Source organism: Labrys sp. 22185 (genome assembly GCF_052045555.1).
GTDB lineage: Bacteria > Pseudomonadota > Alphaproteobacteria > Rhizobiales > Labraceae > Labrys > Labrys neptuniae.
In genome coordinates this window covers 114190-170197 of the sequence record NZ_JBQEPH010000011.1, presented here as the reverse complement: position 1 = coordinate 170197, position 56008 = coordinate 114190, and the positions used below count along the sequence as shown (strand labels likewise).

The 56008-nt window shown below is 65.5% G+C and carries 53 protein-coding genes (2 of these 53 running past the window's edge); 29 read left to right on the top strand and 24 right to left on the bottom strand.

What is annotated here, in order from left to right:
- A protein-coding gene (locus ACTJKX_RS21605) for an aldo/keto reductase (RefSeq protein ID WP_440726459.1) crosses the window boundary here: on the bottom strand, positions 1–235 show its 5' end (the start). The gene continues 833 nt to the left of window position 1, outside the view; 235 of the gene's 1068 nt are visible here — the first part of the coding sequence; its start codon is at positions 233–235; the stop codon falls past the left edge of the window.
- A gap of 101 nt (positions 236–336) precedes the next feature.
- Here ACTJKX_RS21605 and ACTJKX_RS21600 point away from each other — a divergent pair, with 101 nt between their 5' ends.
- On the top strand, positions 337–1248 hold the full coding sequence (locus tag ACTJKX_RS21600) for a LysR family transcriptional regulator (protein ID WP_440726458.1): 912 nt from the start codon (positions 337–339) through the stop codon (positions 1246–1248).
- Positions 1249–1403: 155 nt separating this feature from the next.
- On the opposite strand, the gene ACTJKX_RS21595 is transcribed toward ACTJKX_RS21600, so the two are convergent.
- The 5 genes from ACTJKX_RS21595 to ACTJKX_RS21575 all read right to left on the bottom strand — a co-directional run bounded on the left by ACTJKX_RS21595 (position 1404) and on the right by ACTJKX_RS21575 (position 5009).
- Positions 1404–1844, bottom strand: a complete 441-nt coding sequence (locus ACTJKX_RS21595) for an acetyltransferase (RefSeq protein ID WP_440726457.1) — start codon at positions 1842–1844, stop codon at positions 1404–1406.
- Between the two features lie 276 nt (positions 1845–2120).
- Positions 2121–2540 carry an EVE domain-containing protein gene (locus ACTJKX_RS21590; protein ID WP_440726456.1) on the bottom strand — a complete coding sequence of 140 codons (420 nt, stop codon included), beginning with the start codon at positions 2538–2540 and terminating at the stop codon, positions 2121–2123.
- A gap of 21 nt (positions 2541–2561) precedes the next feature.
- The gene (locus ACTJKX_RS21585) at positions 2562–2852 is read right to left on the bottom strand and encodes a YciI family protein (RefSeq protein ID WP_105860858.1); all 291 of its coding nucleotides are present in this window, start codon (positions 2850–2852) and stop codon (positions 2562–2564) included.
- A 90-nt stretch (positions 2853–2942) separates the two neighbouring features.
- The gene (locus tag ACTJKX_RS21580; protein ID WP_440726455.1) at positions 2943–3491 is read right to left on the bottom strand and encodes a cytochrome b/b6 domain-containing protein; all 549 of its coding nucleotides are present in this window, start codon (positions 3489–3491) and stop codon (positions 2943–2945) included.
- Positions 3492–3605: 114 nt separating this feature from the next.
- Positions 3606–5009, bottom strand: a complete 1404-nt coding sequence (locus ACTJKX_RS21575) for a helix-turn-helix domain-containing protein (protein WP_440726454.1) — start codon at positions 5007–5009, stop codon at positions 3606–3608.
- A 303-nt stretch (positions 5010–5312) separates the two neighbouring features.
- Here ACTJKX_RS21575 and ACTJKX_RS21570 point away from each other — a divergent pair, with 303 nt between their 5' ends.
- The 3 genes from ACTJKX_RS21570 to scpA are packed head-to-tail and all read left to right on the top strand — an operon-like array spanning position 5313 to position 11040.
- Positions 5313–6845 carry an acyl-CoA carboxylase subunit beta gene (locus ACTJKX_RS21570; protein ID WP_440726453.1) on the top strand — a complete coding sequence of 511 codons (1533 nt, stop codon included), beginning with the start codon at positions 5313–5315 and terminating at the stop codon, positions 6843–6845.
- A 26-nt stretch (positions 6846–6871) separates the two neighbouring features.
- Positions 6872–8875: an acetyl-CoA carboxylase biotin carboxylase subunit gene (locus ACTJKX_RS21565; protein ID WP_440726496.1), complete on the top strand. Its 2004-nt coding sequence runs from the start codon at positions 6872–6874 to the stop codon at positions 8873–8875.
- Between the two features lie 8 nt (positions 8876–8883).
- The gene (gene scpA / locus ACTJKX_RS21560) at positions 8884–11040 is read left to right on the top strand and encodes a methylmalonyl-CoA mutase (RefSeq protein ID WP_440726452.1); all 2157 of its coding nucleotides are present in this window, start codon (positions 8884–8886) and stop codon (positions 11038–11040) included.
- Between the two features lie 143 nt (positions 11041–11183).
- Here the strand turns inward: scpA and ACTJKX_RS21555 are convergent, their stop codons facing one another.
- Positions 11184–12071 (bottom strand): bifunctional 5,10-methylenetetrahydrofolate dehydrogenase/5,10-methenyltetrahydrofolate cyclohydrolase, encoded by an 888-nt coding sequence (locus ACTJKX_RS21555; RefSeq protein ID WP_311934149.1) that lies wholly within the window; start codon positions 12069–12071, stop codon positions 11184–11186.
- Positions 12072–12581: 510 nt separating this feature from the next.
- Here ACTJKX_RS21555 and ACTJKX_RS21550 point away from each other — a divergent pair.
- Positions 12582–15887, top strand: a complete 3306-nt coding sequence (locus ACTJKX_RS21550; RefSeq protein WP_440726451.1) for a GH36-type glycosyl hydrolase domain-containing protein — start codon at positions 12582–12584, stop codon at positions 15885–15887.
- A 191-nt stretch (positions 15888–16078) separates the two neighbouring features.
- Here ACTJKX_RS21550 and ACTJKX_RS21545 read toward each other — a convergent pair whose 3' ends face one another.
- Positions 16079–16405: a hypothetical protein gene (locus ACTJKX_RS21545; RefSeq protein WP_394314000.1), complete on the bottom strand. Its 327-nt coding sequence runs from the start codon at positions 16403–16405 to the stop codon at positions 16079–16081.
- Positions 16406–16419: 14 nt separating this feature from the next.
- Entirely contained in the window at positions 16420–16641 is a 222-nt protein-coding gene (locus ACTJKX_RS21540; RefSeq protein WP_068283664.1) for a SlyX family protein, read from the bottom strand.
- 80 nt (positions 16642–16721) lie between these two features.
- On the opposite strand from ACTJKX_RS21540, the gene ACTJKX_RS21535 reads away from it, so the two are divergent.
- Positions 16722–17516: a restriction endonuclease gene (locus ACTJKX_RS21535; protein ID WP_440726450.1), complete on the top strand. Its 795-nt coding sequence runs from the start codon at positions 16722–16724 to the stop codon at positions 17514–17516.
- 179 nt (positions 17517–17695) lie between these two features.
- On the opposite strand, the gene ACTJKX_RS21530 is transcribed toward ACTJKX_RS21535, so the two are convergent.
- From ACTJKX_RS21530 to ACTJKX_RS21520, 3 genes are all read right to left on the bottom strand, one after another.
- Positions 17696–18673 carry a C45 family autoproteolytic acyltransferase/hydolase gene (locus ACTJKX_RS21530; protein ID WP_440726449.1) on the bottom strand — a complete coding sequence of 326 codons (978 nt, stop codon included), beginning with the start codon at positions 18671–18673 and terminating at the stop codon, positions 17696–17698.
- Between the two features lie 189 nt (positions 18674–18862).
- Complete coding sequence (locus ACTJKX_RS21525; protein ID WP_394313995.1) at positions 18863–20314, bottom strand: biotin carboxylase; 1452 nt, start codon at positions 20312–20314, stop codon at positions 18863–18865.
- A gap of 398 nt (positions 20315–20712) precedes the next feature.
- Positions 20713–21708, bottom strand: coding sequence for an AraC family transcriptional regulator (locus ACTJKX_RS21520; protein ID WP_394313994.1), 996 nt, complete (start codon positions 21706–21708; stop codon positions 20713–20715).
- Positions 21709–21988: 280 nt separating this feature from the next.
- Between ACTJKX_RS21520 and ACTJKX_RS21515 the strand changes: the two genes are divergently transcribed.
- The gene (locus ACTJKX_RS21515; RefSeq protein WP_440726448.1) at positions 21989–23263 is read left to right on the top strand and encodes an MFS transporter; all 1275 of its coding nucleotides are present in this window, start codon (positions 21989–21991) and stop codon (positions 23261–23263) included.
- A gap of 55 nt (positions 23264–23318) precedes the next feature.
- Here the strand turns inward: ACTJKX_RS21515 and ACTJKX_RS21510 are convergent, their stop codons facing one another.
- Positions 23319–24410 carry a citrate synthase/methylcitrate synthase gene (locus tag ACTJKX_RS21510; RefSeq protein ID WP_394313990.1) on the bottom strand — a complete coding sequence of 364 codons (1092 nt, stop codon included), beginning with the start codon at positions 24408–24410 and terminating at the stop codon, positions 23319–23321.
- 103 nt (positions 24411–24513) lie between these two features.
- Between ACTJKX_RS21510 and ACTJKX_RS21505 the strand changes: the two genes are divergently transcribed.
- Entirely contained in the window at positions 24514–25686 is a 1173-nt protein-coding gene (locus ACTJKX_RS21505; protein ID WP_440726447.1) for a citrate synthase, read from the top strand.
- A gap of 190 nt (positions 25687–25876) precedes the next feature.
- Here ACTJKX_RS21505 and ACTJKX_RS21500 read toward each other — a convergent pair whose 3' ends face one another.
- Complete coding sequence (locus ACTJKX_RS21500; RefSeq protein ID WP_394313988.1) at positions 25877–26356, bottom strand: GNAT family N-acetyltransferase; 480 nt, start codon at positions 26354–26356, stop codon at positions 25877–25879.
- Between the two features lie 136 nt (positions 26357–26492).
- Entirely contained in the window at positions 26493–26732 is a 240-nt protein-coding gene (locus ACTJKX_RS21495; RefSeq protein WP_367623592.1) for a hypothetical protein, read from the bottom strand.
- A 253-nt stretch (positions 26733–26985) separates the two neighbouring features.
- Here ACTJKX_RS21495 and ACTJKX_RS21490 point away from each other — a divergent pair, with 253 nt between their 5' ends.
- Positions 26986–27372, top strand: a complete 387-nt coding sequence (locus tag ACTJKX_RS21490) for an NUDIX hydrolase (protein ID WP_367623591.1) — start codon at positions 26986–26988, stop codon at positions 27370–27372.
- Positions 27373–27525: 153 nt separating this feature from the next.
- Here ACTJKX_RS21490 and ACTJKX_RS21485 read toward each other — a convergent pair whose 3' ends face one another.
- Together ACTJKX_RS21485 and ACTJKX_RS21480 are read right to left on the bottom strand one after the other, a co-directional pair.
- Entirely contained in the window at positions 27526–28740 is a 1215-nt protein-coding gene (locus tag ACTJKX_RS21485) for a lipase family protein (RefSeq protein ID WP_440726446.1), read from the bottom strand.
- Between the two features lie 199 nt (positions 28741–28939).
- On the bottom strand, positions 28940–29863 hold the full coding sequence (locus ACTJKX_RS21480) for a DMT family transporter (protein WP_440726445.1): 924 nt from the start codon (positions 29861–29863) through the stop codon (positions 28940–28942).
- A 142-nt stretch (positions 29864–30005) separates the two neighbouring features.
- Here ACTJKX_RS21480 and ACTJKX_RS21475 point away from each other — a divergent pair, with 142 nt between their 5' ends.
- The 6 genes from ACTJKX_RS21475 (at position 30006) to ACTJKX_RS21450 (ending at position 34924) form a co-directional block, all read left to right on the top strand.
- On the top strand, positions 30006–31544 hold the full coding sequence (locus tag ACTJKX_RS21475; RefSeq protein ID WP_440726444.1) for a YifB family Mg chelatase-like AAA ATPase: 1539 nt from the start codon (positions 30006–30008) through the stop codon (positions 31542–31544).
- Positions 31545–31737: 193 nt separating this feature from the next.
- Positions 31738–31965 (top strand): hypothetical protein, encoded by a 228-nt coding sequence (locus tag ACTJKX_RS21470; protein ID WP_394313980.1) that lies wholly within the window; start codon positions 31738–31740, stop codon positions 31963–31965.
- Between the two features lie 73 nt (positions 31966–32038).
- Positions 32039–32377, top strand: a complete 339-nt coding sequence (locus ACTJKX_RS21465) for a hypothetical protein (RefSeq protein WP_068283622.1) — start codon at positions 32039–32041, stop codon at positions 32375–32377.
- Between the two features lie 133 nt (positions 32378–32510).
- Positions 32511–33164 (top strand): Pr6Pr family membrane protein, encoded by a 654-nt coding sequence (locus tag ACTJKX_RS21460; protein ID WP_440726443.1) that lies wholly within the window; start codon positions 32511–32513, stop codon positions 33162–33164.
- A gap of 67 nt (positions 33165–33231) precedes the next feature.
- Positions 33232–33876, top strand: a complete 645-nt coding sequence (locus ACTJKX_RS21455; protein WP_440726442.1) for a Pr6Pr family membrane protein — start codon at positions 33232–33234, stop codon at positions 33874–33876.
- A 124-nt stretch (positions 33877–34000) separates the two neighbouring features.
- A complete protein-coding gene (locus tag ACTJKX_RS21450; RefSeq protein ID WP_440726495.1) occupies positions 34001–34924 on the top strand; it encodes a GNAT family N-acetyltransferase in 924 nt (307 codons plus the stop codon).
- A gap of 76 nt (positions 34925–35000) precedes the next feature.
- Here ACTJKX_RS21450 and ACTJKX_RS21445 read toward each other — a convergent pair whose 3' ends face one another.
- A complete protein-coding gene (locus ACTJKX_RS21445; protein WP_440726441.1) occupies positions 35001–37046 on the bottom strand; it encodes a M3 family metallopeptidase in 2046 nt (681 codons plus the stop codon).
- An 86-nt stretch (positions 37047–37132) separates the two neighbouring features.
- Here ACTJKX_RS21445 and ACTJKX_RS21440 point away from each other — a divergent pair, with 86 nt between their 5' ends.
- The gene (locus ACTJKX_RS21440; protein WP_440726440.1) at positions 37133–37801 is read left to right on the top strand and encodes a sulfite oxidase-like oxidoreductase; all 669 of its coding nucleotides are present in this window, start codon (positions 37133–37135) and stop codon (positions 37799–37801) included.
- A 188-nt stretch (positions 37802–37989) separates the two neighbouring features.
- Positions 37990–38478: an REP-associated tyrosine transposase gene (locus ACTJKX_RS21435; RefSeq protein ID WP_367623583.1), complete on the top strand. Its 489-nt coding sequence runs from the start codon at positions 37990–37992 to the stop codon at positions 38476–38478.
- Positions 38479–38568: 90 nt separating this feature from the next.
- On the opposite strand, the gene lepA is transcribed toward ACTJKX_RS21435, so the two are convergent.
- The gene (gene lepA / locus ACTJKX_RS21430; RefSeq protein WP_311934124.1) at positions 38569–40377 is read right to left on the bottom strand and encodes a translation elongation factor 4; all 1809 of its coding nucleotides are present in this window, start codon (positions 40375–40377) and stop codon (positions 38569–38571) included.
- A gap of 96 nt (positions 40378–40473) precedes the next feature.
- A complete protein-coding gene (locus tag ACTJKX_RS21425; RefSeq protein WP_311934123.1) occupies positions 40474–40827 on the bottom strand; it encodes a lysozyme inhibitor LprI family protein in 354 nt (117 codons plus the stop codon).
- Between the two features lie 90 nt (positions 40828–40917).
- On the opposite strand from ACTJKX_RS21425, the gene ACTJKX_RS21420 reads away from it, so the two are divergent.
- Positions 40918–41406, top strand: a complete 489-nt coding sequence (locus ACTJKX_RS21420) for a GFA family protein (protein ID WP_311934122.1) — start codon at positions 40918–40920, stop codon at positions 41404–41406.
- 124 nt (positions 41407–41530) lie between these two features.
- On the top strand, positions 41531–42337 hold the full coding sequence (locus ACTJKX_RS21415) for an alpha/beta fold hydrolase (RefSeq protein ID WP_440726439.1): 807 nt from the start codon (positions 41531–41533) through the stop codon (positions 42335–42337).
- Here the strand turns inward: ACTJKX_RS21415 and ACTJKX_RS21410 are convergent.
- Positions 42332–42976: an alpha/beta family hydrolase gene (locus ACTJKX_RS21410; RefSeq protein WP_440726438.1), complete on the bottom strand. Its 645-nt coding sequence runs from the start codon at positions 42974–42976 to the stop codon at positions 42332–42334. The two genes, ACTJKX_RS21415 and ACTJKX_RS21410, sit on opposite strands and share 6 nt — an antisense overlap.
- Before the next feature lie 563 nt (positions 42977–43539).
- Between ACTJKX_RS21410 and ACTJKX_RS21405 the strand changes: the two genes are divergently transcribed.
- The 5 genes from ACTJKX_RS21405 to ACTJKX_RS21385 all read left to right on the top strand — a co-directional run bounded on the left by ACTJKX_RS21405 (position 43540) and on the right by ACTJKX_RS21385 (position 48840).
- A complete protein-coding gene (locus ACTJKX_RS21405) occupies positions 43540–43884 on the top strand; it encodes an ArsR/SmtB family transcription factor (protein ID WP_311934118.1) in 345 nt (114 codons plus the stop codon).
- On the top strand, positions 43881–44357 hold the full coding sequence (locus ACTJKX_RS21400; protein WP_440726437.1) for an SRPBCC family protein: 477 nt from the start codon (positions 43881–43883) through the stop codon (positions 44355–44357). The genes ACTJKX_RS21405 and ACTJKX_RS21400 overlap by 4 nt, the downstream gene beginning before the upstream one ends.
- Before the next feature lie 355 nt (positions 44358–44712).
- Positions 44713–46314, top strand: a complete 1602-nt coding sequence (locus ACTJKX_RS21395; protein ID WP_440726436.1) for an amidase — start codon at positions 44713–44715, stop codon at positions 46312–46314.
- A gap of 101 nt (positions 46315–46415) precedes the next feature.
- Positions 46416–47081: a GntR family transcriptional regulator gene (locus ACTJKX_RS21390; RefSeq protein ID WP_311934114.1), complete on the top strand. Its 666-nt coding sequence runs from the start codon at positions 46416–46418 to the stop codon at positions 47079–47081.
- A 208-nt stretch (positions 47082–47289) separates the two neighbouring features.
- The gene (locus ACTJKX_RS21385; RefSeq protein ID WP_440726435.1) at positions 47290–48840 is read left to right on the top strand and encodes an ankyrin repeat domain-containing protein; all 1551 of its coding nucleotides are present in this window, start codon (positions 47290–47292) and stop codon (positions 48838–48840) included.
- A 5-nt stretch (positions 48841–48845) separates the two neighbouring features.
- On the opposite strand, the gene ACTJKX_RS21380 is transcribed toward ACTJKX_RS21385, so the two are convergent.
- Complete coding sequence (locus ACTJKX_RS21380; RefSeq protein WP_440726434.1) at positions 48846–49409, bottom strand: SIS domain-containing protein; 564 nt, start codon at positions 49407–49409, stop codon at positions 48846–48848.
- A 115-nt stretch (positions 49410–49524) separates the two neighbouring features.
- On the opposite strand from ACTJKX_RS21380, the gene ACTJKX_RS21375 reads away from it, so the two are divergent.
- The 3 genes from ACTJKX_RS21375 to ACTJKX_RS21365 are packed head-to-tail and all read left to right on the top strand — an operon-like array spanning position 49525 to position 51121.
- Positions 49525–50106, top strand: a complete 582-nt coding sequence (locus ACTJKX_RS21375) for a helix-turn-helix domain-containing protein (protein WP_440726433.1) — start codon at positions 49525–49527, stop codon at positions 50104–50106.
- Complete coding sequence (locus tag ACTJKX_RS21370) at positions 50103–50630, top strand: N-acetyltransferase family protein (protein WP_440726432.1); 528 nt, start codon at positions 50103–50105, stop codon at positions 50628–50630. The genes ACTJKX_RS21375 and ACTJKX_RS21370 overlap by 4 nt, the downstream gene beginning before the upstream one ends.
- A complete protein-coding gene (locus ACTJKX_RS21365) occupies positions 50627–51121 on the top strand; it encodes an N-acetyltransferase family protein (RefSeq protein WP_440726431.1) in 495 nt (164 codons plus the stop codon). Before ACTJKX_RS21370 ends, ACTJKX_RS21365 begins: the two co-directional genes overlap by 4 nt.
- A 25-nt stretch (positions 51122–51146) precedes the next feature.
- Here ACTJKX_RS21365 and aspA read toward each other — a convergent pair whose 3' ends face one another.
- Positions 51147–52565: an aspartate ammonia-lyase gene (gene aspA, locus ACTJKX_RS21360; RefSeq protein WP_440726430.1), complete on the bottom strand. Its 1419-nt coding sequence runs from the start codon at positions 52563–52565 to the stop codon at positions 51147–51149.
- A gap of 216 nt (positions 52566–52781) precedes the next feature.
- Positions 52782–53669, bottom strand: coding sequence for a LysR substrate-binding domain-containing protein (locus ACTJKX_RS21355; RefSeq protein ID WP_394314071.1), 888 nt, complete (start codon positions 53667–53669; stop codon positions 52782–52784).
- A 147-nt stretch (positions 53670–53816) separates the two neighbouring features.
- On the opposite strand from ACTJKX_RS21355, the gene ACTJKX_RS21350 reads away from it, so the two are divergent.
- Together ACTJKX_RS21350 and ACTJKX_RS21345 are read left to right on the top strand one after the other, a co-directional pair.
- Positions 53817–55301 carry a mechanosensitive ion channel family protein gene (locus tag ACTJKX_RS21350; protein WP_367623569.1) on the top strand — a complete coding sequence of 495 codons (1485 nt, stop codon included), beginning with the start codon at positions 53817–53819 and terminating at the stop codon, positions 55299–55301.
- 148 nt (positions 55302–55449) lie between these two features.
- Positions 55450–56008 carry the beginning of an MFS transporter gene (locus ACTJKX_RS21345; protein ID WP_440726429.1) on the top strand. 695 nt of this gene lie beyond the right edge of the window, so the window shows 559 of its 1254 coding nt (coding positions 1–559); the start codon lies at positions 55450–55452; the stop codon falls past the right edge of the window.

Genomic DNA, 56008 nt, shown 5'->3' with positions numbered 1-56008 from the left:
GGCGGTCGGCGGCGAAGGTGCCGACGAAGCGCTCGGACGTACCGTTGGTATATTGGTTGGCGGTGTCGATGAAATTGCCGCCGCGATCGACATAGGTATCGAAGATGCGGCGGGCTTCCGCCTCATCGGCACCCCAGCCCCAATCCGTGCCGAAGGTCATCGTGCCCAGCGACAGCGGGGATATTCTGAGGCCCGAGCGGCCGAGCAGGCGGTAGTCATCCAAAGCGAGCGTCATGGGGGTCATCCTCCGTTGCGACGTTGCCGGCAGGATGCTCCCTGGAGACTGCTTCGTTAATGCTATAGAATTAGCATAGCTTATGAAGGAAAGCATATAGAATGCGTGGCAGCGATCATGCCGAGCTCCGGGCTTTCGTCGCCGTGGTCGAGCATGGCAGCTTCGCGCGGGCCGCCGCCCATCTCGGCCTGTCGCCCTCGGCCCTGAGCCAGACCATCCGCGCGCTGGAGGAGAGGCTCGGCGTTCGCCTCCTCAACCGCACCACCCGCAGCGTGGCACCGAGCCAGGCGGGCGAGCGCTTCCTCGCCCGGTTGCGCCCGGCATTGTCGGATCTCGACGCCGCCGTCGCCGACGTCAGGAGCCTGCGCGACAGCCCTGCCGGCCTCTTGCGCATCAACGCCACCCGCATCGCCGCCATCCATGTCATCGGGCCGCTGATCGGCCCTTTCCTCGACGCCTATCCCGACATCACGCTGGATCTCGTCAGCGAGGACCGGTTGATCGACATCGTGGCCAACCGCTTCGATGCCGGCGTGCGTCTCGGCGAGATGGTGGAAAAGGACATGATCGCCGTGCGGCTCGGGGGCGAACTCCGGCTGATGGCCGTGGCCGCCCCGGCCTATCTCGCTCGCCACGGCATGCCCGCGACCCCGCACGACCTCGCGCGCCATCGCTGCATCAATTTCCGCTGGCCGACCGATCTCAGCCTCTATCACTGGGAATTCGAGCGCGAAGGCCGCCCCCTGGAAGCCGCCGTCGAAGGCCCCCTGATCGTCAACGAGCCGGAAGTCGCCTGTCTGGCAGCGCTGGCCGGCGTCGGCATCGCCTATCTGTTCGAGCACCAGGTTCGCGCCGGGCTCGACTCAGGCCGGCTCGTCCATGTCCTGGCGGACTGGTCGCCACCCTTTTCGGGCTTCCACCTCTATTATCCCAGCCGCCGCCAGATGGCCCCGCCGCTGCGGGCCTTCCTCGACTTCGTTGCGGGGAGGCAGGGCAAGGGTCCGAAAAACTAAGGAATCATCCGTCAACAAACGAACCAAATTGGCCTGACCCTTGTCATTGCTGGGCTTGACCCGGCAATCCAGTCCCTGCCCCCAGACGTCGAAGGCAAGGCCTCTGGATGCCCGGGCATGACAAAGGTGGCGGTTCCGTTATTTCCGGACGATGCCTAATCCAGGCGCATATGCAGCAGCGGATAGGGGCGCCCGTCGCCATCGAGCGCGGAGCGGCCTGTCTCGACGAAGCCGAGATGGCGGTAGAAGCCGACGGCCTGCGTGTTCTGCTCGTTGACGTCGACGCTCAACGAGCCCTCGCCTTGCTCCTTGGCATGGCGAACCAGCAAGGTGCCGATACCCTGGCCGCGCCTGTCGGGTTCGATGAACAGCGAATCGATATGGCGATCCGACATCCCCATGAAGGCGATTGGCCGGTCGTCGCCATCGGCGGCAACATGCAGGGGCGCGGCCGGCAGATAATCATTGGCGACCAGCTTCTCGATCGCCTCGAAATCACCGGGCAGCAGGAAATCATGGGTCGCCCTGACGGAACCGCGCCAGATCTCGAGCAGGAACGGCACATCCGCCGGGCGTGAGGAGCGAAGGGTAATCATGGGAACCGAAGCCAGGACGATACAAGTACTGAAGAGCCTTCTCCACGAAGTGGGGAAGGTGGCCCGGCGAAGCCGGGTCGGATGGGGTGTGGCCCACCTGCAAATTGCGGGACAGGAAGATGCTGGAGAGAGAGCGAAATCACCACCAACTCTCTATCCTGGGAGGATGCGGATTTAGGCCCACACCCCATCCGTCATTTCTACGAAATGACACCTTCCCCACTTTGTGGAGAAGGCTTTCCGCGCCTCGTCTTGCATGGACATTAGAGCGGACGATCAGCCCTTGTAGCCGCCCATCGCGCAGACGATCTGCCATTCCTCGTCCGTCACGGGCTGCACGGAGAGGCGCGACAGCTTCACCAAGGCCATGTTGGCGAGCTTCGGCTCGGCCTTGACATCAGCCAGCGTCACCGGCTTGGGAAAGGGCGCCACGGCCTTGAAATCGACCAACACCCAGGGCTGGCCCGGTGTCGCCGGGTCCGGATAATGCTCACGCGCCACCTCGGCGACGCCGACGACGGCCTTGCCCTCGTTGGAATGGTAGAAGAAGGCCTTGTCGCCCTTCTTCATCGCCATGAGATTGAGCTTGGCGGCATGGTTGCGCACGCCGTCCCAGGGCGTGCCCTTGGCGCCGGCGGCGACCTGCTGGTCCCAGCTCCATACTTCCGGTTCGGACTTGATCAGCCAATGGGCCATGATGGTCTGCTCCTGCCCGGATCAGAGGCCGGCCGGGGGCTTGATGCCCCAGCGCCAGCGGCGGATGCTGGTGGAGGCGAACAGGCCGGCCTTGGCATAGGGATCGTTCTCGGCAAAGGTCCGGGCCTCGGCCTCGCTGGGGAAATCAACGATGAGGAGCGAGCCTACCATCTTCTCCTCGGCATCCAGGAAGGGGCCGGCGCCGAGAATATGGGCGTCCTGCGTCTTCAGATAATCGAGATGCGCCGGGCGCGTCGCCTGCCTGAGTTCGAGACCATTGGGAATGTCTTCGCATTGGATGACGAATAGCATGGCGGCGCCTTTCCTGATGTTTTCAATCCCCGCGTAGCGATTTCGCGAGAGGATGTCGAGAGACAAGCCGGGCCCGCTTCCCGCACACGCCTATGGCCTGCGATCGGCAGCGCCACGGTTGCGCCCATGCAGCATGCCGCCGAGGGTGCCGTCACGCAGCACGACCGCGTGGAACAAGACCGCCAGCACATGGACGACGACGAGGGCGACGAGCACCCAGGTCAGCTGGGCGTGCAGACTAAGCATCGTGCGCGGTGACACGCCCTCCAGCCCCGTCAGTACGGGCATGGGCAGCAGGTCGAAGGCGAGCGGCGGCGGCATGAACGGCGCCGGGCGATAGCCGAGCCAGCCCGTGAGCGGCACGAGCAGGAGCAAGGCATAGAGACCGGCGTGAGCGAGACCCGCCACGATCGCGGCAAGCGGAGAGCGGACGTGGCGCGGCGCATGGTCGAACAGCCGGGAGACGAGCCGAAGCGGGGACAGCGCAAGGAGGATCAGGCCGAGCGAGAGATGGATGGTCAGCCAGAGATTACCGGCCATCGCCATGCCGCCGAGCAGGAAGAGCCCGATACCCCATTGTATGACGACCGCGATCGCCGTAAGCCAGTGGAACGACCGGGCTCTCAGGCTCCATCCCATTGCCGCCTCCGGCCTAAAGCGTTTTGCGATTTGGCGGGGTCGCCAAGAATCGCAAAGACGCGTCCAATCAAAGAGTTAGAGCAATGCAGCGCTTCTGTCTAAACGCGCTTTGCTCTAGACGATGCGATAGGGCACGATTTCGCGCCGGTCATGGTTCACCGCCAGATGCGCCTTGAGGGGCGGCACGGCGCGCTGGTGGCAGTGCTGGCGCTCGCAGATGCGGCAGGAGATGCCGATCGGATCGAAACCCGCCCGGTTGGAAAGATCGAGGCCGTCGGCATAGACGAAGTCCCGGGCATAGGCGATCTCGCAGCCGAGCGTGATGGCATAGCGGCGCTGGGCTGCGTTGAAGCCACCACCGCCCTTGGCGATCTCGGTGGCGACGCTGAGATAGCGCTCGCCATCCGGCGTCTCGGCGAGCTGGCGGATGATGCGGCCCGGCGCCTCGAAGGCCTGGTGCACGTTCCACAGTGGGCAGGCGGAACCGAAGCGGGCGAATTGCAGCTTGGCCGCGCTGTGGCGCTTGGTGATGTTGCCGGCCCGGTCGATGCGCGCGAAGAACACCGGCACGCCCTTGAAGCCCGGCCGCTGCAGGGTGGAGAGGCGATGGGCCACCTGCTCGAGGCTGGCGCCGAAACGCGCCGCGAGGAGTTCGAGGTCGTGGCGCAACTCCCGGGCCGCAGCGAGAAAAGCCCGGTAGGGCAGGGTCAGCGCGCCGGCGAAATAATTGGTGAGGCCGATGCGGGCGATCTCCACTGCCTCGGCGCTGCGCCAGTCGGCTCCGGCCAGGATGGACGCAATCTCGGCTTCCGCTTCCAAGGCGGCGATCTGGAAAGCGAGCTGGAAATGACGGGTGGCGGCAGGGGAATAGGGATGCAGGCGCAGCACCCGCGCCTCCTTGTCGAAGCCGCGGATGATGCCTTCCTCGGCCGGCGCCTGCATCACCCTGACCCGGTGGCGGCTTTCGAGATAAGCGGTGAAGGCGGCGCCGGGCTCGCGGCGGGGCAGCCCCAGGCGCTCGGCCAGGGCCTCGGCGGCGGTGTCGAGCTCATGCACGTAATTGTCGAGGAAGTGGAAGAAATCGCGCACCTCCTCATAGGGCGTCGGCTCCGACAGGCCGCCCGCCAACCGTCCGTCCAGGCTCGCCAATTGCTCGGAATTGCGCCTGTAGGCCTGGTGCGCGGTGATCAGGGCATGAGCAAAGCCCGGCGCGTTCTGGGTGACCAGCTTCAATTCCTGCAGGCTCGGCGCCAAAGCATCGAAGAGCGGATCGGCCAGGGCCTCGTTCAGGGCCGAGAGCAGGCGGTCGCCGTCACTCTGGGCGATGGTGGCGATATCGATGTCGAAACGCTCGGCCAGCGCCAGCAGCACCGCGGCCGAGAGCGGGCGCTGGTTGTTCTCCATCTGGTTGAGATAGGAGGTGGAGATGCCGAGCCGCTGGGCGAACGCCGCCTGGGTGGCGTGGGCGGCCTCGCGGATGGCCCTGAGGCGGGCGCCGATGAAGAGTTTGCCGGCCATATTCGCAATTTCGCAATTTGCAATCCAATTTAGCATAAATCATGCATTCGCACTCTTTCAAGCAAGAACAAAGAGCGCAGAAGAGCTAACGGTTCCTCCCGTGAAGGATCGAATTGCCTAGACGCTTGTTATTGCCGGGCTTGACCCGGCAATCCAACCCCTTTTGAGACAATGAAACGGGAGCCGCTGGATGCCCGGGTCAAGCCCGGGCATGACAAGGGCAGCGTTTCATGCCTCCGTGGGCCGTGCCGGGCAGCGTGAGATGTCGATCCAGGCAATGTCGAACCGTGTGGAGCAAGCCCGATGCGCGCCGTCCTCGAACAATTGGAAAGCCGCCGCGAGGAGGCGAGGCTCGGCGGCGGCCTCAGGCGCATCGAAGCCCAGCACGCCAGGGGCAAGCTGACCGCCCGGGAACGCCTGGAAGTCCTGCTCGACGAGGGCTCCTTCGAGGAGTTCGACATGTATGTCACCCACCGCGCCGTGGATTTCGGCATGGCCAACCAGAAGGTCGCCGGCGATGGCGTGGTCACCGGCTGGGGCACGATCAACGGGCGCCTCGTCTATGTGTTCAGCCAGGATTTCACCGTGCTCGGCGGCTCGCTGTCCGAGACCCATGCCCAGAAGATCTGCAAGATCATGGACATGGCCCTGCGCAACGGCGCGCCGGTGATCGGCCTCAACGATTCCGGCGGCGCCCGCATCCAGGAAGGCGTCGCCTCGCTGGCCGGCTATGCCGATGTGTTCAAGCGCAATGTCGAGGCCTCCGGCGTGGTGCCGCAGATCTCGGTGATCATGGGCCCCTGTGCCGGCGGTGCTGTCTACTCTCCGGCGATGACCGACTTCATCTTCATGGTGCGCGACACCTCCTACATGTTCGTCACCGGCCCCGACGTGGTGAAGACCGTCACCAACGAGGTGGTCAGCGCCGAGGAACTCGGCGGCGCCCGCACCCACACCCAGAAATCCTCGGTGGCGGACGGTGCCTTCGACAATGACGTCGAGGCGCTGGAGGAGATCCGGCGCCTGTTCGACTTCCTGCCGCTCAACAATCGCGACAAGCCGCCGGTGCGGCCCTTCCACGACGACCCGTCGCGGCTGGAGATGCGCCTGGACACGCTGGTGCCCGACAGTTCCACCAAGCCCTACGACATGAAGGAGCTGATCCTAGCCGTCGCCGACGAGGGCGATTTCTTCGAGGTCGGCGAAGCCTTCGCCCGCAACCTCGTCACCGGTTTCATTCGCATCGAGGGCCAGACGGTCGGCGTGGTCGCCAACCAGCCGCTGGTGCTGGCCGGCTGCCTGGACATCGATTCCTCGCGCAAGGGCGCGCGCTTCGTACGCTTCTGCGACGCCTTCTCCATCCCGATCCTGACCCTGGTCGACGTACCCGGCTTCCTGCCCGGCACCGGCCAGGAATATGGCGGGGTGATCAAGCACGGCGCCAAGCTGCTCTTCGCCTATTCGCAGGCCACCGTACCGATGGTGACGCTGATCACGCGCAAGGCCTATGGTGGCGCCTATGACGTCATGGCCTCCAAGCATATCGGCGCCGACGTCAACTATGCCTGGCCCACGGCCGAGATCGCCGTGATGGGCGCCAAGGGCGCGGCCGAGATCCTGCATCGGGCCGAGCTCGGCGATGCCGACAAGATCGCCGAGCGCGCCCGGGACTATGAGGCCCGCTTCGCCAATCCCTTCATCGCGGCCGAGCGCGGCTTCATCGACGAGGTGATCCTGCCGCACACCTCGCGCAAGCGCATCGCCCGCGCCTTCGCCGCCCTGCGCCGCAAAACGGCGGAGACGCGCTGGCGCAAGCACGACACCATGCCGCTGTGAGGATCGACACCGTGACCACGCCCGTTTTGTTCAAGAAGATCCTCATCGCCAATCGCGGCGAGATTGCCTGCCGCGTCATCCGCAGCGCGCACAAGCTCGGCATCGCCACCGTCGCGGTCTATTCCGATGCCGACCGCGACGCCGTGCATGTGCGCGAGGCCGACGAGGCCGTGCGCATCGGCCCGGCGCCTTCCTCCCAATCTTATCTCCAGATCGATGCCATCCTCGCCGCTGTCAGCCAGACGGGCGCCGACGCGGTGCATCCGGGCTATGGCTTCCTGTCGGAGAATGCCTCCTTCGCCCAGGCACTCGCCGAGGCGGGCGTCGCCTTCATCGGCCCGCCGCCCAAGGCCATCGAGGCGATGGGCGACAAGATCACCTCCAAGAAGCTGGCGGCCGAAGCCGGCGTGTCGACGGTACCGGGCCATATGGGCCTGATCGAGGACGCGGCCGAGGCGGCCCGCATCGCCGCCGAGATCGGCTATCCGGTGATGATCAAGGCCTCGGCCGGCGGCGGCGGCAAGGGCATGCGCATCGCCTGGAACGACGCCGAGGCCCGCGAAGGTTTCCGCGCCTCGCGCTCGGAGGCCAAGTCCTCCTTCGGCGACGACCGCATCTTCGTCGAGAAATTCGTCACCGAGCCGCGCCATATCGAGATCCAGGTGCTGGGCGACCAGCATGGCAATCTGATCTATCTGGGCGAGCGCGAATGCTCGATCCAGCGCCGCAACCAGAAGGTCATCGAGGAAGCGCCCTCCTCCTTCCTCGACGAGGCGACAAGGCGCGCCATGGGCGAGCAGGCCGTGGCCCTCTCCCGCGCCGTCGGCTACCACTCCGCCGGCACGGTGGAGTTCATCGTCGACAAGGACCGCAATTTCTACTTCCTGGAGATGAACACCCGCCTGCAGGTCGAGCATCCGGTGACCGAACTGGTCACCGGCCTCGATCTGGTGGAGGCGATGATCCGCGTCGCCGCCGGCGAGCGCCTGCCGCTCAGCCAGGACGAGGTCCGCCTCACCGGCTGGGCCATGGAGGCGCGCGTCTATGCCGAGGACCCCTATCGCAACTTCCTGCCCTCGATCGGGCGCCTGAGCCGCTATCGCCCGCCCGCCGAGGGACCGGATGGCGAGGGCGGCCTGGTGCGGGTGGATGCCGGCGTGCAGGAAGGTGGCGAGATCTCGATCCATTACGATCCGATGATCGCCAAGCTGTGCGCCTATGCCCCGACCCGCCTGGAGGCGATCGATGCCCTCGCCCGTGCCCTCGACCAGTTCGAGCTGGAGGGTATCGGGCACAATCTGCCCTTCCTGGCCGCCCTGGCCGATCACGAGCGTTTCCGCGCCGGAAGGCTGACCACCGCCTTCATCGCCGAGGAATATGAGGGGGGCTTCACTGGCGTCGAGCCTGGAGACGCCGACCTGCCGCGCCTGGCGGCCGTGGCCGCGGTGATCAGTCATATCCGCCAGCACCGCGACAGCGCCATCACCGGCGCCATGGACAATCACCGCCGCGCCATCGGCCGCGACTTCGTCGCCACCCTGGCAGGCCGGGCCCTGCCCTTCACCATCGATGCGGTCGACGGCGGCTACCATGTCGTCTTCGAAGGCGGCCTGCTGCTGGCCGTCACCAGCCGCTGGGCGCCCGGGCAGCCGCTCGGCCGTTTCAGCGTCGGTGGCGAGGCCATGGCGGTGAAGGTCGGCATCACCGCCGGCGGGCTGCGCCTGCGCTGGCATGGCCGCGACGTCCTGGTGCAGGTGCGCAGCCCCCGCGTCGCCGAACTCGCCCGGCTGATGCGCGAGAAAATTCCGCCCGATACCTCCAAGCTGCTGCTCTGCCCGATGCCGGGCGTGGTCGCCGCCATCACCGTCAGCGAAGGCGAAGCGGTGGAAGCCGGCCAGGCACTCGCCACCATCGAGGCGATGAAGATGGAGAACGTGCTGCGCGCCGAGAAGGCCGGCACGATCAGCCGCATCGCCGTGGCCGAAGGCGCCAGTCTCGCCGTCGACGAACTCATCCTCGAATTCGAATGAGGCCCGAGATGTCCGCTCCTGCCGCCGATACGCCCCTCGAAAACTGGCGGGCCCTCGCCAGCAAGGAGGTCAAGGCCGATCCCGACAGCCTGACCTGGCAGACCCCTGAGGGCATCGCGGTCAAGCCGCTCTACACCGAGGCCGATCTCGCTGGCGTCGACCATCTCGGTTCCCTGCCGGGACAGCAGCCTTACCTGCGCGGCCCGCGCGCCACCATGTATGCCGGCCGGCCCTGGACCATCCGCCAATATGCCGGCTTCTCCACGGCAGAGGCCTCCAACGCCTTCTACCGCAAGGCGCTCGCCGCCGGGCAGAAGGGTCTCTCCGTCGCCTTCGACCTCGCCACCCATCGCGGCTATGATTCCGACCATCCGCGCGTGGAGGGCGATGTCGGCAAGGCCGGCGTCGCCATCGACAGCGTCGAGGACATGAAGATCCTGTTCGACGCCATCCCACTCGAGGAGATGTCGGTCTCCATGACCATGAACGGGGCGGTACTGCCGGTGCTGGCCTTCTTCATCGTGGCCGGCGAGGAACAGGGTGTATCGCGCGCGAAACTATCGGGCACGATCCAGAATGACATCCTCAAGGAATTCATCACCCGCAACACCTATATCTACCCGCCCGCCGCCTCGATGCGCATCGTCGCCGACATCATCGCCTACACCGCCCGGGAAATGCCGCGCTTCAACTCGATCTCGATTTCCGGCTACCACATGCAGGAGGCAGGAGCGACGTTGGTGCAGGAGCTCGCCTTCACCCTGGCCGATGGCCGCGACTATGTGCGCGCGGCGCTGGCCAAGGGACTCGACGTCGACGCCTTCGCCGGGCGGCTCTCCTTCTTCTTCGCCATCGGCATGAACTTCTTCATGGAGGTGGCCAAGCTGCGGGCGGCCCGGCTGCTGTGGTCGCGCATCATGACCGAGTTCGGCCCCAAGGATCCGCAATCGCTGATGCTGCGCACCCATTGCCAGACCTCGGGCGTCTCGCTGGCCGAGCGCGATCCCTACAACAACATCGTGCGCACCGCCTATGAGGCGATGGCGGCGGCCCTCGGCGGCACGCAGTCGCTGCACACCAATTCCTTCGACGAGGCGATCGCGCTGCCGACGGAATTCTCGGCCCGCATCGCCCGCAACACCCAGCTCATCCTGCAGCACGAGACCGGCGTGACCAAGGTGGTCGACCCCCTGGCCGGCTCCTATTATCTCGAAAGCCTCACCCATGATCTGGCCAGCCAGGCCTGGGCGCTGATCGAGGAGGTCGAGGCGATGGGCGGCATGACGGCGGCGGTGGCAGCCGGCCTGCCCAAGCGCCTGATCGAGGAGGCGGCGACCAAGCGGCAGGCGGCCGTCGACCGCGGCGACGAGGTGGTGGTCGGCGTCAACCGCTACCAGCTCGAGGACGAGCCCGCGATCGACAGCCTCGACATCGACAATCATGCCGTGCGCGCCGCGCAGATCCGGCGCCTGGCGGATGTCCGGCGCCGGCGCGACCCGCAGGCGGTGGCCAAGGCCCTTGCCGTCCTCACCGAGGTGGCCCGTTCAGGCAGCGGCAATCTCCTGGAGGCGGCCGTTGAAGCGGCTCGCCACCGCGCCACGGTGGGCGAGATTTCCGACGCGCTCAGGGCCGAATTCGGCGACCACAGCGCCCGCCCCAAGGTGGTGGCGGACATTTATCGCCCTGCTTTCGGCGAAGGGCCGGAAGTGGAAATCCTTGCCGGCCGCATCGCCAATTTCACGGCACAACGCGGGGCCAAGCCGCGCATCCTGGTGGCCAAGCTTGGCCAGGACGGCCATGACCGCGGCGCCCGGGTGGTCGCCTCGGCCTTCACAGACATGGGTTTCGAGGTGGTCGCCGGCCCGCTGTTCCAGACCCCTGACGAGGCTGTCGACCTGGCGCTGGCCGAGAAGGTCGACGTCGTCGGCGTCTCCTCGCTCGCGGCCGGGCACAAGACGCTGCTGCCCCAGCTGATCGAAAAGCTGAAGGCACGCGGCCGGGCTGATATCGCGGTGGTCTGCGGCGGCGTCATCCCGCGCCAGGACTATGATTTCCTGCGCGAGGCGGGGGTCGCGGCCGTGTTCGGCCCGGGCACGCCGGTGCTCGACGCGGCGCGCACCGTGCTCGATCTGCTGGAAGGGCGGCTGAGCAACGAGCTTCGATAAGCCTTCTCCCCTTGCGGGAGAAGGTGCCCCGAAGGGGCGGATGAGGGGAGAAACACGACCACTGCAGGGATGCGCTAACACCCCTCATCCGCCCTCGCTGTGCTCGGCCACCTTCTCCCGCAAGGGGAGAAGGTTTTTGGCGCTTACCCCTTCACCCGCGCTTCCGCGGCCACGATGGTGTTGTGCAGCAGGCAGGCGACGGTCATCTTACCGACGCCGCCGGGAACCGGGGTGATGTGGGAGGCCTTGCCCATGGCTTCCTTGGTGGCGACGTCGCCGACGATGCGGCCCTTGCCATCCTCGGTGGGCACGCGGTTGATGCCGACATCGATGACCACGGCGCCATCCTTGATCCAGTCGCCCTTGACCATCTCGGGCCGGCCGACGGCGGCGACCAGGATATCGGCCTCGCGGCAGACGGCGGGCAGGTCCTTGGTGCGCGAATGGGCTGTCGTCACCGTGCAATCATAGGCGAGCAGGAGCGCGCCCATCGGCTTGCCGACGATGTTGGAGCGGCCGACGACCACGGCCTTCTTGCCGGAGAGCCCTTCCTTGCCGACGGTGTCGAGCAGCATCAGCAGCGAGCCGAGCGGGGTGCAGGGGATCAGCATCGCTTCCGGATCGATCCTGGACGCGGTGAAGAGCTTGCCGACATTCATCGGATGGAAGCCGTCGACATCCTTGGCCGGATGGATGGCATCGATCATCATCTGGCCGTCGAGATGGTCGGGCAGCGGCAGCTGCACCAGGATGCCGTCGACGCCCTCATCGGCGTTGAGGCCCGCGATCACGCCGAGCAGCTCTTCCTTGGAAACGGTTTCGGGCAATTCGATCAGCCGGCCGTCGATCGCCGTCTCATGCGCCATCTTGGCCTTGGTGTTCACATAGGCCCGGCTCGCCGGATTGTTGCCGACGATCACCACGTCGAGGCGCGGCTTGCGGCCATGGGCGGCGGCAAAGGCCTCGGCGCGAACCTTGGTGCGGGCGCGGACATTGGCCGCATGGACGTTGCCGTCGATCAATTCGGTCATGGCGAGCTTTCGATGGTTTACGGACAGTGGAATTTCTTTCTTCAGAATAAATTATAGCGCAGCCACGTCTTGTGCAACAAGCCTATCTCGTCCTGTTCTGTCTTGTTTTTCCCTCAGATGCGCGGCCAGCTCGGGGGCAAGATGCGGACGGGACGTCCAGGCGGGAGGATAGGGGTTGGGCGAGATGACCGGACGCCGAAAAGGCTCAACACTTGCGCCCCCTCGCCCCGTTTACGGGGAGAGGATAGAGGTGAGGGGCTAAGCAATGCCTTCAATTTACGAGGTCGAGCTGCCCCTCATCCTTACCTTCTCCCCGTAAGAACGGGGCGAAGGGGTGACCAGCGTCGCGTTCCCGGCCCCGAGCGTGCACCCTGTGTAGTTGGAATGTGTCACTCCGGAATCGTTGACAGGACCCGCTTTTGCCTCCCGAGTAGCGTCCTGACAAGGTCGACCGATGGCGCTGCGATTCGCAGGTGTCTGCATCGGCCGGCCAGCTTGAGGAGACAGGCCATGGCGGATGGCAGCACGCGCCAATTTTCGATCCCGCGCGAAAAGGACCTCCAGCTCAGGACCATTCGAAACAGCGGCGGCCTCAGCGTCTCCTTCGTGGAAAACGGCACGGTCTTCGCCATCGAGCATGACGACGGCAAGGACCGGGTCACGCTCAACCAGGTGCTGGGATCGCCCATCCATGGTGGCATCGGCCGGCTCTATCTGCGCGCCGGCGGTCCAGACCCCTTCGTCCGGGAACTGGTCGGCCCCGGCGCCAAGGGCCGGTTCGCGGCCGGCGGCTCCAGCGCGGTCTGGCAAGGCGAGGCCGGCGGCATCGGCTATCGGGTGAGGCTGGCCCTCCATCCCAGCGAACCGCTGTGGTTCTGGCAGGCCGAACTGTCGGGCACCGGTCCGGCCCGGCCCTGCGACCTCGTCCTCATCCAGGATGTCGGCCTTGGCAGCCGCGGCTTCCTGATGAACAGCGAAGCCTATGTCTCGCAATATCTCGACCACCATGTCGAGCGGCACGAGGCCCTCGGCCCGGTGCTGATGAGCCGGCAGAACCTGTCGCAGGGCGGCAAGTTCCCCTGGCTGGTGCAGGGCTGCGTCAGCGGGGCGAAGGCCTTCGCCACCGACGCGATCCAGGTCCTCGGCCCGGATTACCGCATGACCGGTGTGTTCGCCGCCGCCTTCGGCACCGAGCTGCCTTCGCAGCGCCGCCAGCACGAGGTCGGTTGCATCGCCCTGCAGTCCAACCCCGTCAGTGTCGGGCAGGGTGCGAAGGCCGATATCACCTTCTTCGCGTCGTTCACGCCCGATCATCGCGCCGCTTCCGGCCCGGCCGACCTGCCCGCGGCCGTCGCCGCGGCCGCCCAGGCCGGGGAAGTCGGCACGGATGCCCCCTCGCCAACCGAGCCCGCCCGCAGCCTCGTGCAGGACGCCGCCCCGCTGGCGGTGCTCCCGCTCGAAGCCGGAGACGTCGCGGCCCGCTACCCCGAGCGCTTGGCGGAGGAAGTCCAGAACGGCACATTGCTGTCCTTCTTCGTGCCCGAAGGCGAACAGAATCGGCATGTCGTGCTCGCTGCCAAGGAAGCTCAGGTGCCGCGCCGCCATGGCGCCCTTCTGCGTAGCGGCACCAGCATGCGGCTCGACGATGCGACCCTGTGTTCCACCGCCTGGATGCATGGCGTGTTCGGGGCGCAGCTCACCATCGGCAACACCTCCTTCCACAAGCTGTTCTCGGTCTCGCGCGACCCTTACAACATCACGCGCGGCAGCGGGCTGCGCATCCTGATGGACGCCGGCGAGGGTTGGAAACTGCTGGCCGTGCCGAGCGCCTTCGACATCGGGCTCAACGACGCCAAATGGATCTATCGCCTGCCCGGACGCACGGTGACCGTACATGCCGTCGCCGCCGGCGACGCGCCCGCCATGCAATGGCGCATCGTCGTCGAGGGCGCGCCCTGCCGCTTCCTGGTGTTCGGCCATGTGGTGATGGGCGAGCGCGACTATGAACAGACGGGCACCATTACTATTAATGCCTCCGCCAAGCGCATCAGCCTCACGCCCGGCCCGGACTGGCTGTGGGGGCAGACCTACAAAGAGGCAGCCTATCACCTCGTCACCTCGACGCCATCCGCGGTCGAGACCGTGGGCGGTGACGAGCTCCTCTATGTCGACGGCAAGGCGCGCGGCGGCGCCTATGTCGCCCTGCGCTCCCACACCACCAACGAACTCGTCTTCGCCGTCACCGGCTCGATGACATCGACCGCCGAGGGAGAACAGCTGGCTGCGCGCTTTGCCGCCGGCTCGGATGCCGAGAGTCTGCTCGCCCCGGCGCACCAATTCTGGAGCCTGCTCACCCGCGATCTGCGTCTGAAAGGCAGCGGCCCCGATGTCGAGGCCCAGGATCTGATGCTGCCCTGGCTCGCCCATGACGCCATGATGCATCTCACCGTGCCGCACGGCCTGGAGCAATATACCGGCGCCGCCTGGGGCACCCGCGACGTCTGCCAGGGCCCGATCGAGCTGATGCTCGCCCTCGAGCACGATGCCGAGGTGCGCCACATTCTCCTCACCCTCTTCGGCGAACAGTCGCAGTCGCGCGGTGACTGGCCGCAATGGTTCATGCTCGACCCCTATCCCTATATCCGGGCCGGCGACAGCCATGGCGACGTCATCGTCTGGCCGCTGAAGGCGCTGTGCGACTATGTCGAGGCCACCGGCGATCTCGCCGTGCTCGAGGCGCAGGCGCCCTGGCGCGACGACAAGAATGCAGCGACCGCGACGCGGTCGACGCTCGCTGCCCATGTCGACAAGCTTCTGGAGACGGTTACGGCGAGCTTCATCCCGGGCACGCACCTGGTGCGCTATGGCGAGGGCGACTGGAACGATTCGCTCCAGCCCGCCGATCCGCATCTGCGCGACTGGATGGTGTCGAGCTGGACGGTGGCGCTGCTCTACGAGCAGATCGTGCGCTATTCGGCCATCCTCAAGCGCCGCGGCGAAACGGCCCGCAGCGCCGAGCTCTCCGACCTCGCCGCCCGGATGCGCGGCGATTTCAACCAGCACCTGATCCGCGACGGCGTGGTGGCCGGCTATGGCCTGTTCGACCCGGAGATCTTCGGCGCGGCGGAGGCGGCTCCCGGCGAGACCGACACAGCCCCGGTCGATGCGAAGAAGGGCGGCGTCGAACTGCTGCTGCATCCCAGCGACACCAGGACGGGCCTGTCCTATTCGCTGATCTCGATGACGCAACCCATCATCGGCGGCCTGTTCACGCAGACCCAAGCCCGCCACCACCTCAAGCTGATCGAGGAACATCTGTTGCTGCCGGACGGCGCCCATCTGATGGATCGGCCCGTCGTCTACAATGGCGGCCCGGAAAAGCTGTTCCGCCGCGCCGAATCCTCGTCCTTCTTCGGGCGCGAGATCGGCCTGATGTATGTGCACGCCCATCTGCGCTATTGCGAGGCCCTGGCCAAGCATGGCGAGGCGAAGAAGGTCTGGGATGGCCTGGCCTTGATCAACCCGATCGCGGTGACGCAGCGCCTGCCCAATGCCTCGCTGCGCCAGCGCAACACCTATTTCTCTTCCTCCGACGCCGCCTTCCCCGACCGCTATGTCGCCAGCGCCGAATGGGGCCGGGTCAGGGCCGGGACCGTCGATGTCGACGGCGGCTGGCGCATCTATTCGAGCGGCCCGGGCCTCTATACCCGCGCCATCGTCGAGCAGGTGCTGGGCAAGCGACGGCATTTCGGCGTGAGGGGAGAGAACCCGCTGACCGTGGCGGCGCTGGAGGGCAGCCGGTCGAATCTGGGATGATCCTGGGATCGTCGGCTTCTAGAGCAAAGCGCGTTCAAGTGTGAACGCTTGTTTGCTCTAACTCTTTGGTTCGACGCGTCTTTGCGATTCTTGGTGATTCCACCAAATCGCAAAACGCTCCAGCCGGCTCTTGGAAACAGAGCGTTTGCAGGAGAGGAAGAGCCGGCTGGAAGCCGGCGGTCCCAGGGACCCTACTCTTCCTTCTTGGCCTGGCGTTTCTTGGTGCGACGGCGCTGCTTGCGCAATTCGGAGCTCTCATGCACGCCAAAAGTCGAGACTGGCTTGCGCTTGCGCGAATCGGCCCTCTTCTCCGCCCGTGCCTTGTCCTTCAGCAGCGCCTTCACCTGCTTGAGCTGCTCCTGCGTGAAGAAGACCTCCCGGCCCATGGCGGTGAAGAAGCCGTGCTGGCGCGCGACATTGGCGAGCGGCTTGGCTTCCACGCCCAGAAGGCGGGCCGCTTGAGCCAGCGATATCGGGGCGGAGGATTGCGGATCTTCGGTCACGGTCGGTTCCGGCATGATTGTCTCGATCCTCAATAGTGCGGCGGCGGCGGTTCGGGCAACCCGGCGAGATCGGCCCGTTGCTCGCCGATCTCGACGCGATCCTGGAGCTGGACGAGCAACCGGTTCAGCGCCTCGATCTGCTTCCATTGCGCAATGATGGCTTGGTTGAGATCCTCGATGGTCTCGTCCTGGAAGGCCACACGTGTCTCCAGCGCGTCGATGCGGGCGCTGAGCGTTTCGATCTCGGTCATGGCCATTCCCATATCCGTTTTGCCGTTCATTACCGGCCCCATCCAACCTCTTGGCAAGAACTTTGCGCTAGAACCAGCCCATGTTTCGGGGATTCGGCATATTTCGCGCGTCGACATGGGTCAACCTGACCAAATTCGCGATCGTCTTCATCGTCGCGATGAATCTTGCGCGTCTCGACCGCCTGACGGGCATCGCCGCCGGCCTTGCCTTTGCCGCCCTCGTGCTGGTCTGGCTGGCGACCCGGCTCGGCCTGCTGCCCGTCGGCGGCGACAGCCCCGAATGGCGCCGCCTGATCCGCCGGCACGACCAGGCCCTGACCAAGCGCTATCGCCAGCTCGTGCGGGTCAACGCCTATGGTGCCGAGGAATTCGACAAATGGCACGACGAGCTGGTGCGCTTTCGCGAGTCGACCAAGCTCTCGCTCGATGAGAAGGACATCGCCCGTTTCGACGCCCTGGCCACCCGCATGGTGAGCAAATGGGCCTCGGCCCAGCCCGATGCGCGCATCCCGGAAGCGATGGAGGAAATCACGCCGCAGGATTACGAGCATCTGTGCGCCGATCTCCTGCGCAAGGCCGGCTGGGAGGCGGAGGTGACGGGGCAGTCGGGCGATCAGGGCATCGACATCCTGGCGCAGCGCGACCAAATGACCGTCGCCCTGCAATGCAAACTCTATTTCGGCAACCCCGTGGGCAACAAGGCCGTGCAGGAAGCCCATGCCGCCGCCGGCTATGTCGACGCCGATTACGCCGTGGTGGTCTCCAACCGGGATTTCACCAACTCGGCCGAGCAGCTCGCCCGCAAGCTCGGCGTGCTCCTCGTCCATCATAGCGAACTGCCCGACCTGGAGACGATGCTGCAACCGGCACGATAGGCTTCTTCACCCTCCCCTGGAGGGGGAGGGTCGGCCTGAAAGGCCGGGGTGGGGTGAAAGGGCGCAGGCTGCGACGATGAAAGAGGTTCTTTCTTATGAAGATATCACCCCACCCCGACGCTACGCGTCGACCCTCCCCCTCCAGGGGAGGGTGAAAATGCTGGCTTCGAAGCAAGCGATCAATCCGGATAGCTGACCTGGAACTCGATCTGGCCGTAGTCCTGGAAGGTCCAGTGCCTTGCGGCCTGGCCGGGCCAGAGCAGGGTGACGGCGCCGGCGGCCGGGCGGTAGCAGGCCGTGTAGACGGTGCCGAAGCCCTGCGCGTAGCTGGTCGCCAGCAAGGGCGGGGTCAGGAAGGCGGCGGCCAGGCCGGCGCCGTCGAGTCCGGGATCGGCCAGAATTCGCTCCAGGGCCTCGGCCCGCTGCACCGTACGCGAGAGGCGGCCATGCCTCGGCCATTCGACGCCGAGCTGGTGATTGGTGGTGAAAGCCTTGCCGGAGACGATCGCCGGCCGGTCGGGCGAGAGATAGACCGTTTCAGAGCGCCCCTGGCGGTCGAGCACCGTGACATTATAGGCCATGTGGCAGGGAACCGAGCGCAGCGCCTCCACGGCCTGATAGGTATCGGAGCAGACCTCCAGGAGATAGCGCACGATCATGGGCGCGCCGAATCCCCGGCCCGCCACTGCACGCCCGCCAAAGGTGAGCGAGACCACGAGGCCGGCATCGTTCATGCCGTCGGCGAGGCCGGACAGGCCGTCCACCATGCCGATGACGTCCCGGCTGCGCCAGCGCGAGCGAAGCAGCGTGCCCTCGTTCAGCTCCGGCGCCAGATCGTAGTTGCGCACCAGGATGGGGCCTTCAGCATCGACCAACACGGCCTGGCTGCAATTCACGAGATAGCGCGGCGGAGTCCAGAAGCTCAGGAAGCGGGCGACATCCTCGTCCGACGGCACCGCCGCCACCAGTCCGGACCACAGCCCCTCCATTTCCGGCATGAAGCGCCGCACGGCGCGTGTCGCATCGGTGAGGCTGGGCGCCTGCGCGCCGCCCCGTTCCAGAAACCATTGTCGCCACCCCGGCCAGCCGGCCTGGAACACCGCGTTCCAGGCCGGTCCCGGGCCTTGTTCCCGCAAGCTGCGGAACCCTACGTTCATTTTTGTCCACTCATGCCGTCAAAGCCTGCCTCGAAGCTCTGGGCGAGTTAAAAATAGCCCGGATTGTCATGCCCGGGCCTGTCTCGGGCATCCAGCGGCCCCGTCTTCGATGCTCGGTAAGGCTGGATTGCCGGGTCAAGCCCCGCAATGACAAAGGTCGAGTTCTTGCAACCAATCTGGTCAAACCCCTCAAATCCATTTGGCCGAGGCCATGTCCACCGGCGGCACGATGGCCGTCATCGCGGACAGGGGAACCGACTCGAATTGCGCCTTGATGCCGGCGTTCCATTTCTTGGCACGCGCCAGCAGTTCGCGGCTGTCCGATTGCATCCGGCCTCGCGCCAGCAGACAGCCCATGTCGGCGCCATGGTAGCAATATTCTCCCACGCCGTACACGCGCATGTAGAAAGCCTCGTTCTCGTCACCGACGCTGGTCAAATCGAGGGCGGAGCGCTGATAGGCGATCTCGCCGCGATCGTTCATGCGCCAGATGCCCGATTGCGGCACACGCGTGAGCAGCTCCACCTTGTCCTCGGTCTGCTTGAGGATGAGCTGAGTCCAGTGGTCATATTCCTTCCAGCGGTTCTGTACCGCCTCGATATCGAGGTCATAGTCGACATCGAGGAATTCGAGCAGATGGAACAAGAAAAGCGGGCAGCCGCCATAGATGGTGGTGATCAGATTGGTCGGCGGCGAGGCGCCGGAGACACGCGGATTGAGTTCGCCCAGATAGACCTCGTGCGTGTCGGTATCGAGCAGGAAATCGCAGCAGAACACGCCGCGATAGCCCTCCTCGTAGAGACGGTCGCCGAGCTTGCGCGCCATTTCGCGCACCCGGTCCGGCGCATCGCCCGGCAGGATGGTGGGCGAGACGTCATTGCCGCACCAGCCGCCCTTATAGGGCGTGATCTCGGCAAAGCCGGTGATGTCGGTCATCACCGGGCCGACCAGTGTGCCGTGGCGGGTGCAGCAGCCCTCGATGGTACCCGGAAGGTGATTGATGCGCTTCATCACCTTCAGTTCCTGGCCGATGATCTTGGCGGCGTATTTGTCCCAGTCGGCCTGGCTCTTGACGAAGAAGGTGGTGCGCCCGCTATCCCCGTAAGGCGTCTGCACCACGAGGTCGCTGCCGAGCCCCGCGGCGGCGGCGAGGGCTTCGAGCTCCTGATAGGTCGAGGCGAGGCCCATGGTGTTGGGCGCGCTGGCCACCCCGGCCTCATTGCCGAGCCGCGTCGTCTCGATCTTGGAATCCAGCCGCGTGCGCAAGGCGGCCTTGGGCAGGGCGACATCGACGCCGGCCTCGGCGCAAAGCTCCTCGGTCTCCTCGTCGAACATCACGAAAATGGCCTTGCCGCGCGGCTTCTTGCGGATGCGGGCCCGGAAGGCGGGATGCGCCACCAGATAGTTGGCGACATCCTCCATCGACTTGAATTCGACCGGCCCGGTGCGCGGCGGCACGAAGACCCGAGGGTGCCTGCCGTCGAAAATGTCGAAGTAATTGATGAATTCCAGGCCGCCCACCCACTCGTCGAGCCCGAGCAGGTTGAAGGGCGTCGGCGTGACGACATAGATCGGCGTCTCGTTCATGCGCAGGAAACGATAGATGTCGCTGAGGCTGCGCAGCTTCTCACGTCCACTCATGGTGGGGATCCCATTCTCTGCAGGGTTTGCCGTTATTGGAGGGCCTGTAGGGCCGAAGAGGCGAAGCGCGGGACTCGAAGAGCGCACCATCGTCCCATGCGATATCGGCGAAGGAAAACCGGCGAGACGTAAAATGAGCGTTTGTCTCAGGCGCCCTTGCCGCACTCCAAACGGCCGCAACGTGCTTGCGACGGTTCAACCAGGCGACAACAGGCTCATCAGCCGGCATGAGGCTCCCTTCTGTGGGGCGACGTCCTCTGTGCCAAATTTCTGACACACTTCCAGCAGGCCGGCAACCGGGCCGAACGGGTGCAAGGAAGCGATGCTTCCGGGCCCCGCTGATATATCACGACGAAGCCGGGGAGGCTGGTCGCGCCTCTCTGCGCGGCTGCCTGCGCTTACGCCCGCGCGAGAGGCCCCTCCGTGCGCAACGCCCCCGGCGGCCTGCCTGTCACGCGCTTGAAGGCGCGGCTGAAGGCAGCCTGCGAGGCATAGCCGAGACGCTGGGCGGCGGTATCGATCGACATATGGTCGCGTCCGATCCATTCGGCCGCCAGGCGCATGCGCAGCTCGGTGACATAGCGCAGAGGCGTCTGGCCGGTCACCGCCAGGAAGCGCTCGGCAAAGACAGAACGCGAGGCTCCCATTTCCTGCGCCAGTTCCGCCACCGTCCAGTCCCGGCCGGGGTCACGATGCATGGCGCCGATGGCGCGGCTCAGACGTGGGTCACGCAGCGCGTCCAGCCAGCCAGCCGTCTCCCCGCAGCCGCATTCCACCCAGCCGCGCACGATGGAAGCCGATACCACATCGGCCAGCCGCGCCAGGATGCCCGCCGAGCCGACCCGCTCCGTCAGCACCTCGCGTTCCATCGCCCGCAACATCGGCTCGATTTCCGGCTGGCGCTCCAGGAGCGTGCCGACCAGCATCACCTCCGGCATCTGGGCGACCAGCGGATGCATGCCGCCGAGATCGAACTCCATGCAGCCGCTGAAGACATGCGCATGCTGGCTCGGGCAGGTCTCCTCGGCGCAGGCCGAAACGGCGCTGACGCTCTTGCAGAGCGGGACCGCCTCATAGGCGCCGACATCCTGGCTCGGCAGGTCCGGTGCGGAAACGAGACAGTGTTCCCCGCCCCGCGGCAGCAGCACGGCATCGCCGGGCCCGAGAGCGTGTACCGCCCCGCCGGCCATGCGCAGATAGACCGTGCCGCAGGCGACGAAATGGAACTGGGCCCGTCCTTCGACCGTGCCGAAATGCACGCCGAAAGGGGGTGCAGCATGCAGGCGCCGATATTGCACGCCATTCAGCCGCATCCCGAGGAGCAGTTCGCTCATCAGGTCAGCCGGCGGGTTGTCACGACGCACGCGCTCAAGTCCGGACGAATGGTAAAGCATTCCGGATTTAATGACATGGATCGTCCGAGATGTCCACCCTATGTTGCTGCAACGCAATAGCGTTTTGCGATTTGGCGGGACACCTAGAGCAAAGCGCGTTCAAGCGTGAACGCTCATTTGCTCTAACTCCTTGTTCCGACGCGTCTTTGCGATTTGAAGTGATCCATTCAAATCACAAGACGCTTTGGAATTGCAAAAACGCGCCAACCCAACCCGTTGGAGCAAAACGCGTTCCGCCTGAACGCGTTTTGCTCCAGGTCACTTCGACAGGACATGACAGATGAGCGAAGCGTTGCAGAGCGCCTCGACGCTTGACGCGATCGAACCGGATCGCGGCCCGAATCGGGCTTTCAGGGATAATCCCGCCGCACCCGCGACATCAGCACCAGGATCGCAGAACGCCCTGTGGGGTGCCGTGGTCTCCATGATGCTGGGCGTCTTCGGCCTGGTCACGGCGGAATTCCTGCCCGCCAGCCTGCTGACGCCGATGGCGCGCGATCTCGGCGTCACCGAAGGCGTGGCCGGGCAGGCCGTCACCGCAACCGCCACGGTGGCCCTGATCACCAGCCTGCTCGTGGCGACGGTGACCCGGCGCCTCGACCGTCGTCTCGTCCTGCTGGCCTTTTCGATCCTGCTGATCGCCTCCAACCTGCTGGTCGCCTCCGCTTCGAGCCTGCCGGCCCTGATCGCTGGACGGGTGCTGCTCGGGATCGCCCTCGGCGGCTTCTGGACCATGTCCGCCGCCACGGTGATGCGCCTGGTGCCGGAGGCGCTGGTGCCGCGCGCCCTGTCGATCCTGTTCAGCGGCGTCTCGGCCGCGACCGTCTTCGCCGCTCCCGTCGGCAGCTATGTCGGCGACATCGCCGGCTGGCGCGCCGTCTTCCTGATGGCGGCCGGCCTTGGCGCCCTCGCTCTGGTGGTGCAGTTCACCACCGTGCCGCGCCTGGAGCCGCGCGGGCATGCCCGGCTGAGGACGCTGTGGGAAGTGCTGATGCGGCCGCAGATCGGCCTCGGCATGATCGCGGTCACCCTGGTGTTCACCGGCCATTTCGCCTTCTTCACCTATATCCGGCCCTTCCTGGAAACGGTGACGGGGGTCGGCATCAGCACGATGTCGGCCATCCTGCTCGGCTTCGGCATCGCCAATTTCCTCGGCACCTTCCTCGGCGGCTTCCTCCTGGAGCGCAGCCTCCGGCTGACCCTGGCCGCGATGCCGCTGGCGATGGGCGTGCTCGGCCTTGTGCTTGCCGGGCTCGGCAGCGCGCCGGCGGTGGATGCCGTGCTGATCGCCCTGTGGGGCCTCGCCTTCGGCGCCGTGCCGGTGGCCTGGACGGCCTGGATCACCCGCGCAGTGCCGGACGAAACCGAAAGCGGCACGGCGTTGATCGTGGCGGTGATCCAGCTCGCCATCGCTCTCGGCGCCGCCGGCGGCGGCACGATCTTCGACGTCAGCGGCGCGAGCGGCGTGTTCGTCGCGGCAGGCCTGGTTCTCCTGCTGGCCGTCCTGCTCATCCTGGCGGGCGTACGCTCACGCCTGACGACGGCGACAGCCTGAAGTCAAGCAAAGCTTCGAAAGCGGGCTCCGTCGCCGGAGCCCGCTTTCGTGCGTTTCAGGCGGCCTGGTCCGGCCGCGGGCCGACATAGCGGGACTGCGGCCGGATCAGCCGGCCATAGAGCACCTGCTCGCGGGCATGGCCGACCCAGCCCACCACCCGCCCGGTGGCAAAGACGCTGGTGAAGCTCTCGCGCGGGAAGCCGAGGGCTTCGAGCAGCAAGGCCGTGTAGAACTCGACATTGATCTGCAGCGAGCGGTCCGGCTTGCGGCGGGCGAGAATGCTGGTCGCAGCCGCTTCCACATGCTCGGCCAGAGCGAGGCGGCCCGTGTCGTTCCTGCCCGGACCGAACAACGCCGTGACGGCCCGCTTGAGGGCCTCGGCCCTGGGGTCGCGCACGCGGTAGACGCGATGGCCGAAGCCCATCAACCTGTCACCCCGATCGAGCGCCGCTTCCAGCCAGGCCTCGGCCGTCTGCGCAGCGGCAACGCCGTCGAGCATGTCGAGGACCGGGCCCGGCGCCCCGCCATGCAGCGGCCCCTTCAGCGCGCTCAGCGCCGCCAGCACCGCGGAGGTCAGGCCGGCCTGCGTGGAGGCGACCACCCGGGCGGTGAAGGTCGAGGCATTGAGGCCGTGGTCGCTGACCGTGACCAGATAAGTATCGAGGGCGGCGGCGGCCTCCGGCCGTGGCACGGCCCCATGCAGCATGCGCAACATGTCGGCGGCATGACCGGCCGTCGGGTCCGGTGCGACCGCCGCCTCGCCCCGCCGCTGCCGGATGATGGCCGGGGTGAGCACCGCCGGCGCGGCGATCAGCCGAAGCGCCAGGGCAAGATCCTCGCCGTCCCCCAGCCGAGCCATGGCAGCGCGCAGGGCTTCGGTGGCCGGCAGATTTGCATCCAGCCGGCCTTCGGAGACCAGCGTCTCGAAGACCTCTCGGCGAGCCATGCCAAGGCGAGGCGCCAATTCCTTCGGGCCGGGCAGATCCTCGAAGAAGCCGTCGAGCAGGATGCCGACCAGTTCCTCATAACCGACATGGCCGGCCAAATCGTCGAGCGAATGGCCGCGAATGACGAGCCGGCCGGCGAGGCCGTCCACATCCGACATCACGGTCTCGGTGGCAATGACATCGTCCAATCCATTGTTCATCGCAATCTCCTCAATAAAACCCGTATTGCGGCAAGCATGCTGACGCTTTAGCATTGACGTCAATCTTGATTGAAATCGTCAACATATCCGTCCGGTTGCACCGATGCCCTGGATCACTTCCGAAGTAGCCCTCGCCCTGCTCAAGGTCCAGCCGCAGACGCTCTACGCCAATGTCAGCCGCGGCAGGATCCGGACCAGGCCGCATCCGCAGGACGTACGGCGCAGCCTCTATCATGGCGAGGACGTCAAGAGGCTGGCAGGGCGCCATGCCGGGCGGCGCAGTGTGGCCGATGTCGCCGCGCAAACCATCTCCTTCGGCGAGCCCGTACTGGCCTCCGGCCTTTCCACCATCGCCGATGGCCGCCTGTGGTATCGCGGCGAAGACACCGTCCGCCTGTCGGAGCAGGCAGGCCTCGAGGAGATCGCGCGGCTGCTCTGGCAGGTCGGCAAGGTCGACCTCGCCTTCCCGCCGACCGTCAAGGGCACGCCGATCCCGACCAATCCCTTCGAAGCCGCCCTGCTCGCTTTGGCGCGGCGGGCCAGCCACGACTTCCCTACGGGCGGGCGCTCCCATGCCGTGCTCTGCCGGGAAGCGGCGGGGCTGGTCGGCACCATGGCAGCCGCCATGCTCGGCGGCGGTTCCGATGGTGCCTTGCCGTTACACCAACAGGCGGCACTGGCCTGGCAGGCGCCCGATGCCGCCGATCTCATCCGGCGCGCCCTGGTCTTGCTGGCCGATCACGAGTTGAATGCCTCGACCTTCGCTGCCCGCACGGCCGCATCGACGGGCGCTCCGCTGGCCGCCGGCCTGCTGGCGGGGCTGGGCACCCTCGCCGGCCCGCTGCATGGCACGGCCGCGGTGAGCGTGCAGGCCCTGGCCGAGACCGCCCGTCGCGTCGGCGCTCGCCGCGCCGTGCATGACTGGCTCTCCCGCGGCCATCGCCTGCCCGCCTTCGGCCATCCGCTCTATCCCGACGGGGATCCCCGGGCGACCGCCCTGCTGGCCTGCTTTGCCTGCAGCGAGATCTATGAGGGCATCCGCGAAGCCGTGGCAGAACATAGCGACGAGCCGCCGAATGTCGATTTCGCCCTCGCGGCCCTGGCCGACCGCCATGGCCTGCCGGCGAGTGCGCCCTTCACGCTCTTCGCTTTGGCTCGCTCTGTCGGCTGGATCGCCCATATGCTCGAGCAGACGGCCCGGGGCAGCCTGATCCGCCCCCGCGCCCACTATGATGGACCTCCGCTGAACATGGCGGCGGCGGCGGAAACGGCCTGACCCTCGCCGGCAAACCGGCTTTTGCGACAGCAGGCGTCCCCTGTTCCGCAAGCATCAGCGCCGTCTAGAGCAAAGTGCGATTTCGTTGAATCGCACTTTCTCTCTAACTTTTTGTTCTAACGCGTTTTCTTAATCGAAAAGTCTATCAACTTTTCTGGAAAACGCTCTAGCCGGGTAGCGGTGCCAGGCGTCAGCTGGGCGCAAAACGCTTTGAAATGCTTTCGGCCCCAATGCGATAGTCGACAAAGCCAATGCCGGCGTAAAAGGCCTGGCCGCCTCCGTTCTCCTTGCGGATGGTGGCGTCGATGAAGCGCACGCCCGCCGCCTTGGCGGCTCCCGCCGTCTCCCGGAACAAGGCACGGCCGATGCCCCTGCCATGCACCGCCGGCGCCACATAGGTCGCGATGACCGCCCAGTCCGCCGGCAGCCGATCCTCGCCGGGCCAGTCCGGATCGCACCATTCGAGAGCCTGGAAACCCAGGATCTGCCTATTCTCCACCGCCACGAAACAGCAGATTCCGCGTGGGACGACGATGAATTCGGTGCGGATGCGGTGCGCGTCGAAGGGCCGGCGATGCGCCGTGGTTCCACCGATCGCGATGATCTCGTTGATGAGTCGGGCCATCGAACCGGCATCCTCCGGCAGGGCGATCCGGATATTCATGGACATAAATAGCTCGCTTTCGGTCGAATCGAGGCTCCTCGCCGTACCCTATCCGGCCGATCCTGTTCGGCAAAGGCAGTCGCCCCGATGTGTCCAACTGCGGCCGGTCCCGGCCGAATGGCAGAGGGCCGGGACGGGCCGATCAAGCCTGGTCCTGGAACTCGATCTCCGCCAGGGCACGAAGCTCGGCTTCCTGCCCTGGATAGGCGGCGGACGGCAGGTCCTGCAGCGTCAGCCGCAAGCTCGCCATATGCAACAGCTGCTGCTGCCTCGGCGTGGGCTTCTCCAGGTCGAAAAGCGAGGCGATCCCGTCGCGCAGCCGACGGTCCTGCTCGCTGGCGTCCCAGCCGCTATAGCGGAGCCATTCCTCCTTGGGATCCATTGGCAGATCCTCCTTCTGCAGGCCGCCGGGAAAGATGGCTGGTACCTTGCGGCATCGCGCTGCGGCTTTCGTACAGAGCGAAAACCGCACCATTTGGGCATTGTGACCGGCAGACTGCTTTTTGGTCGTCACATGTTGCCAAAACAACAATCAAGGTCGAATATCTGACATAATATGTGCTCTTTTGCGCTATAGTGTCAGGACAATGACCAAGAAGGACAAAAAGAAACGCCAGCCTGATATGCGGCATCAAGTGGGCGCCCTTCCCGTGCGCGAACGGGACGGGCGCCTGGAAGTGTGCTTGATCACCACGCGCGAGACCAGCCGTTGGTCGATCCCGAAAGGATGGCCGATGAAGGGGCGCAACGATTGGGAAGCCGCACGAATCGAGGCAGAGCAGGAGGCCGGGCTGGTCGGGACCGTAGGCGAAAAACCCTGCGGCAGCTTCATCTATTGGAAACGCCAGGCTGAGCACTTCGATCTTGTCGAGGTCTGCGTCTACCCTCTGCATGTGAATGCGACCTTGCCGACCTGGAAGGAGATCGGCCAGCGCCAGGTGCGCTGGGTCCTGCCGGCCGATGCGGCCCTCGTCGTCGAGGAGCCGGGACTGTCCTCGTTGTTGCAGGGAATGAAACGCTGAAGCGTTTCGCGCGTCGCCATCGGGGACACCGGTTCAGCGCAAGAGATCGGCAGGCGAGCCAGTGCTATCGACTCACTCGATGAGCCCGGTCTGCGATCTCCTGGTTTTCGAGCAGATATGGGACGGCCAGGGGCGGCATTCCGCGTACCGGCCTCATGGTATCCCGGCGCAGGCACTTTGTGCCGGAACGCCCTTGAAGCGATCGGCGAACCAGTTGGGAAGGGCCGCGACAGCGACGGGCACGATGTTTTCGTGGTCGAGGCCCTTGCTCTCGCGGTAGTCGACTGTCACGCCCTGCTGGCAAAGATCCCGGGCAACCTTGCGGTTGAGCTCGACGGGCACGGCAATGTCCTTGTCCCCCTGGAAGAAGACGAACGGCACGTTCCTGACCGGCAGGAAGGCATCGTTCGCTTCCAGCCATTGGCGCCAGGGCTTGCCCGGCTGCAGGCCATCGCGATTCGCGAAGAGCGTGGTCGGCTTCCCCTCCGTCTTCTCCGCGATCGCCCAGCAGCCCGCGCTCAGATGTTCGAGCATTTCCAGTCCGTCGGTCGACAGCACATCCCGCAGCGCGAGTTCGGGATGGCCGACCCGCAGGCCGACCATGCGGGAGATATAATAGCCACCCGTGACTGTCGTGGTCAGGTCGTATTCGGTCAGATCCCAGTGCCGGGAAGCCGGGGCGATTTCCCCCGCGCCGAGCAATTCGAGCTCGGGGGCATAGGCCTGCTGGAGATGGGCAAGCCAGAGCGATGTCTGCCCGCCTTGCGACCAGCCATATTCGACGAAGCGCGGCCCGGCATCCGCGCCGGGAAACGTCTGGGCAAGGCGCACCGCGTCCAGGGAGGCCTTGGCCTGGGCAGCGCCGTTGAGATAGGCCGTGGAGCCGGGCGTGCCCAGCCCCTGGTAGTCGCTCGCGACGACCACGAAGCCCTTGTCCAGCATCTGCTCCAGGGCGGGGATGCGAATGCCCCATTTGTCGACGAGGCTGCGCCGGGAGGGCGCGCAGCTATCCTGCATGCCGGCCGTTTCGTGGTTCCAGAGCACGAGGTGCCCAGGCTGCTTCCTGGAGGCGGCGGGCAGGTAGATCTCGCCGGACACATAGGTAAGCTTGCCGTCGGCCCCTTCCGTCACATAGACGACGTTCCAGGCCTTGGCGCCCTTTGGAGCGTCGAAACGTTGCTGCACCCAATAGATGTCACCGCGCTTGGCGCCGGCCGGCACCTCGGTGGGCACGTCGTCCCAGAAGGCTGACCCCTGGGGACCGGTCCTGAGCTCCATCGAGGAAGTCGGAGCTGCCGCGAGCGGGCGGGCCGCCAGGGCCGACAACAGCAAGGCTCCGATAACCGCAAGGGCATATGACAATTTCATGCGCGCCTCCCCAATCTGTCTCTTTTGTTTTTCCTCATGGCCTGTTTGGCGGCAGAGGATGTAGAGCTTGGGGGAATGTTGCAGAGGGCGGAAATCGCTACAAATAGTATGTTGGCCGCCAGACATAACCGATAGGTTATGAGAGACAGACTCACTATTCCTCGAATCGCATGGGCTTGAAGAGCCAAGGCGAGGCTTATCATCCGAGCTTTCGGGCTGGCATCGTCATGGCGACGACACCGACGACCACACAGGCCAGGCCCACCCAAGCCGTCGAGGATAACGTTTCTCCAAGAAACAGGACGCCGATCGCAACACCGATCGGCACCCGAAGATAAGCCTGTGCGGTCGTGCCGACGGAACCGAGCGTTTGCACGAGCCGGAAATAGATCACGAAAGCCAGCGCCGTCGAGAAAACAGAAAGCGCAAGGAGAGCCAGCACGGAAGTGGCACTGGGAGCCAAGGTCCAGGGGCGATCGACGATGAGACTGGCCGGCACCAGGACCATCGCGCCTGAGACCAGCGAGCCGGCGGCCGGTATCATCGGATCGAGCCCCCTGAAGGACTTGCTGAAGATCGCGGCGCCGGCATAGCAGAGCGTGGCGGCGACGATGGCGAGCTGCGCGCCCATTTCATGCCCGAAGCCGCCGAGCGCCTCCACGCCGACGATCAGGCAGGTTCCGATCAGCCCTGCCGCAACGCCGAACAGCTTGCGGCCGGTGACGGCTTCGTGGCGGGTGAGCGCCGCCGTCAGCAGGAAGGCGAAGATTGGCGAGGTGGAATTCAGGATCGTCGCAAGGCCCGCATCGGTCGTCTGTTCGGCCCAGGCGATCAGGGTGAAAGGCACGACGCTGTTGAGGCAGGCCTGAAGAGCGAAGCGCTCCCATATCCGCCGATCCGCCGGCAATCCCAGCCCGCGCAGCCGGAGGACGGCGACGAGAATGGCTCCTGCAATCAGGGTCCTGGCGGCGATCAACGTGACCGGTGGAATGGTTTCGACGCCGACCTTGATAAAGGCGTAGGACGCTCCCCAAAGGGCAGAAAGCGCCAGAAGCAACACCGGTTGGTTTGCCATGTTCGCCATGCCGGCCATCGCGTTCCCGTTCTCATCGAGGCTGTTCATGCCCTCCTGCCTAGCTGGAACCGCAGCCGAATGTTTCGGTGCTCACCGAACTGTCGAGCACCGATAGTCACGTTTTGTTCTCATTTTGCTTGGCGATGCCGCGCTTCCTCGCTATCGTTGGGCAGGCTGACGGGGAAACGAGATGGTATCGCGCGTCGCGACGGTGGCATTCGAGGGCGTGGAAGCGCGCCAGGTCGACGTGCAGGTCCAGATCATGACCGGTTCGGTGGTGTTCACCATCGTCGGCCTGCCCGACAAGGCGGTATCGGAAGCGCGCGAAAGGGTGCGCGCCGCCCTGACCGCCGCCGGCCTGGCCCTGCCGGCCAAGCGCATCACCGTCAATCTCGCCCCGGCCGACCTGCCCAAGGAAGGCTCGCATTTCGACCTGCCCATCGCGCTCGGGGTGATGGCCGCCATCGGCGCCATTCCGCATGATGCGCTGGAGGGCTACTGCGTGCTGGGCGAGCTCGGCCTCGACGGCACCATCACCAAGGTCGCCGGCGTGCTGCCATCGGCCGTCGCCGCCAATGGCCGCGGGCTCGGCCTGATCTGCCCGGCCGCCTGCGGGCCGGAAGCGGCCTGGGCCAGTCCCGAGATGGACATTCTCGCCCCGCGCTCCCTGATCCAGCTGGTCAATCATTTCAAGGGCACGCAGTTGCTCTCCCGCCCGCAGCCGCGTATCGCCGCGGCGCCGGCCACCCTGCCCGATCTCAGGGACATCAAGGGCCAGGAGACCGCCAAGCGCGCCCTGGAAGTGGCGGCCGCCGGCGCGCATAATCTCTTGATGATCGGTCCGGCGGGTTCCGGCAAGTCGATGCTGGCGGCAAGGCTGCCCTCGATCCTGCCGCCCCTGGTGCCGGCCGAGCTCCTGGAAATCTCGATGATCCATTCGGTGGCTGGCCAGCTCGCCGGCGGCGAACTCACCAGCCGGCGCCCCTTCCGCGCGCCCCATCATTCAGCCTCGATGGCGGCGCTCATCGGCGGCGGCATCCATGCCCGGCCGGGCGAAGTCTCGCTCTCCCATCACGGCGTGCTCTTCCTCGACGAGATGCCGGAATTCGCGCCGCAGACCCTCGATGCCCTGCGCCAGCCGCTGGAATCGGGCGAGGCCGTGATCGCCAGGGCGAATGCCCGCGTCGCCTATCCCGCGCGGATCCAGCTCGTCGCGGCGATGAACCCCTGCCGCTGCGGCAAGGCCAACGATCCCGGCTTCGCCTGCCGGCGCGGGCCGGTGGAGCGCTGCGCCGCCGACTACCAGGCCCGCATTTCCGGCCCGCTGCTCGACCGCATCGACATCGTCGTCGAGGTGCCCGCCGTCTCGGCCGCAGACCTCATCCTGCCGCCGCCCGCCGAGGGGTCGGCCGAAGTGGCGGCCCGCGTCGCCGAGGCCCGGGACCGCGCCGCCCGGCGCTACCGCACGCTCGGCCTGCCCGACAGCTCGACCAATGCCAGCGTGCCGGTCAATGTGGTCGAGGAGGTCGCTCGTCCCGATGCCGCGGCCACCAAGCTGTTGCGCGATGCCTCGGAGGCCATGCGCCTGTCCGCCCGCGGTTTCCACCGCGTGCTGCGCGTTTCGCGCACCCTGGCCGATCTCGACGGCGAGGCCGATGTCGGCCGGATCCACATCGCCGAGGCGCTGAGCTACCGGGCGCGGACGGACAGGGCGACGGTGCTGGCGTGAGCGAAAGCGCACCATCAGCGGCAGAATGACGGATTATCGATGGCATCCGCCACTCCTTCAAAGGTGATCCTCTTGCGCTCTTCCCTTTTTGCTTCTCGCTGCTGCCCTTTCTTTCTCGCCAGCTTTCTCGTCAGGCCTGGCGATGGCGGCGGAGCATCCCTGCATGGGAGATGCCGGACGCAGGGCAAAAGCCTTGATCGCCTTCAACTACGGGACTTCGCTCGATTACGCTCTTTTGAGCGAACTGCCGATCCGCGTGCTGCCACCGATCAAGCGCCCCGAGATCGGTGACCGCCTCGATGTGATCGAGGCGGTCGGCTTCGTCAATCGCGCGCGGTATCGCGTGCGTATTCTTTATGCGCAGGGCCGCTGCACCATGCTGGGCCAGGAGATCGTGGATGTCAGCAGCCGGGTGGATTGATCGGCACGCTGGCGACGCGGCCGCCAAGCCGCTATCTGCAGACCACCCAGCCGATGTTCACCCGAGACATGTCATGCGCATTCCCGTCCTTCTCGCCTCCCTTGCCTTGCTCGCCGGCACCACCGCTTCCCTGGCCGCTCCCCGCCCCCGCTGCGCCGATGCCGCGGTGAAGCAGGCCACCAAGCTGCTGGCTTTCCATTCCGACAATGACGACCGCGCCCGCGTCGATGCCGATAGCGTCAAGGCGATCGGTACCGTCGGCGCCCTGGTCGGCAAGGGGCGTTTCGATGTGATCGAGGTCGAGGGCTCGATCTACAAGGGCGAGTATCGCATGCGCCTGATCTACGCCCAGATCCCGGGCGACTGCGTGCTGATGGGCCAGGAGATCCTCGAACGCAGCGATCCCTATTGACCGCTGCGGGTTTGCCGGCCTCGGCCGAGGCCGTAAGTTATTGTGGCCGCATCGTTCTCGCGAAACCGGCGTCCACTTTTCGGCTCGATGCTTTAGACTGGGTTGCCAGCCGCAGCAGCGATCGAGGTGATTCATGACGGGCAGCCAGGCAGCCGGACGCCTTTTTGCGGCGCTGATCGCCGTCACGGCCTGGCTCGCCGTCGTTCTGCGTGCCTGGATCGTAACGTCCTTCGTGATGGCACAGGGTCGGACGGCGCTCGACGGCCTCGTCACCGTGTTCAGCTATTTCACACTGCAGGCCAATGTGATCCTGGCCATCGTCGCCACCGCCTGCGCCCTGCGCGGAGAGGCCGATGGATTCCTGACCCGGCCCTCGACCCGGGCGGCCGTCACCGTCTACATCATCATCGTCGGCGTGATCTATGCCGTGCTTCTCGCCGGGTTGCGGCAGTTGACGGGCCTCGCCGTCCCCGTCGACATCGCCCTGCACCGGGTGGTGCCGGTGCTCTTCACGCTCTATTGGCTCATCTTCGTGCCAAAGGGCCGGTTGGCCTGGCGCGATCCGCTGGCTTGGCTCGCCTTTCCGGCGCTCTATGTCGTCTATTCGCTGATCTATGGTGCGCTGACGGGGCGTTATCTCTACCCGTTCTCCAACGTGCCGGTGCTCGGTTATCCCCGCGCCCTCGCCAATGCCGCCCTCATCATTCTGGCCTTCTACGGCCTCGGCCTCGCGCTGGTAGCACTCGATCGCGCACTCGCCGGCTCCGCCATCCGGGCCCGGCAATGACGTTTGACGGTATCATGATGACGGATCCATTGCTAAGCTGCCGATCGCAGCCACAGCGAGGTACGTCGTGACAGGCAATCCGGGGCTCGGGCGCCTCTTCGCAGCGATGATCGCGCTCATCGCGGGCGCCGCCGTGCTGCTGCAGGTGCTGCTGGGCATCGAGGCCGTGCAGGCGCGGGGCGGCAGGGCGCTCGAGGGCCTTATCCTCGTCTTCAGCTACTTCACCGTGCTCACCAACACGCTGGTGGCGATCGTATCCGGGGCCAGCGCCCTTCTGGGAGAACGCGACGGCTTGCTGACCCGGCCGGGAACCCGGGCAGCCGTGGCCATCTATATCTTCGTGGTCGGCGTGATCTTCGCCGCCCTTCTCACCGGGCTGCGCCCGATGAGCGGCCTGACGCTTGCCGTCGACACCGTGCTGCATCGCGTCGTGCCGGTCTTGTATGTGCTCTACTGGCTCCTCTTCGTGCCGAAAGGACGATTGCACTGGCACGCGCCGCTGGCATGGATGCTCTACCCCCTGCTCTATGTCGCCTATTCGCTGCTCTACGGCGCCCTGACCGGCCGCTATCTCTACCCTTTCGCCGACGTCACGGTCCTCGGCTATGGCGGCGCCCTCGCCAATGGCCTCGTCATCCTGGCAGGCTTCTTTGTGCTAGGACTGATCGTGGTGGCGATCGACCGGGCCATGGCGGCGGCTAGGACTGCCTGATCAGGTAACGCGATACTGCGGCTTGTTGTCACAAATCCGTGCGAAAACTGTGATGATGCTGCTCCGATGGGGATTCGGGCAGGGGCTGAAGATGCCGACGACGACGCCGAAAGGCTTGTTTGCAATGATCAATCCGCGCGGCTGGGGCAGCAGGCTGCCGGCCGGCATCGTGCCCTTGGCGCCGCGCCGCCGGCTGAAGCCCGCCTTGCGCCAGCGTCGCATCGAGAATATCGGTCTGCCGATGACTCTCGGACGCATCGGCTCCCTGGAAGTGCGGTTGGCTGAGACCGCAAGGGACGTGAAGAAGGCGCAGAAGCTGCGCTATCAGGTGTTCTACGAGGAGATGGCGGCCATTCCCGACGCGCTGTCCCTGATCTCCAGGCGTGACCGCGACGATTACGATACGCTCTGCGATCATCTGCTGGTGATCGACCATGATGCTCCCACCAAGCTGGGCAAGCCGGGCGGCCGCGTGGTCGGCACCTATCGCCTGCTGCGCCAGGACGTGGCCGAGCGCCATGGCGGCTTCTATTCGGCCGGCGAATATGCCATCGAGCCGCTGATAGCCGCCCATCCCGGCCGCCGCTTCCTCGAGCTCGGCCGTTCCTGCGTGCTGCCGGCCTATCGCAACAAGCGCACGGTGGAATTGCTCTGGCACGGGATCTGGACCTATGTGCTGCACCACAAGATCGATGTGATGCTAGGTTGCGCCAGCCTCGAAGGCACCGACCCGAGCCGCCTTGCCCTGCCGCTCGCCTTCCTGCACCACCATGCTGCCGCCGAGGGCAAATGGCGCGTCAAGGCCGTGCCGGAGCGCTATGTCTCGATGAACCGCATCGCCAAGGAAGGCATCGACGTCAAGCGAGCGCTGCATGCCCTGCCCCCGCTGATCAAGGGCTATCTGCGCCTCGGCGCCACTTTCGGCGACGGCGCAGTGGTCGACCACCAGTTCGGCACTACCGACGTGCTGGTGGTCCTGCCGGTCGAGAAGATCAGCGCCCGCTATGTCGACCATTTCGGCGCCGGCGCGGAGCGGCACGCGGCGTAGCGGTGTGCCGGTCTTCAGACCGGCATGTCCAAGACGACCGTAGGGGGTCAATGCCGGTCCGAAGACCGGCACCCCCTCATGCCGCCAGGCCGCGCTTCTTCAGCAAAGCCTCGGGCTTGGGATCATGGCCGCGGAAGTCGCGATAGGCCTGCGCGGCATCCTGCCGGTTGCCGGCGGCATAGACGAACTGCTTGAGCCTGCGGGCCGTCTCGCCATCGAAGATATCGCCCGCTTCGACGAAGGCATCGAAACCGTCGGCATCGAGCACTTCCGACCACAGATAGGAATAATAGGCCGACGAATAGCCCTCGCCCGAAAAGACATGCTGGAAATGCGGCGGCCGGTGGCGCATCACCATGGCCCGGGGCATGTCGATCTCGCCCAGCACCTTGGTCTCGAAGGCACCGGCGTCGAAGCCCTCGGCCTTATCGAGCAGATGCATTTCGAGATCGACCAGGGCTGAAGAGACATATTCCACCGTGGCAAAGCCCTGGTTGAAGGTGCGGCTGGCAAGCAAGCGATCGAGCAGGGCCTTCGGCATCGGCCCGCCTGTCTTGTAGTGCACGGCATAGCGTTGCAGCACTTCGGGCTGTTCGAGCCAGTGCTCGTAGAGCTGCGAGGGGAATTCGACGAAGTCGCGCGCCACGCCGGTGCCCGAGAGCAGGGGATAGGTGACGTCCGACAACAGGCCGTGCAGGCCATGGCCGAATTCGTGGAACAAAGTGCGGGCGTCGTCGAAGGACAGCAGGGTCGGCTCGCCCTCGGCGCCGCGGGCGAAATTCATCACATTGACGATGATCGGGCTGATCGCGCCGTTCAGCCGCTCCTGGCTGCGGAAGGCGCTCATCCAGGCGCCGCTGCGCTTGGAGGGCCGGGCGAAATAGTCGCCATAGAACAGGCCGATGCTGGCGCCGCCCGCATCCTTTGCCTCGAAGGCCCTGACGTCGGGATGATAGACCGGCACGTCCTTGCGCTCGGTGAAGGTGATGCCGAACAGGCGCCGGGCCGTGTCGAAGGCCGCCTCGATGATCTTGTCGAGCTGCAGATAGGGCTTGAGCTCGGCCTCGTCGAGGTCGAATTCCTGGCGGCGCTTCTTCTCGGCATAGTAGCGCCAGTCCCAGGCCTGCAGCGCGATGTTGTCGCCCTCGCCAGCGGCCAGAGCCTCCAGGCCCGCGCGTTCGCGTTCGGCTTGGGCACGGGCCGGCTGCCACACCGAGCGCAGGAGATCGAGCGCCGCCTCGGGCGTGCGGGCCATGGAATCATCGAGCCGGTAGTGGGCGAAGGTCTGATAGCCCAGGAGCCTGGCGCGCTCGGCCCTCAGCGCCACCATTTCGGCGATCAAGGCGCGGTTGTCCGTCTCGCCGCCCCCTTCGCCACGGGCCAGCCAGGCCTTGAAGGCCGTCTCGCGCAGGTCGCGGCGGGCGGAGAATTGCAGGAAGGGCTCGATCAGGGAACGCGACAGCGTGACGACATGACCGCTCTCGCCACGATCACCCGCCGCACTGGCGCTGGCAGAGCGCAGGAAATCGGGCAGGCCGGCGAGATCGGCCTCGCCGTCGAGCTTCATCGACCAGGCCTTCTCGTCCTTCAGCACGTTCTGCCCGAACTGGGTGCCAAGGCTGGCGAGGCGCTCGGAAATCGCAGCGAGACGCTGCTTGACTGCCTCGGGCTTGCCGGCGCCGGCTCGGCGGAAGGCGGTATGATAGCGGTCGAGCACCCGGGCCTGCTCCGGCGACAGGCCGAGTTCGGCCCGGCGGGCGAAGACGGCGTCGACGCGCCGGAACAGGGCGTCGTTCAGATAGATCGCGGTGTGGTGGCGCGACAGGATCGGCGCCATCTCGCGCTCGATCGCCTGCAATTCGTCATTGGTGTTCGAGCCGGCCAGGTTGAAGAACACCGAGGCGACCTGGTCGAGCGACCGGCCCGACCGTTCCAGCGCCGCCAGGGTGTTGTCGAAGCTCGGCTCCGCTTCATTGCCGGCGATCGTGTCGATCTCAGTCCTGTTCTCGGCCAGCGCCGCCTCGAAGGCCTGATGATAATGCTCGGTGCGGATATCGGCGAAGGGCGGCGCTTCGAAGGGGGTGGACCAGCGGGCGAGGAGGGGATTGGCGTCAGCGGACATGAGGACCTCGATTCGGGTACGGCCCTTATAGCAGCCGACCTACCATCCATCGAAATATGCATTATCTTGTCTTTTTGGAGGGCACCATGGCCGATGACGAAGACCCGGCGACGCCGGCCGATTCAAAGCTCACCCGCACCAAGAAGCTCTGGGCCCAGGCCGGCAAGTTCCTCACCGGCCGGGCTGCGCGGCCCGAAAGCGACCGCCTGCCGCCGGGCCAGCATCTCGTCAAGGACTGGCCGGTGCTCGATCTCGGCCTGCAGCCCCGCATCGAAAAGGCGCGCTGGCAGCTCGATGTGTTCGGTGCGGTCGAAAATCCGGTCGTCTGGGATTTTGCGGCCTTCGCGGCCCAGCCCCAGGTGACGCAGGTCTGCGACATCCACTGCGTCACCACCTGGTCGCGCTACGACAACCATTTCGAGGGCCTGCCCACATCAGCCCTCGCCGAGATCGTGCGCCCCAAGCCGGAAGCGAGCCATGTCGTGCTGCATTCGGCCGATGGCTACACCACCAACCTCTCCCTGCAGGATTTCCTCGGCGAGGACGTGCTGATCGCCCATGCCTGGGAAGGCAGGCCGCTGACTTCGGACCATGGCGGCCCGGTGCGCCTCGTCGTGCCCCGGCTCTATTTCTGGAAGAGCGCCAAATGGCTCAGCCGCATCGAATTCGCCAGCCGCGACAAGCCGGGCTTCTGGGAAGTGCGCGGCTATCACAATCGCGGGGATCCCTGGCGGGAAGAACGCTACAGCGAGTGAGGGCGCTGCCTATTCCTGGGATCGCTGGCTTCCAGCCGGCTCTTGAAACACTTCTGTTTCAGCAAAAGACACGACATCGGTCACGACACGACATGCATCCCCTCTCTGTGTGGCACTCCCGAGGCTATATTCCACACTGGGAAGCAGGCGAGACTCCCCAATCCATTTGTTTTCGGCTTGGAGATTCGTTGCCGCGGCCCGTCGTCGAAGAATGCCTTGCTGACCTCTCGCGACTTCCCGAAAGCCAGGCTGCCTTGGAATCTCGTAGGCGTTTCGAAGACTACCTCGATCAGGGCTTCGGGGAAGCCTTCCTTTCCCAGTCGCAAATCGGTGGCATCGTCGAGCAGGCAATACTTTTCTTCGACGGCGAACGGTGCCGAATCCATGCCTGGTGCGTCATGCCCAATCATGTCCATGTTTTGATGACACCATTCGCCGATCATTCGATTGCCAGCCTGGTGCATTCCTGGAAAACCTATACGGCGCGCAACATCAACCAAGCACTCGGACGTACAGGAGCTCTGTGGTACCGGGAATATTTCGATCGCAAGATACGAAACGAGCGCCATTTCGAGACAGCTCGCCACTATATCGAACACAATCCGGTGAAAGCCGGACTGTGTGTGGAGGCGAGGGCCTGGGTATTTTCCAGTGCCCGGGCAAGCCAGATCCGCTGAGGCTCCCCTTCAAAGCTCGCGGTTGAAGAGCCGGCTGGAAGCCAGCGGTCCCAGGAAAAAGACAGCCTTCCCGGAGCAACCGGTTCCTGCCTACCCATCCACCTTGAGCGCGGCGATGAAGGCTTCCTGCGGGATGTCGACGCTGCCGAACTGGCGCATCTTCTTCTTGCCTTCCTTCTGCTTCTCCAGAAGCTTGCGCTTGCGGGAAATGTCGCCGCCATAGCACTTGGCGGTGACATCCTTGCGCAAGGCCCGGATGGTCTCTCGGGCAATGATCTTGGCGCCGATCGCCGCCTGGATCGGGATGACGAACATGTGCTGGGGGATGAGATCCTTCAGCTTCTCGCACATGGCGCGGCCGCGGCTCTCGGCCCGGTCGCGATGCACGAGCATCGACAGCGCGTCCACCGGCTCGGCATTGACCAGGATCTGCATCTTGACCAGATCCCCTTCCTTGTAGTCGGTCAGATGATAGTCGAATGACGCATAGCCCTTGGATACCGACTTCAGGCGGTCATAGAAATCGAACACCACCTCGTTGAGCGGCAAATCGTACTGCACCATGGCGCGCTTGCCGACATAGTTGAGGTCGACCTGCACGCCGCGCCGGTCCTGGCAGAGCTTGAGGATAGAGCCGAGATAGTCGTCCGGCGTCAGGATGGTGGCGCGGATCCACGGCTCCTCGATCGAGGTGATCTTCACCACATCCGGCATGTCGACCGGATTGTGCAGCTCGATATGGCTGCCATCGGTCATGTTGATCTTGTAGATGACAGAGGGTGCCGTGGCGATCAGGTCGAGATTGAACTCACGCTCCAGGCGCTCCTGGATGATTTCCAGATGCAGGAGGCCGAGGAAGCCGCAGCGGAAGCCGAAGCCGAGCGCCGCGGAGGATTCCATCTCGAAGGAGAACGAGGCGTCGTTGAGGCGAAGCCGCCCCATGGCGGCGCGCAGATCCTCGAACTGCGCCGCATCCATCGGGAACAGGCCGCAGAACACCACGGGCTGGGCCGGCTTGAAGCCCGGCAGCGGCACGATGTTGGTGTTCTTGCGATCATCGGTGATGGTATCGCCGACTCGGGTATCGGCCACTTCCTTGATCGCCGCGGTGATGAAGCCGATCTCGCCCGGCCCAAGCTCGGCGATTGCCTGCATCTTCGGCCTGAACACACCGAGGCGATCGACCTCGTATTGGGCGTTGGTGCCGATCATCTTGACGCGCTGGCCCTTCTTGAGCGTGCCGTCGAAGATGCGCACCAGCACGACCACGCCGAGATAGGCGTCGTACCAGCTATCCACCAGCAACGCCTTGAGTGGGGCGTTGCGGTCGCCCTTGGGCGCCGGCAGGCGGGTGACGATGGCTTCCAGCACCAGGTCGATGTTGAGGCCGGTCTTGGCCGAGATCGGCACGGCCTCGGAGGCGTCGATGCCGATTACGTCCTCGATCTGTTGCTTGATGCGATCGGGCTCGGCCGCCGGCAGGTCGATCTTGTTGAGCACCGGCACCAGCTCGTGATTGGCGTCGATGGCATGATAGACATTGGCAAGCGTCTGGGCCTCGACACCCTGGGAGGCATCGACCACCAGGAGCGAGCCCTCACAGGCGGCCAGCGAGCGTGAGACCTCATAGGCGAAGTCGACATGGCCGGGCGTGTCCATCAAATTGAGGACATAGTCCTTGCCGTCCTGGGCACGATAATTCAGGCGCACGGTCTGCGCCTTGATGGTGATGCCGCGCTCGCGCTCGATATCCATGGAATCGAGCACCTGCTCGACCATTTCGCGGTCGGTCAGCGTGCCCGTGGCCTGGATCAGACGATCGGCAAGGGTGGACTTGCCGTGGTCGATATGGGCCACGATGGAGAAATTCCGGATATTTTCGATCAGTTCTTCGCTCATCCGCGCGCAATAGCAGGAAGGGCTTGCAACGCCAAGGACAAATGGGGATTCCAGGCCGCCGCAGGCCCCGGTTTGCGGGGCCTGCCGGCTCTCCGGCTAGAACGGGCCGTGCGAAGCAATGTTGCGGATGACCTCGTCCAGCACGCCGATCCTCTCGCCATAGACCTTGTCGAGGCAGGCGGTGTCGGCGCCGCAGGCCTCGCGCGTCTTGATCCAGGCCTGCTGGGCCTCGCCGATATTGCCGCGCTGGCCCATCGCCACCAGCGACATCGAGACGCCGTAGAGCGTGGCCATGCGGGCTTCAGCCTGACCGAGGGCGTAGCTGCCGCAGACGGCCTTTTCGGCCGGCGAGGCCGCCTTGGCGCAGTCGAGCGGCGCATACTCGCCCGCCTGCGCAGCGGAGGAGGACAGCAGGGCTGCGGCGGCGATGATGACGAATCTGCCTTTCAAGGGTCATCCTTTCCGGATTGGATGGCGAGGAGGCTCCGACCGAAAGCCGATCATCTCGTCCACCTGGACCAAAACTATAGGGAAACGCACATGCTGCTGAAAGGATCCTGTCATTGTCGCGCCGTGACGTTCAGCGTCGATGCAATGAGCCCCGCCCCCTTCATGCATTGCCATTGCTCGATCTGCCGCAAGACGGCGGGATCGGGCGGCTATGCCATCAATCTCGGCGCCCACGCCGACAGCCTGAAGGTGGAGGGGCGCGAGCATCTGCGCGTCTATCACGCCGTGTTGCGCGAAGAGGGACAGCCCGACCAGCGCTCGCCGGCCGGGCGGCATTTCTGCGGGGAGTGCGGCAGCGCGCTCTGGCTGTGGGATCCGCGCTGGCCGGAGCTGGTCCATCCCCATGCCTCGGCGATCGATACGCCGCTGCCGAAGCCGCCGGAAATCGTGGAGATGATGCTCGCCGATGCACCGGATTGGGTCGATGTACCATCCGGTCCCGGCTATCTGCATTTCGATACCTATCCCGAGGAATCGCTGGAGGACTGGCACCGGCGTCATGGCCTGCTGAGCGAATGAAGCGGGCGGGATCGGCCAGGGGCCGCCTGCCCGAACAAGAGCACTTGCTGTTTGCAATTGGTCCGGATGTGGTAAACCGACACCAAGGACCCCCGGATTGCTACCGGGACAGGAAGGAACGGCCATGAGCACGCAGGATGACGATCTCAGCCATTTCCACGCCTATGGCGCGCCGCCGCTGCCGCCGGCCGATATCGAGGGCTGGCTCGAGCATGACGGCGCCCGCATCTGGCATGCGTCCTATGGCGACGGGCCGCCAGTGATCCTGCTGCATGGCGGTCTCGGCCACGCCGGCAACTGGGGATACCAACTGAACGATCTGCGGGCCGCCGGCTATCGCGTCGTGCTGGTCGACAGCCGCGGCCACGGCCGCAGCACACGCGACGACAGGCCCTATTCCTATGAGTTGATGGCCTCCGACGTGCTGGCGGTGATGGATCGGCTCGGCCTCGAGAAGGCCCGCTTCATCGGTTGGAGCGACGGCGCCTGCATTGCCCTGGTGCTGGCCGCCCAGTATCCCGCCCGCGCGGAGGGCGTCTTTTTCTTCGCCTGCAATATGGACCCCAGCGGCACCAAGGAGATGGAGCCCAGCACGGCACTCGACCGCTGCTTTGCGCGCCATCGCCAGGATTATGCCGCGCTGTCAGCCACGCCCGACAGCTTCGAGCCCTTTGTTGCCGCCGTCAGCGAGATGATGCGCACCCAACCCAATTATAGCGCGAGCGACCTAAGCGCAATCGATGTGCCGACCGTAATCGTGCTGGGCGAGCATGACGAGTTCATCCGACCCGACCATGCCGCCTATCTGGCCCGCACCATTCACGGTGCGACGCTGACCATTCTGCCGGGCGTGAGCCATTTCGCGCCGCTGCAGCGGCCGGCGCTTTTCAACCAGGCGGTGCTCGACTTTCTCGGCACGCTACCGTCATGACTTCGTGATGCGGGTGGCCCAGGCCGAAACGCGAGCGGCCATGGTACGCAGGTGATCGGCGGCCGAAAAGCCGGAGACGGCCTTGCGCGGCTTGAGGTCATGGTCGCCATCCTCCAGCCACAGGATCTCGATGCAAGGCGACAAGACGTAGGTCGCAACCTCGTCCCGCGTGCCGAAAAGATCGCGCGTTCCCTGGGCGATCAGGGTCGGCGTGCGCATGCCGGCGAGATGGGCGGTGCGCAACTGCTCGGACTTGCCGATGGGATGGAAGGGATAGCCGAGGCACAGCAGGCCGGCGATGCGGCCCTCGGCATGGAGATCGTCGGCGATCATGCTGGCGACGCGGCCGCCCATCGACTTGCCGCCGATGATGAGAGGGCCAGCCTCTCCTAAAGCCTGGATGGCGGCGCGATATTCGCCTTCCAGCGTCTCCGCCCGCGGTGGCGGCTTGCGGGCACCCGATTGGCGCCGGGCCGCCATATAGTCGAATTCGAACCGGGCAACGCGCAATCCGGCCGCAGCGAGCGCCTCAGTACTGGCCGACATTGCGGCCGAATCCATCGGAGCCCCGGCCCCGTGCGCGAGCAGGAGGGTGACCCCGGCCCCCTCGGGTCCATCCATCAGAAAGCGCAGCGCCATGTCGATACCTTGTCCCAAGCCCAAGTGGCGGCACGCCGGGGGCACGCCTTGTCGTCATCAAAGGCCGGCACGGTGATTCATGCAATTGCCACGGTATTGGCTGGCTCTGCCCTCACGAAGGAAAGAATTCTTCGCATGCCGTTGCGTTTAGGAAACGCGTTCCTCACGGAGCAGTTGTCCGAGCAAAGAAGCCATGATCGAGGAAGACAAGCAGTATAGGAGGATGCAAACCAACCAGGACATTATTTCCTCCAACTCAGCCTGGCATCAGACTGTCCAGTTACCGATACGTCGCTTGCTTCAGCCGGGGCGATCGACATTTTGATCGATCCGCCTGGGTCGTTGACGTGCAACTACCTTTCGTCACTCATACCTTCATATTATCGAGACTGAGGGTCATGGCAATCAACAATACGCTCGTACGTTCGATTTAGAGTCATAATTATTATTCAAATTGTTTGAATTGTATATTTGCAGCCTGGGAAGGCTTGCCGGAGACGGGGTTCGAAGCGCAGGCCGGACGAGGGCCTTGCGGTTTGGGCGTCGATTTGATACTTAGCCTGATGGCTTATCGTACCGAGCAGCTCGACGAGATCTTCCTGGCCCTGGCGGATCCAACCCGTCGCGCCGTGCTCGGACGCCTGGGGCAGGGGCCGGCCAGCATCAGCGACCTCGCCGAGCCCTTCGACATGGCCCTGCCCTCCTTCATGAAACATATTCGCATGCTCGAGGACACGGGCCTGATCAGCACCCGCAAGCAGGGGCGCGTGCGAACCTGCACCATCGAGAAACAGGCTTTCGCCGCGGTCGAGGGCTGGCTGGCCGCCCAGCACGCCGTGTGGGAAGGTCGAACCGACAGGTTGGAGCGCCTGGTTGCCACCCTGCTCGACAAGGAGCCGCCGACGTGAGCCGTCACTTCGATCCCGAACGCGACCTCCGCATCACCCGCATCATCAAGGCCCCGCGGGCCACCGTGTGGCAGGCCTGGACCCAACCCGCCCTCTTCGAACAATGGTGGGTACCTGCTCCTGCCCGATGCCAGGTCGTCGAGATGGACCTGTCGCCGGGCGGTGCCTTCGTGACCCGGATCAGCGAGAATGGCGGCAGCTTCCAGCCCCATCTCGACGCCTGCTTCCTGACTGTCGACGACCGGCAGCGCATCGTCTTCACCAATGCGCTCACCGGCGGCTGGCGCCCCGCCGAACAGCCTTTCATCACAGCGATCATCGATTTCGCCGACCATCCGGATGGAACCGGCTACACTGCCCATGTCATGCACAAGAGCAATGGCGACCGTGCCCTGCATGAAAAGATGGGCTTCCATGACGGTTGGGGCACCGTGATAGGGCAGCTGGCAGCGCTGGTCGAAGACCGAGGGTAACCGCGGCGTCGGGCGCGATTCCTGGAGTCTGGTGCATCCGATCGGAAAACGGTCGGCGGCATCTCGGCAAAAACGATGCGCAGCAGAGACCCGGCGTCCCATTGCGAAAGCCACTCTCTTCATGCCGAGATTGCGGTCGCGACTGACTGAGGCCCGCACCATGTGCGCCGGGCGACGACGCGCGCCGTCGACCTCAAGCAGATCGCAAAAAAACTTGGTTCGCTTATTGCATAAGTAAATGCTTCTTATGTATTTTTAATCTATATTTTTGTATACAATTTAATTGCTCGGTGACACAGAGTCTGACAGTGTGTGGACACGGCCTCACCCAGAAGGCTGATCGAGGAGGTGTCCCATGGCCAGCAAGCAAAGCGGCGGCATATCGCAACCCACGCAGGAGCGTGGCATCAGCAGACGCGGTTTCCTGAATCTGAGCGCGAAGGGTTTGGCGGGCGCGGCATCGGCCGCTCTTGTCGGCCAGGCGGCCTGGTCCGGCCCGGCCCTGGCAAAAACAGCGCCCTCCGACATCGTGATGATGGATGCCATTCCGCTTTCGCAGGCGATCAAGTCGAAATCCATCTCCTGCGTGGAGGTGATGACGGCCTATCTCGATCACATCGACCGTTTCAATCCCACGGTCAACGCCATCGTTTCCAGACAGGATCGCGGCGACCTCCTCAAGCAGGCCGGGGAACGCGACGCCCAGCTCGCCCGCGGTGACTATGCCGGCTGGATGCATGGCTTCCCGCAGGCGATCAAGGACCTCGCCGATACCAAGGGTATCCGCACCACGCAGGGCTCGCCTCTGTTCAAGGATCGCATTCCCAAGGCCGATGCGATCTTCGTCGACCGCATGAAGCGTGCAGGCAGCATCGTCATCGGCAAGACCAACACACCGGAGTTCGGGCTGGGGTCGCAGACCTACAACCAGGTCTTCGGCACCACGCTGAACGCCTATGACCACAGCAAGACCTCGGGCGGCAGCAGCGGTGGCGCCGCAGTGTCCCTGGCCATGCGCATGCTGCCGGTCGCCGACGGCAGCGACCATGCCGGCTCGCTGCGCAACCCGTCGGCCTTCAACAATGTGCTGGGCTTCCGCACCTCCTTCGGCCGGGTGCCCTCACCCGGTGCCGACGTGTTCGATGCCGCGCTGGGCGTGAACGGGCCGATGGCGCGCAATGTCTCGGATCTTGCCCTGCTGCTCGCGGTGCAGTCGGGTTACCACGCTGCCGCGCCTCTTTCCCTCCACGAGGATCCCACCCGCTTCACCGAGCCCTTGAAGCGCGATCTCAAGGGCGTGCGCATCGCCTGGCTCGGCGATTGCGGCGGCTACCTGCCCTTCGAACCGGGCGTGCTCGACCTCTGCAAGACGGCGCTCAAGACCTTCGAAACGCTCGGCTGCACCGTCGAGGAAGCCCGGCCCGATTATCCGATCGAGAATGTCTGGCGCAACTGGCTGCCGCTGCGCGCCTGGCAGACCGGCTCAGGCCTGAAGGTGCTCTATGACGATCCGGCCAAGCGGGCCTTGCTCAAACCCGAAGCACAATGGGAGATCGAAAACTATCTGAAGCTCAGCGCCGTCCAGCTCTCCGATGCCGCCGCCGCCCGCACGCAGTGGTATCAGGCGGTCCGCACTTTCACGGAGCGCTACGACTACTTCATCCTGCCGTCGGCGCAGGTCTTCCCCTTCGACGCCACCACGCATTGGCCCAAGGAGGTCAACGGCCGCGCCATGGATACCTATCATCGCTGGATGGAGGTGGTGATCCCGGTCACCATGTCGGGCTGCCCGGCGATGAGCGTGCCTGTCGGCTTCAATGAACGCGGGCTGCCCATGGGCATGCAGCTCGTGGGCCGCAACCACGCCGAGATGTCCGTGCTGCAGCTCGCCTACGCCTATGAGCAGGCCACCGGCTGGCCGCAGAACAGGCTGCCGCCGGCGCTCAAGCCAGCCTGATGCAAACAGGCGAGGCGGCCGAACCGGCATGCCTCGCCTTCCACGGCGCCGTAAAGGCAATCACGGCTTGCCGGCATCGGCAGAAGGCGCGATATGGGCCTATGACCGAGCGCCGAGCCACCCAATTGCGGGATTCGATCGAGGACGAGATTGCCACCGGGCAGCTGAAGCCGGGTGAGCGTCTTGACGAAGTGTCCCTGGCCGAGCGTTTCGGCGTGTCGCGCACGCCGATCCGCGAGGCGCTGCAGCAGCTCGCCGCCGCCGGGCTGGTGGAGCTGCGAACCCGCCGGGGTGCCATCGTCAGCGCGCCTGATGCCAGCCAGCTCATGGAAATGTTCGAGGTCATGGCGGAACTGGAGGCGATGTGCGGGCGCCTCGCCGCCCGCCGTCTCCTGCCCGAGGACGAGCAGGCTCTCCTGGCGGCCCTGGCGGCCTGCCAGGAGGCGGCCGCCAATGGTGATCCCGACAGCTATTACTATGAGAACGAGACGTTTCATCGCGTCATCTACCGCGCCAGCGGCAACAAGTTCCTCGCGAGCCAGGCCGTGGCCCTCAACAAGCGCCTGGCTCCCTTCCGCCGCCTGCAGCTGCGCGTGCGCAATCGCATGGGGACCTCGCAGGCCGAGCATGAGGCCGTGGTCGCCGCCATCCGCGCCGGCGAGGCCCAGCATGCCGCCGAGCAGCTGCGAGCCCATGTCGCCGTGCAGGGCGAGCGCTTCGGCGACCTGATGTCATCGCTCGGCAAGACCCGGAGCGCCAGCGCGTAGGGTCCTTCTTCTCCGAATGAAAGGTGGCTGCTCCGCGACCGGGCAGGGCTTCCATCCAGGCATGAAAACTCCTAAGCTCCCTATCGGCGCTGCGAGACGCCTCCGGACCCGCGGGAAGGGCACAGCCCCCTCACAATCATCGACACCAGGACGACCTGCCCCTGTGCAGCCGATTGCGGGTCTTCGGCCCTGCGCACATGGAGGCACCATGAAGACCCTTCCGGTTTCGCCCGACCTTTCGCATCTCAAGAACCAGGCCAAGCAGCTATTGCGCGCCGCCCGCAACGGCGAGAGCGAGGCGCTTCGCCGCTTCGCCGAGCTTCTGCCGTCGGCGCGGGGCCTCGATCCGGCAGGGCTCGCCGGCCGCGAGCTCGCTCTGCACGACGCCCAGTCCGTCATCGCACGCGACTACGGCTTCCGCTCCTGGAGCGAACTCAAGCATTATGTCGAGTGGACGCGCAGCGTCGCGGCCGAGCGGCTGCGGACCTGGCTCGCCTGGGTGCTGGAGGGCAATGCCGCCCGGCGTCATCTGGCGCGCCGCACCCTCGCCGAACAGCCGGCCCTGTTCGGACAGGATCCCTGGCTCGCCTGCGTCACCGGCGACGAAGTCCGGCTTAGGGCCCTCATCGCCGAGGATCCGGCCTTCGTGAACCGCAGCGGCGGCCCTCTGGCCATGCCGCCCCTGATCGGCGTCAGCCATTCCGGCCTCATCCGCGAGCCGGACTTCAAGGAGCCGCTGCTTGCCTGCGCCCGCCTGCTGCTCGCTCATGGCGCGGACGTCAATGCCAGCTGGACGGACCCACGCTGGCCGGATTCGCCGCTTTCCGTGCTCTATGGCGCCGCGGGGCGCACGCATGACGAGGCGATGATCCGGCTGCTGCTCGAGACGGGTGCCGATCCGAACGACAATGAATCCCTCTATCACTCGGTCGAGAGTTCCGACGACGTCGGCACCCGCCTGCTGCTCGCCGCCGGCGCACGCGTCACCGGCACCAATGCGCTGGGCCGCGTGCTCGATTTCGACAAGCTTGACACGCTCCGCCTGCTGCTCGCCCATGGCGGCGACGCCAGGGAGCAGGCCTGGATCCACCATGCCATCCTGCGCGGACGCTCCAGCGCCCATGTCCGGGCCTTGCTGGACGCCGGCGCCGATCCCCGTGGCAAGGGGCCTGGCGGAATCAGCCTCTATCGTTTTGCCCAGGAGCAGGGCCGCACCGACGTGGTCGCGATGCTCGAGGCGCTGGGTGTCGAGGAAGACCTTACGCAGGAAGAAGCCTTCGTCGCGGCCTGCACGCGGGCCGACCGGGCCGCGGCCGCCGATATCCTGGCAAGGGAGCCGGATGTTCTCGCCCGCCTTTCGGAAAGACAGCTCAGGACCCTGCCTCTGCTCGCCGGCAACGGAGCGATCGAGGCCGTCCGCGTCATGCTCGGCCTGGGCTGGCCCCGTGAGGTGAAGGAGCACGAATGGTCGGCGACCGCCCTGAACAAGGCGATGTTCCAGGGCGATGCCGCCATGCTGCGCCTGCTGCTGCAAGAGGGCGCCGATTGGCGCACCGAGCACGGCTTCGGCAACAACGTCCTCGGCACGCTCTCCTATGCCAGCCAGGCGGAGGATATCGCCAGCGTCGTGCCGCAGGACTATGTCGGCTGTGCGCGGGCCCTGGTCGAGCACGGCGTGCCGCTTTCGGCCTTCGACGGCTATGATTTTTCAGACGCCGTCTCGGCCTTTCTCAAGGACCAGGTCTCGCCAGAAGCCTGATGGCCTCACTCCAGATTGGTGTGACGAGCCCGCATCGTCTCGGCGGTTTCGCCGAGGCGATTGCGCAGCTTCAGCACGATGATCTCGAACACCAGCATCTGCGCCGTCTCGAACAGCGATCCCATCGGCAGCACCGAAACCCCGCCGTCCCGGTCATCCGCCATGGTCTGGGCCGGAATGGTGAAGACGATATCGGCGAGCTTGGGTGTGCGGGCTTCGGGCTGGGCCGTCACCACCGCGACCTTGGCGCCGGCCTTGCGGGCGACACCGATCAAGGCATCGCCGATATTGGAAGCGCCTGGCCCGGAGGAGACGAAGAGGAGATCGCCGGGACCGATCGGCGGCACCGTCATGTCGGCGACGACATGGACATCGAGCCCGAGATGGAACAGGCGCATGGCCAGGCCACGCATCTGCAGCCCTTCGCGCCCGGCGCCATAGATCGCGATACGGCCTGCCGTGGCGAGCGCTTCGATCAGGCCATCGGCGGCATCGACAGGAAGGGCCTTCACCACTCCCGCAAGGTCGTCGAGAGCGCTGAGGCTGAGGGCGGGAATGGTCTCCGGCATGGCAGGTCCAGTTTGTTGCTTAAGAAAACGAACTAAGTTTTAGGCCCATGCCAGGCGATCTGCAACAGCGGCCTTCATGCTTGACTCCACTATAGTGGATAAATATTCTTACATTATGGAATCCACCGACGCCGCCATCGACATGGAGCTGGGCGGGCGCATCAAGGCACTGCGCAGCCAGATGCACCTGACCATCGATCAGCTCGCCGCGGCCAGCGGCGTCAGCCGCGCCATGATTTCGCGCATCGAGCGCGGCGAGTCGAGTGCCACCGCCCAATTGCTGGCTCGTCTCGCCGGCGGCCTCGGCGTCAGCCTGTCGACCCTGTTCGCCGCCGTGGCGCCGGTAGCTTCCCCCCTGGCCCGGCGGGCCGAGCAACCGCTCTGGCGCGATCCGGCCACCGGCTATCTGCGCCGCTCGGTTTCGCCCGCCACGGCCAACGGCATCCTCGACCTTGTCGAGGTGGAGCTGCCGGCCGGCGCACTAATTCCGTTCGAACCGCAGGCAACCTCCTTCGACCAGCTGGTCTGGCTGCAATCGGGCAGCCTCACCATGACGGTCGATGGCGAAGCCTTTCCGCTCCAGCCTGGCGACTGCCTGCATATGCGGCTCGACAAGCTGGTGATGTTCCACAATCCGGGTGACGGGCCGGCGCGCTATTTCGTCATGCTCTGCCCCTCGCGACAGGTTCCCCGATGACCGATCTCACCATTGCCATCGCAACGCCCGAACAGGCCGAAGCGCTCGTTCCCGCCCTGGCGGAAATCCTGATCGACTGCGTCGAGGGTGAAGCCTCAATCGGCTTCATGCTGCCGCTCGCCCAAGAGGAAGCCGAAGCCTTCTGGCGTGGCGTCGCCGCACGGGTGGCAGAGGGCACCGTCCTGCTGCATGTCGCCTATCTCGACGGCAGGCCGGTCGGCACCGTGCTGCTCAGCCCGGAAAGCCGCTCGAACCAGCCCCATCGCGCCGACGTACAGAAACTGATGGTGCACCGGCGCGGCCGCAATCTCGGCATCGCCAGCGGGCTGATGGCTGCCCTGGAGGAGAGCGCCCGGGCGAGCGGGCGCATCGTGCTCTGCCTCGATACCGCCACCGGCTCTTCGGCCGAGCGTCTCTATGAAGGACTCGGCTGGCAAAAGGCCGGCGTCATTCCGCGTTACGCGCTCTGGCCGCAGGGCGGCTATTGCGACACCACCCTGTTCTGGAAAGATTTGGATCGATGATCATCCGCCCCGCCACCCCTGATGACCTGCCCGATATCCTCGCCATCTACAATGACGCGGTGCTGAACTCGACGGCGATCTGGAATTGGAACGCCGTCGATCTCGCCAACCGCAAGGCCTGGTTCGACCTGCGCAGGAGCCAGAGCTATCCCATCCTCGTCGCCGACGTCGAGGGCACGGCAATCGGCTATGCCAGCTACGGCGACTGGCGGCCCTTCGACGGCTATTGCCACACCGTCGAGCACTCGATCTACGTCGCCGGGACAGCGCGCCGCCAGGGGGCGGGCGCTGCTCTGCTGGATGCCCTGATCGGCGCGGCCCGCGATGCCGGCAAGCATGTCATGCTGGGCGGCATAGAGGCTGGAAACGAGCCCTCGCTCGCCCTGCATCGGCGCTACGGTTTCACCGAAACGGCGCGCATGCCCGAAGTCGGCCAGAAATTCGGCCGCTGGCTCGACCTCGTCTTCATGCAGAAGACGCTGAACGGCTGATGCCGAGAGGCATTCGCAACGACGTCTACAGCTTCATCTCGAAGGGCTGCGGCCGGGTGAGGTTTTCCGGCCGCAGCACGGCGTCGAGCTGCTCGCGCGGCATCAGCCCTTTCTCCAGCACGAGTTCGTAGACGCCGCGCCCAGTGGCATGGGCTTCCATCGCCACTTCGGTGGCATGGCGGTAGCCGATATAGGGATTCAGTGCCGTGACGATGCCGATCGATTGCTCGACGCTGGCGCGCAGGCGCTCGCGATTGGCGGTAATGCCGGTGATGCAGTTCTTTTCCAGCGTCAGGCAGGCGGCCGTGAGATGGTCGACGCTGCGGAACAGGCTGTAGGCGATCACCGGCTCGAAGGCATTGAGCTGGAGCTGTCCGGCCTCGGCCGCGAAGGTAATGGTGACGTCATTGCCGATCACCTCGAAGGCAACCTGGTTGACCACTTCGGGGATCACCGGATTGACCTTGCCCGGCATGATCGAGGAGCCGGCCTGGCGGGCCGGCAGGTTGATCTCGTTGAGCCCGGCCCTGGGTCCGCTGGAGAGCAGGCGCAGATCGTTGCAGGTCTTGGAGAGTTTCACGGCCACGCGCTTCAGCACGCCCGAAAGCTGCACGAAGGCGCCGCAATCCTGGGTGGCCTCGACCAGATTGGGGGCGGTGATCAGGTCGATGCCGGTGATCTCGGCCAGGCGCTTGCAGACGATGCCGGCATAAAGCGGATGAGCAGTGATGCCGGTACCGATCGCGGTGGCGCCCATGTTGATCTCGCGAATCAGCCCGGCGGCTTCCGCCAGCCGCGCCTCGTCCTCGGCCAGCATCAGCCCATAGGTGCCGAATTCCTGGCCCAGCGTCATCGGCACGGCGTCCTGGAGCTGCGTGCGCCCCATCTTGAGGATGTCGGCGAACTCTTCCGCCTTGGCCTCGAAGGCCCGGCGCAGCACGCCCATCGCCTCGATCAGCCGGCCGATGCCGAACCAGGCCGCGATCTTCAGCGAAGTCGGATAGACGTCGTTGGTGCTCTGCCCCATATTGACGTGCTCGTTGGGATGCAGATGGCCGTACTCGCCGCGCCGATGGCCCATGAGCTCGAGCGCCCGGTTGGCGATCACCTCATTGGCGTTCATGTTGGTCGAGGTGCCGGCCCCGCCCTGGATGAGGTCGACCACGAACTGGTCGTGCAGCGCCCCGGCCTTGATCTCCTCGCAGGCCGCCACGATGGCGGCGGTGCGCTTGTCGTCGAGCAGGCCGAGTTCGCGGTTGGCGAGCGCGGCCGCCTGCTTGATCGAGGCCAAGGCCCGGATCAGGTCCGGAGAGGTCGCCACGGTCTGGCCGCTGATCGGAAAGTTCTCGACGGCCCGCAGGGTGTGGACGCCATAATAGGCGTGCGCGGGCACCTCGCGGTCTCCCAAGAGGTCGTGCTCGAGGCGGAATGCGGTGTCAGACAAGGCAGTTTCCTCCGGCCAGGCGCCAGGGTTCCCCCCAGGTCATGGCGAGTTGCAGCTTCGCGCGCGCAAGCGCGTGTAGGTGATGGATAGCCTGGCGGAACGAAGCGGTTCTTGCTTTGCCGGGTCCGTTCCGCCAGCCTGGGAAGGCTCATACGCCCGGCAGAAGATCCCTGCCAATGCTATCGCGGCAAAGCCTATTCCAAATCTGCATAACCTTCAGCCGGAAGCCGCCCGTGCTGCGCTCCAGACACGGTCGACGAACGGCCGCGAGCGATCTGCACTACGGTAGAGCCGGATATCCATCGGCATTTCCGGCGCGATCACCATCAGGGTTCCCTCGGCGATCTCGTCGGCGACCAGGCTGCGCGGCAGCCAGGCAACGCCATGGCCGTCCAGAGCCATGAATTTCAAGGCCTCGGCCATGGAGCCCTCATTGGTATGGGCAAGATAGGTCGACGGTGCGCCCTCGCGGGCCTGCGCGATGGCGGCCAGCAGCCCCAGGAACGAGCCGCGCGAATAATGCAGCAGCGGCACGCGCTCGTCCCCGGCCTGCCAGCTGCGGCGTTCCGGCCGAGCCGCCACCGCCACCAGGCTGTCTCGCCCGACGGTGAGGAAGGCGAAGCGTTCGGGATCGAGCGGCACCGAGATATTGGGATGATGGAAGGTGAGCAGGAAATCATAGCCGCCTTCCACCAGGGCCTGGATGCAGGTGTGAAAATTCTCCGGCAGCACGCGGCTCGTCACCGGGCCAACCTTGCGCCGGATTTCCGTAAGCCAACCCGGCAGGAAGGTCAGGCAGAGGGCGTGCAGGGCGGTGACGGCCAGCACCGGTAGCTTGCTGCCCTCCTGGCGGCTGCGGAACTGCGAACGGCTGAGGGTGAGCAGGCGCACCGTTTCCTCGGCCGTCTCGCGGAATTGCCGGCCGTCGACGGTCAGGGTGATCGGAAAGGTGCTGCGGTCCAGCAACTCGGTGCCGAGCCAGACTTCGAGCGCCCGAATGCGCCGGCTGAAGGCCGATTGGGTGATGTTGCGGTCCGTCGCCGAGCGCGAGAAGCTGCGCGTCTCGGCCAAGCTCAGGAAATCCTCCAGCCATTTCAGTTCCAAGGCCATTCCTTCCGGTGTGACGAGACGGGCAAGCGCGCGTGAAAGGCCGGACGTTTGCCATGTTTGGCTTCGCCGCTGCCATGCCGCATTCCCGCTCTGGCATGCAGCGCGGAGTGATGCAATCATGCCGCCCTTTCGACCAGTTGCGTGGCCCCGGTGTCGCTGCTCTCCGAACTGATCCTCGCCACGGCCCTGGCGGCCGTGCTCATCTTCAACTGGCGGATCGCCTGGCAGCCAGCCTGGCTGCGCATCGGTGTCGCCGCTGGCCTTTTCTGCCTGTTCACCCTGCTGATCCTGCGGGTCGCCGGCATGCCGGCCGCGCCCATGCTCGACTCCGACACGCGCATCGCCACCTGGCAGCGCGGCTTGATCGCCCTGTGGTGGCTGCTGGGCGCGCGGCTGACCGTCGGCATCCTGCCGCTGATCCTCTGGCAGAAGCGCGAATCGAGCCAGCCCAAGATCGCTTCGGACCTCCTGGCCGGCCTGACCTATCTCACCGCCGTGCTGGCCATCGTCAATTTCGTGTTCGACCTGCCCGTCCGCGCCCTCCTCGCCACCTCCGGCATCATTGCCGTGGTGCTGGCGCTGGCCCTGCAGAACACGCTGGCCGACGTCTTCGCCGGCATCGCAGTGGGCATCGAACATCCCTATGTGGTCGGCGACCGCATCGGCATCGACGGTTCCTTCGAGGGCGTGATCGTCCAGATCAACTGGCGCTCCATCCATGTGCGCACCGATGGCAACGACATCGTCACCATCCCCAACAGCCTGATCTCCAAGTCACGCGTGATCAATCGCAGCCGGCCGAGCACCCGGCGTGATGATTCGGTCCAGGTCGCCTGCGATTCCACGGCCCGGCCGGACCTGGTCCTGGAATATCTGCGCCATGCCGCGCTGCTGACGCCCAAGCTTCTCTCCAGCCCCGCCCCCGGAACCTCGCTGGCGCGTATCGGCGCCCGCACCAACAGCTACGACATCAGCTTTTCGGTGGCGCATACGGACCATCTCGGCGCGGCCAAGAGCGCGCTGCTCGGCCAGGTGCTGCGGCAGTTCCACTATCACGGCATCCGCCTGGTCAATCCGGGTGCCATGTCCACGCCGATCGGGCCGGTCCAGGTCAGTCTCGGTCCGCTGGAGACCCTGCCTCCCGAGCAGCTCCTTGGCGACATTCCGCTCTTTCGCGAGCTCTCGCCGAAGCAACGGGTCGATCTGTCCACCAAAATGATCAAGCGCCATCTCGAAGCGATGGCGACGCTGGCGTCGCAAGGGGGCACCCTCTCATCCCTGATCGTGGTGGCCTCCGGCGTGCTGGAGGCGAGCCGCACCATCCGCGACCATTCGCATGTGGTGGGACGACTGGGGCCGGGCGACCATTTCGGTGAACTCGGCCTCATCACCGGTGCCCCCAATGCCGGCACGATCCTGGCGCTGACCCGCTGCATCATCTTCGAACTGCGCAAGGAGGATCTCGATCCTGTCCTCGCCGCCGAGCCAGGGCTGGCGGAGGCGTTCGAAGCTTCGGTCCGCCGGGGCCAGGCCTTCCTTGCCCGCGACGAGGCGGCCGCCACCTATGCCCAGCCGGGCCCGCCCGCGCAGTTCCTGGCGCAGATCCGCGCCTTCTTCAAGACGTGATCCCTGGGACCGCCGGCATCTTGCCGGCTCTTCCATTCAGCAAACGCAACATTTCCAAGAGCCGGCAAGATGCCGGCAGTCCCAGGAAGGAAGTGGTGAAGCCGAGCACCCCATAGTAAATGGTCCCAATGCCATCCGGACCCGCCAGATGAACCCCGATTCGCGCCGCCTTCGCTTCGTCTATTTCCTGATCGCCGGGTCGGGTCTCGTCAGCGTGGCCCGGGCGATGAGCCTGTCCTTCCTGGCGGTGAAACTGCAGAAATCCTTCGGCCTGGGACCTGCCGCCATCGGCATCCTGCTTGGCACCGGGCCGCTTCTGGGTGCCATCGCGGCTCCGTTCGCCGGCTCGCTGTCGGATAGGGTCGGCCGCGTCCTCATGCTGGTGCTGATGCTGGCACTGACGGCCCTGGCCCTGATCGGCATGGGATTTGCCCAATCCGTCACGGCTTTCTGCGCGGCCCAGATCGTCGCGGCCGTATCGATCGCCGTCTACGAGCCGATATCCCGTGCCCTGATGAGCGACATCTGCCCGCCCGAGCGACGCCTGAAGTATTTTTCATGGCGTTACATGGTTGCGAATGCAGGGTGGGCTGTCGGGCCCCTGATCGGTGTTGCCGCCGGGACAGCGCTGAGTGCGATGTTCATGGTGGCCGGATGCATCTACGCTGTCTTCGCCATCGCCCTACATCTGCTCGGCACGCCCGAAA

Bases quoted from the DNA above. Each gene is read 5' to 3' on its own strand.
- ACTJKX_RS21600 (WP_440726458.1), top strand. From the start codon at position 337: ATGCGTGGCAGCGATCATGCCGAGCTCCGGGCTTTCGTCGCCGTGGTC.
- ACTJKX_RS21595 (WP_440726457.1), bottom strand. From the start codon at position 1,844: ATGATTACCCTTCGCTCCTCACGCCCGGCGGATGTGCCGTTCCTGCTC.
- ACTJKX_RS21590 (WP_440726456.1), bottom strand. From the start codon at position 2,540: ATGGCCCATTGGCTGATCAAGTCCGAACCGGAAGTATGGAGCTGGGAC.
- ACTJKX_RS21585 (WP_105860858.1), bottom strand. From the start codon at position 2,852: ATGCTATTCGTCATCCAATGCGAAGACATTCCCAATGGTCTCGAACTC.
- ACTJKX_RS21580 (WP_440726455.1), bottom strand. From the start codon at position 3,491: ATGGGATGGAGCCTGAGAGCCCGGTCGTTCCACTGGCTTACGGCGATC.
- ACTJKX_RS21575 (WP_440726454.1), bottom strand. From the start codon at position 5,009: ATGGCCGGCAAACTCTTCATCGGCGCCCGCCTCAGGGCCATCCGCGAG.
- ACTJKX_RS21570 (WP_440726453.1), top strand. From the start codon at position 5,313: ATGCGCGCCGTCCTCGAACAATTGGAAAGCCGCCGCGAGGAGGCGAGG.
- scpA (WP_440726452.1), top strand. From the start codon at position 8,884: ATGTCCGCTCCTGCCGCCGATACGCCCCTCGAAAACTGGCGGGCCCTC.
- ACTJKX_RS21555 (WP_311934149.1), bottom strand. From the start codon at position 12,071: ATGACCGAATTGATCGACGGCAACGTCCATGCGGCCAATGTCCGCGCC.
- ACTJKX_RS21550 (WP_440726451.1), top strand. From the start codon at position 12,582: ATGGCGGATGGCAGCACGCGCCAATTTTCGATCCCGCGCGAAAAGGAC.
- ACTJKX_RS21545 (WP_394314000.1), bottom strand. From the start codon at position 16,405: ATGCCGGAACCGACCGTGACCGAAGATCCGCAATCCTCCGCCCCGATA.
- ACTJKX_RS21540 (WP_068283664.1), bottom strand. From the start codon at position 16,641: ATGACCGAGATCGAAACGCTCAGCGCCCGCATCGACGCGCTGGAGACA.
- ACTJKX_RS21535 (WP_440726450.1), top strand. From the start codon at position 16,722: ATGTTTCGGGGATTCGGCATATTTCGCGCGTCGACATGGGTCAACCTG.
- ACTJKX_RS21530 (WP_440726449.1), bottom strand. From the start codon at position 18,673: ATGAACGTAGGGTTCCGCAGCTTGCGGGAACAAGGCCCGGGACCGGCC.
- ACTJKX_RS21525 (WP_394313995.1), bottom strand. From the start codon at position 20,314: ATGAGTGGACGTGAGAAGCTGCGCAGCCTCAGCGACATCTATCGTTTC.
- ACTJKX_RS21520 (WP_394313994.1), bottom strand. From the start codon at position 21,708: ATGCTTTACCATTCGTCCGGACTTGAGCGCGTGCGTCGTGACAACCCG.
- ACTJKX_RS21515 (WP_440726448.1), top strand. From the start codon at position 21,989: ATGAGCGAAGCGTTGCAGAGCGCCTCGACGCTTGACGCGATCGAACCG.
- ACTJKX_RS21510 (WP_394313990.1), bottom strand. From the start codon at position 24,410: ATGAACAATGGATTGGACGATGTCATTGCCACCGAGACCGTGATGTCG.
- ACTJKX_RS21505 (WP_440726447.1), top strand. From the start codon at position 24,514: ATGCCCTGGATCACTTCCGAAGTAGCCCTCGCCCTGCTCAAGGTCCAG.
- ACTJKX_RS21500 (WP_394313988.1), bottom strand. From the start codon at position 26,356: ATGTCCATGAATATCCGGATCGCCCTGCCGGAGGATGCCGGTTCGATG.
- ACTJKX_RS21495 (WP_367623592.1), bottom strand. From the start codon at position 26,732: ATGGATCCCAAGGAGGAATGGCTCCGCTATAGCGGCTGGGACGCCAGC.
- ACTJKX_RS21485 (WP_440726446.1), bottom strand. From the start codon at position 28,740: ATGAAATTGTCATATGCCCTTGCGGTTATCGGAGCCTTGCTGTTGTCG.
- ACTJKX_RS21480 (WP_440726445.1), bottom strand. From the start codon at position 29,863: ATGAACAGCCTCGATGAGAACGGGAACGCGATGGCCGGCATGGCGAAC.
- ACTJKX_RS21475 (WP_440726444.1), top strand. From the start codon at position 30,006: ATGGTATCGCGCGTCGCGACGGTGGCATTCGAGGGCGTGGAAGCGCGC.
- ACTJKX_RS21465 (WP_068283622.1), top strand. From the start codon at position 32,039: ATGCGCATTCCCGTCCTTCTCGCCTCCCTTGCCTTGCTCGCCGGCACC.
- ACTJKX_RS21460 (WP_440726443.1), top strand. From the start codon at position 32,511: ATGACGGGCAGCCAGGCAGCCGGACGCCTTTTTGCGGCGCTGATCGCC.
- ACTJKX_RS21450 (WP_440726495.1), top strand. From the start codon at position 34,001: ATGATCAATCCGCGCGGCTGGGGCAGCAGGCTGCCGGCCGGCATCGTG.
- ACTJKX_RS21445 (WP_440726441.1), bottom strand. From the start codon at position 37,046: ATGTCCGCTGACGCCAATCCCCTCCTCGCCCGCTGGTCCACCCCCTTC.
- ACTJKX_RS21440 (WP_440726440.1), top strand. From the start codon at position 37,133: ATGGCCGATGACGAAGACCCGGCGACGCCGGCCGATTCAAAGCTCACC.
- lepA (WP_311934124.1), bottom strand. From the start codon at position 40,377: ATGAGCGAAGAACTGATCGAAAATATCCGGAATTTCTCCATCGTGGCC.
- ACTJKX_RS21420 (WP_311934122.1), top strand. From the start codon at position 40,918: ATGCTGCTGAAAGGATCCTGTCATTGTCGCGCCGTGACGTTCAGCGTC.
- ACTJKX_RS21415 (WP_440726439.1), top strand. From the start codon at position 41,531: ATGAGCACGCAGGATGACGATCTCAGCCATTTCCACGCCTATGGCGCG.
- ACTJKX_RS21410 (WP_440726438.1), bottom strand. From the start codon at position 42,976: ATGGCGCTGCGCTTTCTGATGGATGGACCCGAGGGGGCCGGGGTCACC.
- ACTJKX_RS21405 (WP_311934118.1), top strand. From the start codon at position 43,540: ATGGCTTATCGTACCGAGCAGCTCGACGAGATCTTCCTGGCCCTGGCG.
- ACTJKX_RS21395 (WP_440726436.1), top strand. From the start codon at position 44,713: ATGGCCAGCAAGCAAAGCGGCGGCATATCGCAACCCACGCAGGAGCGT.
- ACTJKX_RS21390 (WP_311934114.1), top strand. From the start codon at position 46,416: ATGACCGAGCGCCGAGCCACCCAATTGCGGGATTCGATCGAGGACGAG.
- ACTJKX_RS21385 (WP_440726435.1), top strand. From the start codon at position 47,290: ATGAAGACCCTTCCGGTTTCGCCCGACCTTTCGCATCTCAAGAACCAG.
- ACTJKX_RS21380 (WP_440726434.1), bottom strand. From the start codon at position 49,409: ATGCCGGAGACCATTCCCGCCCTCAGCCTCAGCGCTCTCGACGACCTT.
- ACTJKX_RS21375 (WP_440726433.1), top strand. From the start codon at position 49,525: ATGGAATCCACCGACGCCGCCATCGACATGGAGCTGGGCGGGCGCATC.
- ACTJKX_RS21370 (WP_440726432.1), top strand. From the start codon at position 50,103: ATGACCGATCTCACCATTGCCATCGCAACGCCCGAACAGGCCGAAGCG.
- ACTJKX_RS21365 (WP_440726431.1), top strand. From the start codon at position 50,627: ATGATCATCCGCCCCGCCACCCCTGATGACCTGCCCGATATCCTCGCC.